Annotated in this window: 59 protein-coding genes, 1 tRNA gene, 2 pseudogenes and 1 riboswitch (2 of these 63 running past the window's edge); of the genes and pseudogenes, 34 read left to right on the forward strand and 28 right to left on the reverse strand. The window is 60.5% G+C overall.

Features of this window, described 5'->3' with window-relative positions; translation table 11 throughout:
• Positions 1-264: the 5' portion of a membrane protein insertion efficiency factor YidD gene (yidD, locus tag ACZ9BX_RS05220; protein ID WP_087001407.1), read on the reverse strand. Its footprint begins 129 nt before the window's first position; only the first 264 of its 393 coding nucleotides appear in the window; its start codon is at positions 262-264; its stop codon lies beyond the left edge, outside the window.
• Positions 265-276: 12 nt separating this feature from the next.
• Positions 277-723 carry an iron-sulfur cluster assembly scaffold protein gene (locus ACZ9BX_RS05225; RefSeq protein ID WP_476216186.1) on the reverse strand — a complete coding sequence of 149 codons (447 nt, stop codon included), beginning with the start codon at positions 721-723 and terminating at the stop codon, positions 277-279.
• A 306-nt stretch (positions 724-1,029) separates the two neighbouring features.
• Between ACZ9BX_RS05225 and folE the strand changes: the two genes are divergently transcribed.
• The 3 genes from folE to ACZ9BX_RS05240 all read left to right on the forward strand — a co-directional run bounded on the left by folE (position 1,030) and on the right by ACZ9BX_RS05240 (position 3,208).
• A complete protein-coding gene (folE, locus tag ACZ9BX_RS05230) occupies positions 1,030-1,644 on the forward strand; it encodes a GTP cyclohydrolase I FolE (RefSeq protein ID WP_027513167.1) in 615 nt (204 codons plus the stop codon).
• A gap of 23 nt (positions 1,645-1,667) precedes the next feature.
• Positions 1,668-2,120: a phosphoribosyl-AMP cyclohydrolase gene (hisI, locus tag ACZ9BX_RS05235; protein ID WP_027513168.1), complete on the forward strand. Its 453-nt coding sequence runs from the start codon at positions 1,668-1,670 to the stop codon at positions 2,118-2,120.
• A gap of 116 nt (positions 2,121-2,236) precedes the next feature.
• Positions 2,237-3,208, forward strand: coding sequence for a patatin-like phospholipase family protein (locus ACZ9BX_RS05240; RefSeq protein WP_476216188.1), 972 nt, complete (start codon positions 2,237-2,239; stop codon positions 3,206-3,208).
• 15 nt (positions 3,209-3,223) lie between these two features.
• On the opposite strand, the gene ACZ9BX_RS05245 is transcribed toward ACZ9BX_RS05240, so the two are convergent.
• Together ACZ9BX_RS05245 and ACZ9BX_RS05250 are read right to left on the reverse strand one after the other, a co-directional pair.
• Positions 3,224-3,658: a CBS domain-containing protein gene (locus tag ACZ9BX_RS05245; RefSeq protein WP_132568297.1), complete on the reverse strand. Its 435-nt coding sequence runs from the start codon at positions 3,656-3,658 to the stop codon at positions 3,224-3,226.
• 103 nt (positions 3,659-3,761) lie between these two features.
• Entirely contained in the window at positions 3,762-4,532 is a 771-nt protein-coding gene (locus ACZ9BX_RS05250) for a rhomboid family intramembrane serine protease (protein ID WP_476216190.1), read from the reverse strand.
• 298 nt (positions 4,533-4,830) lie between these two features.
• Between ACZ9BX_RS05250 and ACZ9BX_RS05255 the strand changes: the two genes are divergently transcribed.
• The 7 genes and pseudogenes from ACZ9BX_RS05255 (at position 4,831) to ACZ9BX_RS05285 (ending at position 11,206) form a co-directional block, all read left to right on the forward strand.
• The gene (locus ACZ9BX_RS05255) at positions 4,831-5,445 is read left to right on the forward strand and encodes a PAS domain-containing protein (RefSeq protein WP_476216191.1); all 615 of its coding nucleotides are present in this window, start codon (positions 4,831-4,833) and stop codon (positions 5,443-5,445) included.
• A 123-nt stretch (positions 5,446-5,568) separates the two neighbouring features.
• Positions 5,569-6,182 (forward strand): annotated as a pseudogene (locus ACZ9BX_RS05260) (PilZ domain-containing protein).
• Between the two features lie 67 nt (positions 6,183-6,249).
• Positions 6,250-7,218 carry a prolyl aminopeptidase gene (gene pip, locus ACZ9BX_RS05265; protein WP_476216192.1) on the forward strand — a complete coding sequence of 323 codons (969 nt, stop codon included), beginning with the start codon at positions 6,250-6,252 and terminating at the stop codon, positions 7,216-7,218.
• A 349-nt stretch (positions 7,219-7,567) separates the two neighbouring features.
• Positions 7,568-8,167: a transglutaminase-like cysteine peptidase gene (locus tag ACZ9BX_RS05270; protein ID WP_087001400.1), complete on the forward strand. Its 600-nt coding sequence runs from the start codon at positions 7,568-7,570 to the stop codon at positions 8,165-8,167.
• 216 nt (positions 8,168-8,383) lie between these two features.
• Positions 8,384-9,168 (forward strand): annotated as a pseudogene (locus ACZ9BX_RS05275) (hypothetical protein).
• Positions 9,169-9,290: 122 nt separating this feature from the next.
• Positions 9,291-10,823 carry an SPOR domain-containing protein gene (locus ACZ9BX_RS05280; RefSeq protein ID WP_476216194.1) on the forward strand — a complete coding sequence of 511 codons (1,533 nt, stop codon included), beginning with the start codon at positions 9,291-9,293 and terminating at the stop codon, positions 10,821-10,823.
• A gap of 110 nt (positions 10,824-10,933) precedes the next feature.
• Positions 10,934-11,206, forward strand: a complete 273-nt coding sequence (locus ACZ9BX_RS05285; RefSeq protein ID WP_027513178.1) for a hypothetical protein — start codon at positions 10,934-10,936, stop codon at positions 11,204-11,206.
• 2 nt (positions 11,207-11,208) lie between these two features.
• Here ACZ9BX_RS05285 and ACZ9BX_RS05290 read toward each other — a convergent pair whose 3' ends face one another.
• Together ACZ9BX_RS05290 and ACZ9BX_RS05295 are read right to left on the reverse strand one after the other, a co-directional pair.
• The gene (locus ACZ9BX_RS05290) at positions 11,209-11,646 is read right to left on the reverse strand and encodes a DUF1489 family protein (protein WP_027513179.1); all 438 of its coding nucleotides are present in this window, start codon (positions 11,644-11,646) and stop codon (positions 11,209-11,211) included.
• 63 nt (positions 11,647-11,709) lie between these two features.
• A complete protein-coding gene (locus ACZ9BX_RS05295; RefSeq protein ID WP_476216197.1) occupies positions 11,710-13,116 on the reverse strand; it encodes an L-serine ammonia-lyase in 1,407 nt (468 codons plus the stop codon).
• Positions 13,117-13,298: 182 nt separating this feature from the next.
• Between ACZ9BX_RS05295 and ACZ9BX_RS05300 the strand changes: the two genes are divergently transcribed.
• The 4 genes from ACZ9BX_RS05300 to ACZ9BX_RS05315 all read left to right on the forward strand — a co-directional run bounded on the left by ACZ9BX_RS05300 (position 13,299) and on the right by ACZ9BX_RS05315 (position 15,850).
• Positions 13,299-14,063 (forward strand): DUF599 domain-containing protein, encoded by a 765-nt coding sequence (locus tag ACZ9BX_RS05300; RefSeq protein WP_476219901.1) that lies wholly within the window; start codon positions 13,299-13,301, stop codon positions 14,061-14,063.
• Positions 14,063-15,028, forward strand: coding sequence for an acetyltransferase domain-containing protein (locus ACZ9BX_RS05305; RefSeq protein ID WP_476216199.1), 966 nt, complete (start codon positions 14,063-14,065; stop codon positions 15,026-15,028). The genes ACZ9BX_RS05300 and ACZ9BX_RS05305 overlap by 1 nt, the downstream gene beginning before the upstream one ends.
• A gap of 295 nt (positions 15,029-15,323) precedes the next feature.
• A complete protein-coding gene (locus tag ACZ9BX_RS05310; protein WP_476216201.1) occupies positions 15,324-15,626 on the forward strand; it encodes a DUF302 domain-containing protein in 303 nt (100 codons plus the stop codon).
• A 53-nt stretch (positions 15,627-15,679) separates the two neighbouring features.
• Positions 15,680-15,850, forward strand: a complete 171-nt coding sequence (locus tag ACZ9BX_RS05315) for a methyltransferase family protein (RefSeq protein ID WP_476219902.1) — start codon at positions 15,680-15,682, stop codon at positions 15,848-15,850.
• 129 nt (positions 15,851-15,979) lie between these two features.
• Here ACZ9BX_RS05315 and ACZ9BX_RS05320 read toward each other — a convergent pair whose 3' ends face one another.
• Positions 15,980-16,372, reverse strand: a complete 393-nt coding sequence (locus tag ACZ9BX_RS05320) for a MerR family transcriptional regulator (RefSeq protein ID WP_037143694.1) — start codon at positions 16,370-16,372, stop codon at positions 15,980-15,982.
• A 66-nt stretch (positions 16,373-16,438) separates the two neighbouring features.
• Positions 16,439-17,854, reverse strand: coding sequence for a magnesium transporter (mgtE, locus tag ACZ9BX_RS05325; RefSeq protein ID WP_476216204.1), 1,416 nt, complete (start codon positions 17,852-17,854; stop codon positions 16,439-16,441).
• A 235-nt stretch (positions 17,855-18,089) separates the two neighbouring features.
• Here mgtE and ACZ9BX_RS05330 point away from each other — a divergent pair, with 235 nt between their 5' ends.
• Both ACZ9BX_RS05330 and ACZ9BX_RS05335 read left to right on the forward strand, forming a co-directional pair.
• Positions 18,090-18,584, forward strand: a complete 495-nt coding sequence (locus tag ACZ9BX_RS05330; RefSeq protein ID WP_476216206.1) for a peptide deformylase — start codon at positions 18,090-18,092, stop codon at positions 18,582-18,584.
• Between the two features lie 75 nt (positions 18,585-18,659).
• Positions 18,660-19,151: a BON domain-containing protein gene (locus ACZ9BX_RS05335; protein ID WP_132568310.1), complete on the forward strand. Its 492-nt coding sequence runs from the start codon at positions 18,660-18,662 to the stop codon at positions 19,149-19,151.
• 124 nt (positions 19,152-19,275) lie between these two features.
• Here ACZ9BX_RS05335 and ACZ9BX_RS05340 read toward each other — a convergent pair.
• A tRNA-Leu gene (locus ACZ9BX_RS05340) sits at positions 19,276-19,360 on the reverse strand.
• 175 nt (positions 19,361-19,535) lie between these two features.
• On the opposite strand from ACZ9BX_RS05340, the gene lipB reads away from it, so the two are divergent.
• The 10 genes from lipB to ACZ9BX_RS05390 all read left to right on the forward strand — a co-directional run bounded on the left by lipB (position 19,536) and on the right by ACZ9BX_RS05390 (position 29,018).
• Complete coding sequence (gene lipB, locus ACZ9BX_RS05345; RefSeq protein WP_476216209.1) at positions 19,536-20,249, forward strand: lipoyl(octanoyl) transferase LipB; 714 nt, start codon at positions 19,536-19,538, stop codon at positions 20,247-20,249.
• 58 nt (positions 20,250-20,307) lie between these two features.
• Positions 20,308-21,246 (forward strand): DMT family transporter, encoded by a 939-nt coding sequence (locus ACZ9BX_RS05350; RefSeq protein ID WP_476216211.1) that lies wholly within the window; start codon positions 20,308-20,310, stop codon positions 21,244-21,246.
• Between the two features lie 85 nt (positions 21,247-21,331).
• Entirely contained in the window at positions 21,332-22,024 is a 693-nt protein-coding gene (locus tag ACZ9BX_RS05355; protein WP_476216213.1) for a hypothetical protein, read from the forward strand.
• Between the two features lie 104 nt (positions 22,025-22,128).
• Positions 22,129-24,138 carry an acetyl-CoA carboxylase biotin carboxylase subunit gene (locus ACZ9BX_RS05360; protein WP_476216215.1) on the forward strand — a complete coding sequence of 670 codons (2,010 nt, stop codon included), beginning with the start codon at positions 22,129-22,131 and terminating at the stop codon, positions 24,136-24,138.
• 112 nt (positions 24,139-24,250) lie between these two features.
• A complete protein-coding gene (locus ACZ9BX_RS05365; protein WP_476216217.1) occupies positions 24,251-25,513 on the forward strand; it encodes a zinc metalloprotease in 1,263 nt (420 codons plus the stop codon).
• A 131-nt stretch (positions 25,514-25,644) separates the two neighbouring features.
• The gene (locus ACZ9BX_RS05370) at positions 25,645-26,772 is read left to right on the forward strand and encodes an S-(hydroxymethyl)glutathione dehydrogenase/class III alcohol dehydrogenase (RefSeq protein WP_476216219.1); all 1,128 of its coding nucleotides are present in this window, start codon (positions 25,645-25,647) and stop codon (positions 26,770-26,772) included.
• A gap of 35 nt (positions 26,773-26,807) precedes the next feature.
• Positions 26,808-27,251 carry a GNAT family N-acetyltransferase gene (locus ACZ9BX_RS05375; RefSeq protein WP_476216221.1) on the forward strand — a complete coding sequence of 148 codons (444 nt, stop codon included), beginning with the start codon at positions 26,808-26,810 and terminating at the stop codon, positions 27,249-27,251.
• Positions 27,248-27,715 carry a YaiI/YqxD family protein gene (locus tag ACZ9BX_RS05380; RefSeq protein WP_476216222.1) on the forward strand — a complete coding sequence of 156 codons (468 nt, stop codon included), beginning with the start codon at positions 27,248-27,250 and terminating at the stop codon, positions 27,713-27,715. Before ACZ9BX_RS05375 ends, ACZ9BX_RS05380 begins: the two co-directional genes overlap by 4 nt.
• Positions 27,712-28,545, forward strand: a complete 834-nt coding sequence (fghA, locus tag ACZ9BX_RS05385; RefSeq protein ID WP_476216224.1) for an S-formylglutathione hydrolase — start codon at positions 27,712-27,714, stop codon at positions 28,543-28,545. Before ACZ9BX_RS05380 ends, fghA begins: the two co-directional genes overlap by 4 nt.
• 158 nt (positions 28,546-28,703) lie before the next feature.
• Complete coding sequence (locus ACZ9BX_RS05390; RefSeq protein WP_476216226.1) at positions 28,704-29,018, forward strand: DMT family transporter; 315 nt, start codon at positions 28,704-28,706, stop codon at positions 29,016-29,018.
• 36 nt (positions 29,019-29,054) lie between these two features.
• On the opposite strand, the gene ACZ9BX_RS05395 is transcribed toward ACZ9BX_RS05390, so the two are convergent.
• The 7 genes from ACZ9BX_RS05395 to crcB form a co-directional block, all read right to left on the reverse strand.
• The gene (locus ACZ9BX_RS05395) at positions 29,055-29,447 is read right to left on the reverse strand and encodes a DoxX family protein (protein ID WP_476216228.1); all 393 of its coding nucleotides are present in this window, start codon (positions 29,445-29,447) and stop codon (positions 29,055-29,057) included.
• Between the two features lie 123 nt (positions 29,448-29,570).
• Complete coding sequence (locus tag ACZ9BX_RS05400; RefSeq protein ID WP_476216230.1) at positions 29,571-31,103, reverse strand: acyl-CoA carboxylase subunit beta; 1,533 nt, start codon at positions 31,101-31,103, stop codon at positions 29,571-29,573.
• A gap of 37 nt (positions 31,104-31,140) precedes the next feature.
• The gene (locus ACZ9BX_RS05405) at positions 31,141-31,599 is read right to left on the reverse strand and encodes a hypothetical protein (protein ID WP_476216232.1); all 459 of its coding nucleotides are present in this window, start codon (positions 31,597-31,599) and stop codon (positions 31,141-31,143) included.
• Positions 31,600-31,667: 68 nt separating this feature from the next.
• Positions 31,668-32,453, reverse strand: coding sequence for an ATP12 family chaperone protein (locus ACZ9BX_RS05410; protein WP_476216234.1), 786 nt, complete (start codon positions 32,451-32,453; stop codon positions 31,668-31,670).
• Positions 32,454-32,462: 9 nt separating this feature from the next.
• Entirely contained in the window at positions 32,463-33,113 is a 651-nt protein-coding gene (locus tag ACZ9BX_RS05415) for an HAD-IA family hydrolase (RefSeq protein WP_476216236.1), read from the reverse strand.
• Positions 33,110-34,102 (reverse strand): RluA family pseudouridine synthase, encoded by a 993-nt coding sequence (locus ACZ9BX_RS05420; RefSeq protein WP_132567165.1) that lies wholly within the window; start codon positions 34,100-34,102, stop codon positions 33,110-33,112. The genes ACZ9BX_RS05415 and ACZ9BX_RS05420 overlap by 4 nt, the downstream gene beginning before the upstream one ends.
• A gap of 87 nt (positions 34,103-34,189) precedes the next feature.
• Positions 34,190-34,567, reverse strand: coding sequence for a fluoride efflux transporter CrcB (crcB, locus tag ACZ9BX_RS05425; RefSeq protein ID WP_027512457.1), 378 nt, complete (start codon positions 34,565-34,567; stop codon positions 34,190-34,192).
• Positions 34,568-34,679: 112 nt separating this feature from the next.
• On the opposite strand from crcB, the gene ACZ9BX_RS05430 reads away from it, so the two are divergent.
• On the forward strand, positions 34,680-34,946 hold the full coding sequence (locus tag ACZ9BX_RS05430) for a hypothetical protein (protein WP_027512456.1): 267 nt from the start codon (positions 34,680-34,682) through the stop codon (positions 34,944-34,946).
• A 58-nt stretch (positions 34,947-35,004) separates the two neighbouring features.
• Here ACZ9BX_RS05430 and ACZ9BX_RS05435 read toward each other — a convergent pair whose 3' ends face one another.
• Together ACZ9BX_RS05435 and ACZ9BX_RS05440 are read right to left on the reverse strand one after the other, a co-directional pair.
• Positions 35,005-35,970, reverse strand: coding sequence for a copper chaperone PCu(A)C domain-containing protein (locus ACZ9BX_RS05435; protein WP_476216241.1), 966 nt, complete (start codon positions 35,968-35,970; stop codon positions 35,005-35,007).
• Between the two features lie 78 nt (positions 35,971-36,048).
• Positions 36,049-36,426 carry a hypothetical protein gene (locus ACZ9BX_RS05440; RefSeq protein ID WP_476216243.1) on the reverse strand — a complete coding sequence of 126 codons (378 nt, stop codon included), beginning with the start codon at positions 36,424-36,426 and terminating at the stop codon, positions 36,049-36,051.
• Between the two features lie 159 nt (positions 36,427-36,585).
• A riboswitch (glycine riboswitch) is annotated at positions 36,586-36,678 on the forward strand.
• A gap of 152 nt (positions 36,679-36,830) precedes the next feature.
• Here ACZ9BX_RS05440 and gcvT point away from each other — a divergent pair.
• From gcvT to ACZ9BX_RS05465, 5 genes are all read left to right on the forward strand, one after another.
• Positions 36,831-37,967 (forward strand): glycine cleavage system aminomethyltransferase GcvT, encoded by a 1,137-nt coding sequence (gene gcvT / locus ACZ9BX_RS05445; protein ID WP_476216245.1) that lies wholly within the window; start codon positions 36,831-36,833, stop codon positions 37,965-37,967.
• A 24-nt stretch (positions 37,968-37,991) separates the two neighbouring features.
• On the forward strand, positions 37,992-38,354 hold the full coding sequence (gene gcvH / locus ACZ9BX_RS05450; protein ID WP_476216247.1) for a glycine cleavage system protein GcvH: 363 nt from the start codon (positions 37,992-37,994) through the stop codon (positions 38,352-38,354).
• A complete protein-coding gene (gene gcvP / locus ACZ9BX_RS05455; RefSeq protein ID WP_476216249.1) occupies positions 38,354-41,218 on the forward strand; it encodes an aminomethyl-transferring glycine dehydrogenase in 2,865 nt (954 codons plus the stop codon). Before gcvH ends, gcvP begins: the two co-directional genes overlap by 1 nt.
• A 110-nt stretch (positions 41,219-41,328) precedes the next feature.
• Complete coding sequence (locus tag ACZ9BX_RS05460) at positions 41,329-41,574, forward strand: DUF982 domain-containing protein (protein WP_027512449.1); 246 nt, start codon at positions 41,329-41,331, stop codon at positions 41,572-41,574.
• 818 nt (positions 41,575-42,392) lie between these two features.
• Positions 42,393-42,668, forward strand: a complete 276-nt coding sequence (locus ACZ9BX_RS05465; protein WP_476216251.1) for a flagellar basal body protein — start codon at positions 42,393-42,395, stop codon at positions 42,666-42,668.
• Positions 42,669-42,685: 17 nt separating this feature from the next.
• On the opposite strand, the gene ACZ9BX_RS05470 is transcribed toward ACZ9BX_RS05465, so the two are convergent.
• From ACZ9BX_RS05470 to ACZ9BX_RS05505, 8 genes are all read right to left on the reverse strand, one after another.
• On the reverse strand, positions 42,686-43,321 hold the full coding sequence (locus ACZ9BX_RS05470; RefSeq protein ID WP_476216253.1) for a LysE family translocator: 636 nt from the start codon (positions 43,319-43,321) through the stop codon (positions 42,686-42,688).
• Between the two features lie 90 nt (positions 43,322-43,411).
• On the reverse strand, positions 43,412-43,807 hold the full coding sequence (gene sufA, locus ACZ9BX_RS05475; RefSeq protein ID WP_476216255.1) for a Fe-S cluster assembly scaffold SufA: 396 nt from the start codon (positions 43,805-43,807) through the stop codon (positions 43,412-43,414).
• Positions 43,808-43,922: 115 nt separating this feature from the next.
• Entirely contained in the window at positions 43,923-44,303 is a 381-nt protein-coding gene (locus tag ACZ9BX_RS05480; RefSeq protein ID WP_087002478.1) for an SUF system Fe-S cluster assembly protein, read from the reverse strand.
• Positions 44,304-44,314: 11 nt separating this feature from the next.
• A complete protein-coding gene (locus ACZ9BX_RS05485; RefSeq protein WP_476216257.1) occupies positions 44,315-45,556 on the reverse strand; it encodes a cysteine desulfurase in 1,242 nt (413 codons plus the stop codon).
• Positions 45,557-45,568: 12 nt separating this feature from the next.
• Positions 45,569-46,843, reverse strand: coding sequence for a Fe-S cluster assembly protein SufD (gene sufD / locus ACZ9BX_RS05490; RefSeq protein WP_476216258.1), 1,275 nt, complete (start codon positions 46,841-46,843; stop codon positions 45,569-45,571).
• 23 nt (positions 46,844-46,866) lie between these two features.
• Complete coding sequence (sufC, locus tag ACZ9BX_RS05495; RefSeq protein ID WP_027512441.1) at positions 46,867-47,622, reverse strand: Fe-S cluster assembly ATPase SufC; 756 nt, start codon at positions 47,620-47,622, stop codon at positions 46,867-46,869.
• 72 nt (positions 47,623-47,694) lie between these two features.
• Positions 47,695-49,164, reverse strand: a complete 1,470-nt coding sequence (sufB, locus tag ACZ9BX_RS05500; RefSeq protein ID WP_476216260.1) for a Fe-S cluster assembly protein SufB — start codon at positions 49,162-49,164, stop codon at positions 47,695-47,697.
• A gap of 141 nt (positions 49,165-49,305) precedes the next feature.
• Positions 49,306-50,472, reverse strand: a complete 1,167-nt coding sequence (locus ACZ9BX_RS05505; protein WP_476216262.1) for a cysteine desulfurase family protein — start codon at positions 50,470-50,472, stop codon at positions 49,306-49,308.
• A gap of 202 nt (positions 50,473-50,674) precedes the next feature.
• Between ACZ9BX_RS05505 and ACZ9BX_RS05510 the strand changes: the two genes are divergently transcribed.
• Complete coding sequence (locus tag ACZ9BX_RS05510; protein WP_476216264.1) at positions 50,675-51,352, forward strand: alpha/beta hydrolase; 678 nt, start codon at positions 50,675-50,677, stop codon at positions 51,350-51,352.
• A 3-nt stretch (positions 51,353-51,355) separates the two neighbouring features.
• Here ACZ9BX_RS05510 and ACZ9BX_RS05515 read toward each other — a convergent pair whose 3' ends face one another.
• Both ACZ9BX_RS05515 and ACZ9BX_RS05520 read right to left on the reverse strand, forming a co-directional pair.
• The gene (locus ACZ9BX_RS05515; RefSeq protein ID WP_476216266.1) at positions 51,356-51,877 is read right to left on the reverse strand and encodes a GNAT family N-acetyltransferase; all 522 of its coding nucleotides are present in this window, start codon (positions 51,875-51,877) and stop codon (positions 51,356-51,358) included.
• Entirely contained in the window at positions 51,874-52,995 is a 1,122-nt protein-coding gene (locus ACZ9BX_RS05520; protein WP_476216268.1) for an anhydro-N-acetylmuramic acid kinase, read from the reverse strand. The genes ACZ9BX_RS05515 and ACZ9BX_RS05520 overlap by 4 nt, the downstream gene beginning before the upstream one ends.
• 109 nt (positions 52,996-53,104) lie before the next feature.
• Between ACZ9BX_RS05520 and tyrS the strand changes: the two genes are divergently transcribed.
• A protein-coding gene (gene tyrS, locus ACZ9BX_RS05525; RefSeq protein WP_476216270.1) for a tyrosine--tRNA ligase crosses the window boundary here: on the forward strand, positions 53,105-54,335 show its 5' portion. The gene runs 26 nt beyond the window's last position; only the first 1,231 of its 1,257 coding nucleotides appear in the window; the start codon lies at positions 53,105-53,107; its stop codon lies beyond the right edge, outside the window.

Here is a 54,335-nt window from a genome sequence, read left to right on the forward strand (position 1 = left end):
GGTCATCCAGCCGCCGGCCCAGAGGCCGTGGCGTGCGATCGCCTCGTAGCCATATTCGGAGCATGTCGGAATATGCCGGCATGAATTGCCGATGAAGCCGGACAAGGTCAGCTGATAAAGCCGGATCAATCCCATGCCGAGTAGGCGATCGGGGGTCTTGCGGAAAGGGCCGGTATAGTTTCGGGAAAACCGCAAAGGCTTTCTTTGCGAAGCGGCCGCGCCGCCTTCGTCCTTATCATGGCTTGTCGAGCAGAATTCGCACATCGCTTACGCCGCTCACGCCTCCGCCATTTCCGCGCGCTTCGCTTCGATCTGCCCAACCGCATCGACGACAGCGTCGAAAGTCAGCATGGTGGATGCGTGGCGAGCCTTGTAGTCCTTGACCGGCCGCAGGTAGCGCATGTCCTCGAATCGGCCTTCCGGACCTTCTCCGTCCGCCTTCAGCATCGCGAGCATGTCTTCACGGGCCTTGCGAAGTTCGCCAACCGTTGCGCCGATCACGTGGCGGGCCATGATCGAGGACGATGCCTGGCCGAGCGCGCACGCCTTGACGTCATGGGCAAAAGCCGTGACGGTATCGCCATCCATCTTCAGCCAGATCCGCACCTTGGAGCCGCAGAGTTTCGAATGCGCCTGGGCGCTTGCGTCGGCATCGGCAAGGCTGCCTGTCAGCGAAATATTGCCTGCAAATTCGAGGATCTTGCTGTTATAGATGTCGTCCATGATGAATTCCGCTCCAGATTGCCGCGGATCGGCCTATATCGGCGGTCATTGTATCATAAACAAAAAACACACCGTGTCGTGCTAGCATACTTACATGAAGACGCCGTCTTCCTATATGTATGTCGTTCGAAGGCCATGAAAATGCAATGGCCTCGGGTAAGTTTGATTGGGAAACCGTGCCGGACGGGCTATGAGCCGCCCCGAAAGCCCCGGAGCCTGCCAAAGGTGCAACATTCCTGACAGGGGATACCAGTGGCGAGTCCGAAAGACGGTCTGCACACTCGCGGACCAGGAGACTTGAGCAGTATGGACGCCATCGTAAAGAATTTTCCGCAGAACAACCGTGACTCCGAACGCCCCAGCCAGAAGGAAGCGGAAGACGCAATTCGCGTTCTGCTTCGCTGGGCTGGTGACGATCCGTCGCGCGAAGGCTTGATCGACACTCCTAACCGTGTTGCCAAAGCCTATCGCGAACTTTTCGCCGGCTACGACATGGACGCGGAAGATGTTCTCGGCCGCACCTTCGAAGAGGTTGCCGGCTACGACGATATGGTTCTCGTGAAGGACATTCCGTTCTACTCGCACTGCGAACATCACATGGTCCCGATCATCGGCAAGGCACATGTCGCCTATATACCCGACGGAAAGGTCCTCGGGCTTTCGAAGATCGCCCGCGTCGTCGAGATCTACGGCCGCCGTCTGCAGACACAGGAAACCATGACCGCGCAGATTGCCAAGGCGATCGACGATACGCTGGCTCCGCGCGGCGTTGCGGTCATGCTCGAAGCCGAACATATGTGCATGGCGATGCGCGGTGTACAAAAGCAGGGCTCCACCACATTGACGACAACCTTTACCGGGACCTTCAAAGCCGAGCCTGCCGAACAGGTGCGATTCATGACCATGGTGCGGAGCCGCTAATACGGCTCCACGAAGAGAGCCGAATGATGCCGTTTGCATTCAATGCGCCGTCCGACGACAAATCCGAGCTGGAAGACGCCGGCGATTTCACGCCCCGCTTCGACGATCGAGGCCTGATCACCGCGATCGTCACCGATGTGCATGATGGCGAGATCCTGATGGTTGCGCATATGAACGCGCAAGCGCTGGCGCTGACGATTCAGACGGGCAAGGCTCATTATTTCAGCCGGTCGCGCGGCAAGCTCTGGATGAAGGGCGAGACATCCGGCAACGTTCAGACCGTGAAGGAAATCCGCACCGACTGCGATCAGGATGCAATCTGGCTAAAAGTAGAGGTCGCCGGGCACGATGCGACGTGCCATACTGGTCGCCGTTCCTGCTTCTACCGTACAGTGACGCTTCGGGACGGGAAACCAATGCTCGATATCGTTGATGACGAGAGGCATTTCGACCCGAAAGACGTCTACGGAAAGTAGCGCACGTATCAGTTGTCTGCTCGTTATTGAGACAGGAAGCGCTGCCGTATACGATTTGGAAAGGAACGGAGACACTATAATAAACCGCAATATTTTATGCCTGGAGGAGGCACGCCATGCTGAACTGGAGTTTGCATCGTCAGAGCTCTGAAGCAGGTGATTCAGGTTCCGGTGCCCCGACAGTTCCAGATATGACCGCTCCTTTGACGTCCACCCTTCCCCCTAAGAGAGCAAAGATTGCGCTGGCGCTTGGCGGCGGTGCTGCGCGCGGCTGGGCACATATAGGGGTGCTGCGGGCACTGGACGAGGCGAGCATCGAAGTCGGCATGATCGCCGGAACCTCGATCGGTGCGCTGGTCGGCGGCTGCTACCTTGCCGGCAAACTGGACGAACTGGAGGCCTTCGCCCGTTCACTGACGATGCGGCGCATCGCAAGCCTACTTGACCTTACGATCGGCGGCAGCGGACTTTTCGGCGGCATGCGTCTGACGAAACGCATGCAGGAGCATCTCGAAGGTCTGAGCGTCGAAGACCTCGACCGTCCCTTCGTGGCGGTCGCTGCGGAGGTGAACACCGGCCACGAAGTCTGGATTTCCAGCGGCTCGCTGATTACGGCGCTGCGCGCATCCTATGCCTTGCCCGGCATCTTCGAACCGGTTCGCAGCAACAGTCGCACCCTGGTCGACGGCGCACTGGTCAATCCGGTGCCGGTTTCGGTCTGCCGCAGCTACGAACAGCAGCTCGTCGTGGCCGTCAATTTGAACTACGACCTCTTCGGCCGGTCCGCAGTCGTCAAGCATAATGCGAGCCTGACGCTTCAGGAAGTGCAGAAGCAGGAGGAAGCACCTTACGCGCGCCTCGGAATGACCGGCGTGATGGTGCAGGCCTTCAATATCATCCAGGACAGGATTTCGCGGGCGCGCCTTGCCGGCGATCCGCCGGACATTTCGCTGCATCCGCGTCTCAGCGACATCGGCCTCTCGGAGTTCCATCGGGCCGGCGAAGCGATCGATCGCGGATACGAGGAAGCCAACGCGCGGCTTCCCGAACTCCGGCGGATGCAGGAAGCATTCGCCAGCCAGGTGTGACGGCCGGCGAACACCTCAGCCCGCGATATAGGCCTTGATTTCTTCTGCCTCGCGCTCGACTTCCGCGATGCGCGTCTTCACAACGTCGCCGATCGAAACGATTCCGACGAGCTTTCCATTGGTTTCAACCGGTAGGTGGCGGAAGCGTCGGCTGGTCATCAGTTCCATCAACTCGTTGACGGTCGTGTCTTCGTGGCAGCGGAAGACCCTGGATGTCATCAGCGAGACAACCGGCTGATCGAGGCAGTCCTTGCCAAACTTCGCAACGGCGTTGACGAGGTCGCGCTCGGTAAAGATCCCGGCAATACGGCCCTCCACGCCGACGATGACGACTGCGCCGATCTTGCGGCCGCTGAGCACTTTCGCCGCTTCGCCGGCAGTCGTGTTCGGCCCGGCCGTGACGACGTTGCGGCCCTTCAGGTCGAGGATGGCTTTTACGGTGTTGGACATTCGAAACCTCCCATATCGAAAGTGAAACACTTAACTGAACAGAGGCACCTGCGAAGGGCTGTTCGTCCCAACGCGGATCACTTCGGATGGTGCACTCCAAAGCTCAAGATTGCAATATATCCGGTTCTTCTGAAACCTCAGGCTCTGCCGGAATATTCCTGTCGAAGAACGGGAAGAGAAAGAATCCGAAAATGAAACCGCCGATATGGGCGTCCCAGGCGATCGGCTGGTTCGGGTCGCCGATCAGCGGAATGCCGACCGCGATCAGCCCATTGCCGATCATCCAGAAGAGCGTGAACACGACGACCGTGCGGCTGCGGAAGGATTCGATCACCGACAGCCGCGGATTGAGGTGCGCCGGACGCGGCACTCTTCGTTCTGGCGGAAACGCAAAGCGGCAGGCGGCTCCCATCAGCCCGGAAACCACGCCGGAAGCGCCGATAAGCAAGGTCGGATCGCCCCAGTTCAATCCTACATGAAGCGCTGCGGAGGCGATCGACGAGAGAACCCAGAAGATGACATAGCGCGAGCCACCGATGCGTCGAACGACCGGCGCGCCGAAAGCCATCAGCCACAGCCCGTTGAAGAGTATATGCTCCACGCTGCCGTGCAGCAGCGAATAAGTCACCGGCGACCAGAGCCATTGCAGTCCCTGTTCGGAGAAAGGAATCACGTAGCGCACCGGGATGAAGCCGAAGGTGATGAAAAGCCAGTCGACTGCGTTTGCGGAGAGGATGAACGACTGGACCGCATAGATCGCACCGAGCAGACAGAGCGTCCCCAGCAGGATGCCAGGCAAATTGAAAACCGGCGTCCGGGTTTTTTCAACTGGCATTTCGTCAGCCGTTTCCGGCTCCGTCCTGTGATCGTCCATATGCGTCCTCGCCGGATTGAGGCCCCAGCCTTACAGGAGCGAGGATCAAAAAAAAAGCCGCCCGGACGAGCCGGACGGCCTGACGAGCGTCCCCCGAGAATGACCCCGCGCCCGATCAGTGAATGTGCTGAACTTCGTTTCCGAAGCGATACGCAACACTTGCACGGCATGTGATCGGCGGCAATTGAAACCGTTCCTTAACCTTAACTGCCTGCGGTTGGCATGAAATCCGCATGGTAAGGATCAGAAGAGCCGTTCGGGCTTGAATTTGAACCGAAATGAAACAGGTTGGTGCGCCGTGCGTCATCAGACGATCATCGATATTTACGATTACTGGAACCGCCTGCGCGGTGCCTGCGACGCGCCGCTGAAATCGCAGATCGAACCGTCGGCCCTTGGCCACCTTCTGCCGAGCCTTTTCATTCTCGAAAAGAACGACGACCTGGGCGCCGTCACGTTCCGGCTTGCCGGCACGCGCATCTGCGATCTCTTCGGCCGCGATTTGCGCGACGAGAGCTTTGCCGAACTCTTCGGCGACGGCCATGCCTATGACATCGAGGCAACGCTTCTGGGCGCGATGCATCACGTCATCCCGACGCTGCTCAATGCCACCGGCTACAGCACGGCAGGCCATCAGGCAACCTTCGAGATCATCGTCATGCCGCTGCGCTGCGAGAACGGCTGCCGCGCGCGGCTTTTCGGCGCCATTGCGCCATCCGTCGCGGCAAGCTGGCTGGAAATCGTGCCGCTCGATTTCCTGGCACTCGACCGCAGCCGCCTGCTTCGCGACAAACCCGGGCAGAACGGCGGTGGGATGAGCTGGCCATTCACAGCCGCCGCCGAACCTCGGGATGGCTTCGGTGCGGTCCTCGGCCGCATGATGTCTTCATTGTTTTCCGGCGCGCCGCGCTGACCGTCTCATTCCGGCACAGCCTTATCCTATGCTTCAGGCTGTATTTGACCCGTTCAGGACAACCTTCTGTTAAGGGATTGCGGGTAATAATTGCGGTATAACATTTTATGAAGAAGCGCTTTCATGCACTCATTCCAGCAAGCCCAGACGCCACGGACAACAGTGCCGCGCCCTGAGCAGGGTGTCTTCCAGCGTGTGCCCATCAATATGCAGGGCCGCCTCATGCTTGCGAATTACGAGGAATACGAATGTACGGTGATCGATATGTCGCCGGGCGACATGTATGTCACCTGTGCCGGCGCCCGCGTGCCAATGAGCGCGTCGTCGCCTATATCGATCATCTCGGGCGCGTCGAAGGTCACGTTCTGACCGTGGACGCGCGCGGCTTCACGATGTCGATCAACGCCACCGAGCGCAAGCGGGAGAAGCTCGCCGCGCAGCTCACCTGGCTTGCCAACAAGCATGAGCTCGGCCTGCCGGAAGACCGGCGTCATGATCGTCTGACCCCGCGTGAGACGAAGACCGAGCTGACGCTTGAGGACGGCACGCGCTACACCTGCCGCATCATGGACCTGTCGTTGTCGGGTGCTGCGGTCGACATGGAGGTGCGCCCCGCGATCGGCACGCCAGTTCGCCTCGGCAACATGCGCGGCCGCGTCGTGCGACATTTCAGCGAGGGCGTCGCGCTAGAGTTCCTCTCGCTCCAGTCTCGTGAGACGCTGCGAGAATTCCTCTAAGCGGCCTTTGTCATTTCAGTGTTACGGTTATGACTGATGAAGGCAGCCCGAAACAGGCGGTCTTTGCATGTCATCGCGTTATCCCGAACTCGAGCCTTATGACGCAGGATTCCTGGAGGTCGGAGCTGGCAACCGGATCTACTGGGAATGCTGCGGCAATCCTGCCGGCCAGTCTGCACTGGTTCTCCACGGCGGTCCGGGCTCGGGCTGCTCGACGACCGCACGACGCTACTTCGATCCTTCAGCCTATCGCATCGTGCTCTTCGACCAACGCAATTGCGGCCGCAGCCTGCCGAGTGCCGCCGAGTTCGACACGGACCTTGCGGCAAACACCACGTGGCATTTGGTCGACGACATAGAGCGGCTTCGGCTTTACCTCAATGTCGACGGCTGGGTGATATTCGCGAACTCCTGGGGCTCGACGCTGGCCCTCGCCTATGCTGAGAGCCATCCCGATTGCGTACGAGCCATGGTGATCGCTGGAGTAACGACCACCCGCCGCACCGAAATCGATTGGCTCTGCCATGGCATGGCACGCTTCTTTCCCGAGGAATGGCGGTGGCTGCGCGAAGCCATACCACCAAACCTCCGCCATCTCGATACGCTTTCGGCCTTTCACCAATTGCTGAATGCGTCTGATCAGGAAGCCCGCATGAAGGCGGCACGCGATTGGCACGGCTGGGAGGCTGCATCGATCCTTCTGGCCGATCCGGATGGATTTCCCCGCCGCTGGCACGATCCCGACTATCTGCTCGCCCGTGCACGGATCGTCACGCACTACTTCTATAACGGCGCATGGCTTGAAGATGGTTTCCTGCTCCGCAACGCTGGGCGGCTGGCCGGGATACCCGGCATCCTGATCCAAGGCCGCCTCGACCTGGAAGCCCCGCTGACAACTGCTTGGGAACTCGCCGAAGCATGGCCCGGCAGCCGCCTTGTCGTGATTGAGAACGCCGCCCACTCGATGTCAAACACGACAATCTCCTCCGCCATCGTTGGCGCAACCGACGAATTTCGCGAAATTTTCCGAAAATAATTCTTGGGCGCCGCTGCGAAAAATAAGCCTCGCTCGCTGTTCTAGTGTGCCGCTCGGTGTCTCGCGTCGCGCGCGGGGTGCCTGGCGGCTGGCGACAGAATTTACGGCGATCGGTCTCTGCCGTTAACTTTTTCACGGAAACGCAGTGCTTGCAGCATCAGAAAATCTTGTGCCGATATGTAAAATTTTATTCGAAACTGCATCGAGTTTTATGCGTATTCGATTTTGTTTTTAATCAGGTTTTACGTGCTTTTGAATCAACTAAGCTATTAATTTTACTGCGAAATTTTGCGCAGGATAAAAACGTCCCTGTCAATGTCATCCTCACAAAACGGGGACGACAAAGACAATGTTCAATGCACTCAAAGGCACGTTTCTGGCCGGTATCCTGATGATGGCAATGACGGGCTCGGGACAAGCGGCGCCTGCCAATATGACCCTTGCAGGCAACGCAAGCCCGCCGATCGGCCACTACGAATTCTGCAAGGTAAACGCGAGCGAATGCGCTTATGACGGTGGCGACGCCGGCCCCGCGATCCTGACCCAGGAGCGTTGGAAGACCATTCTTAAGATCAACTACGAGGTCAACTCGCAGATCCAGCCGATGACCGACAAGGAAATCTTCGGCGTGGAAGAACGCTGGGCCTACCCGCGCACTGTCGGTGATTGCGAGGATTTCGTGCTACTGAAGCGCAAGATGCTGATCGATGCCGGCATCTCTCCATCCGATGCGCTGATAACGGTCGTCATGCAGCCGAACGGCGAGGGCCATGCCGTTCTGACGGTCCGCACCGACCACGGCGACTTCATTCTCGACAACATGCGCAACAAGGTGATGCTCTGGGCGGACACCGAATACACTTTCCTGAAGCGCCAGTCCGCCGATGATCCCGCACGCTGGACGAAGCTGCAGGACGGCCGTGCCGTCGCGGTTGGTAGCGTACGCTAAGGCAAATCGCCCCGCCGGAAATACCGGCGGGTCCCACTCGGCCCGGTCAGTCCCCCGCATCCCCGTCCCGACCGGCGCCCTGGAGCCGCTCCTGCTGTCCCGGGAGCGGCTCATCCTTTTTGAGGGACGCCCGGCAATCAGGGTTAATCTTTCTTTAACTGCATCCACCCGATGATGCGGTAAGATTCATCCAGGCACCGGCGGCTCCAGTTTCGTTTGCGGCGGTCAGACACCGAAGAACCGCCATGAGCAACCTCGCCCGCAGCGCCGGCGCATCTGACGAGTCGCCTCTCTTCTCGAACTGCTTCACCCTCCGGCTGACCGCAGTCGTTGCAGTGCTTGCAATGCTGACGCTGGGCATCAGCATCGGCGGCCGCTGGATCGGCCGGCACATTACGCTCGCTGGCAATACCGACGATACGGCCGCCGTCACGATCACCATCGGGCGCGACACGCTCAATCTGCCCGAGAACGTGATCCGCTTCCCGAGCCAGAGACGCAACGGCGTTGCCGAGCGTGCCGATGTCTATCTCACTTGGCCGGAACTGCAGGGCTACACGAAGCAACACCGCGGACGCTTCGACCACGTCTCGCAGGCCGCCAATCTCATTTTCCTGCAGATCACCCAGAGCACGATGTCGCAGGACATGTCCGGCCGCCTCGAGCCCATTTATTCGCATCTGATGGAAGACGCCGCCGTTCTCTATGGCAACGGTTTGACCCTTCACAATCTGAAAGCCGAGGCAGGTTATGGCGGCGAAGTTCTGCTGACCGCACCGCGCACGAACCAGACCGCCTATGCAGTGCGCTGCATCCTGCCGTCTTCTGCGGCCAATGCCACCACAAGCGGGGATTGCCAGCGCGACATCAAGGCCGGGAAAGGCCTCAGCGTCCTTTACCGCTTCTCAAGCCGTCATTTGCAGGACTGGGACCATATTGATGCCGCTATTCGCACCTTTGTGGAGGCCCGTCTTGTGACCCGTTCCACAACACCCCGCTAAAATGCGTCAGGACGGCGAAGCAAACGATTAATCATAAACGGATTGGTAACCCCGCCCGGTTAATTTCAAAAGACGATGGCCGCGACGACGAGGAGATGTGCGGCCGGTACAAACATCTGAAAATGCAAGCGAAGAGTGAAATAGTGTCAAGGTCAATATCCTTCGTATCATCGCCGCGATCCGGCAGTTTCCTGGTGAAGATGCTCGCGGCGATCGCGATCGCAACAACGGCTCTCCTCGTCGGGTCGGTTACGGCCGAAGCAGAAGCAGCAAATTCGAAATATGCGGGCATCGTCGTCGATGCGAAGTCCGGCAATGTTCTCTACAGCGAGAATGCCGACCGCCTGCAGTATCCGGCGTCACTGACGAAAATGATGACGCTCTACATGGTCTTCGAGGCGCTCGAGCAGGGCCGCCTCCGTCTCGACACGCGCGTTCCCTTCTCGGCTTACGCTTCAGCGCAGGCTCCGACCAAGCTCGGCGTCAAGGCCGGCGGCTCCATCAGCGTCGAACAGGGCATCCTCGGTCTTGTGACGCTCTCCGCCAATGACGCGGCAACCGCGCTTGGCGAATTGCTTGCCGGCAGCGAAAGCCGGTTCGCCCAGATGATGACGGCAAAGGCACATGCGCTCGGCATGACCCGCACCACCTATCGCAATGCCAACGGGCTGCCAAACACTGCGCAGATGACCACGGCGCGCGATCAGGCCCGTCTCGGAATCGCCCTTCGCCAGCATTTTCCGCAGTATTACAGCTATTTTTCCACGCGCAGCTTCAAGTTCGGCAAACGCGTCATCCGCAGCCACAATCGCCTTGTCGGTTCGGTGCGCGGCGTCGATGGCATCAAGACCGGCTATACCCGGGCTGCCGGATTCAACCTCGTTAGCTCCGTGCAGGTCGACGGCAAGTCGATCGTCGGCGTCGTCATGGGCGGTGCCTCCACGCCTGCCCGCGATGGACAGATGCGCAAGCTGATCGCGACCTATCTTCCGAAGGCTTCCACGCGCGGCGGCTCCAACCTGATTGCGCAAACGGCGCCGACGCCAATTCCCTCCCCTGCCGCTTCTGTGGCTGAAATTCCTGTCGCGGCCGCCGATGTCGACCTGCCGCGCAAGGGCCCGACGCCGGACGCGCGTTATGAGGTTGCATCCGCTGCCGTCGCCTATACCGACGCGCCCGCCGCGAAATCCGAAAACCCGCTTATTGCCGGACAGAAGACGGACATGCCTGCTCCGACCAAGGTGAAGACCAAGAGCTTCAAGCAAGCCTCCGTCGCTGTCCCCTCTCCCGCCCCGGCCTACATGCCGCCGGAAGAGCCCGCCGGCAATCCGGTCGATGCTCTCACGACAGCTTCGGTTGGCCCTGCAGCCTCTGCCGCAAAACCGGCTCCGGTTACCGAGCAGGGTCCCAGCGGCTGGGTCGTCCAGATCGGCGTATCGTCCAGCCGCGAAATGGCGATGGACCTGCTGGAGAATGCCAAGAGCAAGGGCGGCAAGGCGCTGCGTTCTGCAAAACCCTTCGCGGTCGCCTATGCAAACGGCGGCGATCAGGTCTATCGCGCCCGCTTTGGTGGGTTCGACGACCAGCGCGACGCCGTCAATGCCTGCAAGGCGCTCAAGCGCGCAGGCGTCAAATGCTGGGCGGCTGCCCAATGAGAGATACGGCGCCGCCAGTGCTCCTGACGGCGCCGTTCACGGTCGGAATCGGTGTTAGCGGCGCCGGCCACAGTTCATAACCTCGATTTGTAATGCGTACGGGGACGATTATGGCCACCAATGGAAATGTAACGGGTTTTCCGCCCCGCAGTTCAGGCAAGCCGGCGCGGTTCGGCCTTCATCCGCTGCACGAAGCCGCGCTCAGGCTTGCGGAGATCGGCCTGCACCGGCCGAGAGCAAAGTCCGCAAAGACGAAGGATCTCATCAACCTGCTGCTCTGCCACGGCGCGCGCGCCTGGCGCTACTCGCAGCCGGAAGCCAGCATCCATCTGCATGTCACCTGCCCGGACGGTAAATCGCCGGTCATGCTGCGGCTGCGCTGAAGTTACAGCAATCCGAGCTCCGACAGCTCGCGGCGCAAATCCGCGGGCATTTCTGCAACGCCATCTCCAAGTGTCGCAATATCCCGCGGCACGTCTTCTTCCGGATAGTAGCGCCAGCCCTGGAAGGGGCGTTTTGGTTGTGCGGCGGTTTCGATCACTTCCGGGCCGAGAATCAGGTGGCACCGGCCGATTCCTTCGCCGTCCTTGAACGTCTGGATGTCCAAGAGCTTCTGGCGCGCCTGCACCTGGCCTTTGATCACCCAATAAAGAGAGCCGCCGTCAAGCAGTTCATCCACGCGTTTCGGAACCATGCGCGTCGTGTGAACGGAATGCGGCTCGAGGTCGGCCGCAATCGCCCGCAACACACGCTCCGCCACCCATTCGCGCAGATCCTCGATCGAGTCGGCGCCGACGCATAATTTGATCAGATGCAATGCCATGCCGCCCGTTGAAATCCTTTTGACGGGCAGCGTCAAGCGACTACCGGTCGCAAGTCCACAGGCTCAGCATTCGACGACGTTGACCGCCAGCCCGCCGGTCGAGGTTTCCTTGTATTTCTCGCTCATGTCGTAACCCGTCTGGCGCATCGTCTCTATGCAGGCGTCGAGCGGCACGAAATGCTGGCCATCGCCCTTAACGGCAAGCGACGCGGCGGTAACGGCCTTGACGGCACCGAGCGCGTTGCGCTCGATACACGGCACCTGGACGAGTCCGGCAACCGGATCGCAGGTCATGCCGAGATGGTGCTCCAGCGCGATTTCCGCGGCATTCTCGATCTGCGCCGGCGTGCCGCCCATCACCGCCGCAAGCCCCGCAGCTGCCATCGCTGCAGCAGAACCCACTTCGCCCTGACAGCCCACTTCGGCGCCGGAAATCGATGCATTGTGCTTGATGATGCCGCCGACGGCAGCAGCCGTCAGCAGATAGTCGCGAATGCCATTCTGATCCCAGTCTTCGTGGAAATGCTCGTAATAGCGGATCGTTGCCGGAATGACGCCCGCAGCACCATTGGTGGGCGCGGTCACCACGCGGCCGCCTGCCGCATTCTCCTCGTTGACGGCCATGGCATAGACGCTCAGCCAGTCGTTGGCGAGCAACGGATTGATGCGGTTGCTCCTCCACTCTTCCTGCAGCTTGTCATGGATTCTCCGCGCACGGCGCCGGACGTTCAATCCGCCTGGCATGACGCCGTCGACCTTGAGGCCGCGTTCGATACAGGAGCGCATGGCTTCCCAGATACGGTCGAGTCCCGCATCAAGCTCCTCGCGGCTGCGCTGGCTCTCCTCGTTGGCGCGCTTCATCTGCGCAATGCTCAGACCCGAACGCTCCGCCATCTCCAGCATCTGCTTGGCGGTGGCGAAGGGATAAGGAACCCTGCTCGCACCCGCGACGGCCTTCTTCCTGGCGCGCATCTGCTCGAGCTCGGTATCGGTGACGACGAAACCGCCGCCCACGGAATAATAGATACGTTTCAGGAGCAGACGTTCGTCCTTGTCGTAGGCGGAGAAGGACATGCCGTTTGCGTGTCCCGGCAGCGGCTGTTTCTTGTCGAAGACCAGGTCGTTCTTCGGCATGAAAAAATAGGCTGGGTGGCCGGGCGGGTTGATGCGGCCGGAGCGCTCCACCTGGTCGATGATGCCGTCCATCTTGTCCGGATCGACGCTATCGGGTTTCTCGGCCATCAGGCCGAGAATGACCGCCCTGCCCGTCCCGTGGCCGATGCCGGTATGGGCAAGCGAACCGTGCAGGCTGACCTTGATCGCCGCAACCTGGGCGCCGGAGGATGGACGCGGCCACTCGCTCGAAAGGATCAGGTCGAGGAAGCGGTTGGCTGCCGACATTGGCCCCATCGTATGCGAGCTCGACGGCCCGACACCGATCTTGAAAACGTCGAATACCGAAAGGAACATGTGTGTTTCCTGTGAAAATCTTCCGTCAGACTATCCAAAAGGCTAGTTCGGCGCTCGCGACGAACCGACATCGCGTTTAATTGGCGCGACACTAAAACGAACAGGCACGTCTTGCCAGTCATTGCAGCAGGCAATTGCATCTGTAGAGTGGCGGCGTCGAATGCGGGATTGTAACATTGATGCTGACGGTTGCGGATTATATCGCGCTGGCTTTCTTCGCCATGCTCTGGCTCGGTTATTCGTGGCTCTTGCGCGGCAGGACATTCTTCGGCCGCACGAGCCTGACCCATGCCATGACCGAGCGGCGGCGCGAATGGATCTATAATTCGCTGCGCCGCGACCTGAAGATGATCGATACGCAGATCATGGCCGGTCTGCAGAACGGCACGGCCTTCTTTGCATCGACCTCCATGTTTGCGATCGGCAGCTGCTTTGCACTGCTCGGCGCGACGGACAAGGTGAGTGCCATCTTCGCCGATCTGCCTTATGTATTCAGCAGCGGCACCGCGAGTTTCGAACTCAAGGTCGGCGGGCTGGCGGCCCTTTTCGCATACGCCTTCTTCAAGTTCGGGTGGTCTTACCGGCTCTTCAACTACTGCAGCATCCTCTTCGGCTCGATCCCAATGGTGCGCGACAGCGAGACCGATATCATCGCTGCCGAGCGCGCCGCTGAACGTGTCATCCGCATGAACGTTATTGCGGGCGGACATTTCAACGAGGGCCTTCGCGCGATCTTCCTGTCGATCGGTTATCTCGGCTGGTTCGTGAATGCTTACGTTTTCATGGCGACGACGGCAGTCATCGTCGTCGTGCTGACGCGCCGGCAGTTCTTCTCGGAGGCGCGGCTGGCTATCATGGATGCCAACCCGCCATCAGATCTCCACCTTTCTGCTATTCGCCGCGATACGCCGCAAGATAGCGAACGTGATTTGTCCGGGGGATTGTGATGGCTATTTCCGCGAGCGAAAACGGTGCGTCCGCCCGGCCACCGCGCATCGGCCTGCTCGATACGGCGCGCGGCGCAGCGCTGATTGCCATGGCGACCTACCACTTTACCTGGGACATGGAGTTCATGGGCTATCTGGCGCGCGGGACGGCGGAGACTGGGTGGCTGAAGATCTATGCCCGTGCGATCGCATCGACCTTCCTCTTCCTCGCCGGTGTCAGCCTGATGTTTGCCGGCACACCAAACATCAGGCGCCAGGCCTATCTCCGGCGGCTTGGCATGATCGTTTCGGCCGCGGCTCTCATCACGGCCGCGACGGCAATTGCGATGCCGCAGGGCGCGATCTTTTTCGGCATTCTGCACAGTATCGCGGCGGCAAGCGTCATCGGCCTGCTCTTCTTGCGCCTGCCCGGGATTTTGATCATCACCGCCGGCATTGCGGCTGTCGTCGCCCCGCTCTATCTGCGCTCTTCATTCTTCGATACGCCGTGGCTTTGGTGGGTGGGCCTTTCCCAGACGGTGCCGCGATCGAACGATTATGTGCCTGTTCTGCCATGGATCGGGCCTTTTCTCATCGGTATGGGCGTTTCGAGCATAACGCTGAAACAGGGCTGGGCAGAATGGCTCGCAAAGTTTGGCACAGGCACCACCTTGCTTGCAAAAGCCGGCCGCCACAGCCTCGCCATCTACCTGATCCACCAGCCGGTCCTGATCTCGATCGCCTATGCGCTTTCGATTGTCGCGCCGCCCGCAAAGCCGGACCCCGTGCAGACTTACCTGCAGCAGTGCCAATCCTCCTGCGTCGTCCAGGAAGGAGAAGCGCTTTGCCGCAGCTTCTGCCAGTGCACGCTCGAAAGATTGCAGGGCGAAAACCTGTTCACGCCGCTCCAGTCTGGCGCAATCCAGGCGGATAAAGATGAAAGGGTACAGCGTATCGCATTGGAGTGCAGCACCGAAGCGCAATGACGGTAGTTCGATGAATGCCTATCGTTCGAAGCCGCTGAAATTTCCATGGCCGCCGGTTCTACGGCCTCGCTTTTCTCTCTGCTTTCCTGCTCGGCGAAATCGTCGGGCTTCCGGTACCTCGGATGCATGCCGCCTTTGCCTGGATCATTGGTGCAGCACTCACCGTCGCAGCCGTCTCGCTCGACATATGGGCCTGTGATGAAAGACCAGCTTGTTACCGTTCCGAGCGAAAAATCTGTCATCGACACGGCGGATAGCTTGGCGAAACTCATCGAGCAGAGCGGCTTGAGAGTATTTGCGCGCATTTGATCATGCCGCTAACGCAGCAGATGCTGGATTGGATTTGCGGCCGACCGAACTTCTCATCTTCGGACATCCGAAGGGCGGAACTCCCCTCATGCAGGACCGTCAAACAGCAGGACTAGATCTGCCGTTCAAAGCGTTGATCTGGGAAGATGAGAATGCGCGGGTCTGGCTCACCTACGCCGACCCGGAGCACCTCGTGGAAAGGCATAGTCTAGGTGCGTCGAGCGCTCCCGTCATAGCAGCGATAAAGGAAGGGGTAGCTAATCTGGCAGACCGTGCCTATCGCGACTGAAGCTACCTGCTCTGCATGGCGTCCATTCAGGGTGGAAAGTTCTCATCGCCGCCATATGGGCGATCAAGACTTTGCTGGAGAGCGGGACGACGATCATGCGGAATCGCGCAACAGCCCATCTCGTCACCCGCGGTCCCTTCCGCTACACGCGCAATCCGATCTATCTCGGCTACTCGCTTGCAACGATCGCCTTCGGCCTCGTGACGGGAAATAGTTGGTTCTAGGTCGCAGCAATCGTGGTGGCGATCGTCACCACCGTCGTCGCGGTTCGGCGGGAAGAACGGCACCTGCAGGCCCGCTTCGGCTGCGATTTCGAAGGCTATTGTAGAAGAACCAGAGGTTCGATCTGACGCTCAGGTGCCCACGCCGATTTCTGCGAGACGGCCGAGGCAGGCCTCTTCGATATTGTCGAGCTCCGTCAGCGTGTCGTCGATGTCCTTGCGCTTCTTGCGCAGGTCTTCCCGTTTTTCGTCGATGCGCTTCATCAAAAGCTTGAGCTGGCCGAGTTCCCCCGGAGGGTCCTTGTAAACCTGAATGATCTCGCGAATCTCTGCGATGGTGAAGCCGATGCGGCGACCGCGCAGGATTTCCTGGATCAGGCGCCGGTCGGCCGGACGGAACAGGCGCGTGCGCCCGCGGCGTTCCGGATGGATCAGGCCTTCGTCTTCGTAGAAGCGAAGCGTGCGCGTCGACACACCGAATTCGCGCGTCAGCTCCGTTATGCTATAGTACTTGTTCACTGGCATTGGTTTCCCACTCTCGCGCCGCATAATATTGACTTTTACGTAATAGTCAATTTACGCAGGTTCGGCTCAGATGCCGAACCACCAGGTGGCGATGCCGAGGAAGGCGAAGAAGCCAGTGCAATCGGTGACGGTCGTCACGAAAACGGACGACGCGATGGCCGGGTCCGCGCCGACCTTGTCCAGAAGAAGCGGCCAAAGAATGCCTGCGAGAGCCGCAGCAATCAGATTGATGATCATGGCGGCGCCGATGACCATGCCGAGCTGATAGTCGTGGAACCATGTGCCTGCAATCGTGCCCATGATGCTCGCAAAGACGATGCCGTTCATGATGCCGACGCCCGCCTCTCTGCGGATGATGCGGCCGGCATTGTATATGTCGAGGTCGCGGGTCGCCAGCGCCCGCACCGTCACGGTCATCGTCTGGGTGCCGGCATTGCCTCCCATGGACGCCACGATTGGCATCAGCACGGCAAGTGCGATCATCTTCTCGATCGATGCATCGAAGAGCCCGATGACGCTGGCCGACAGCATCGCCGTACCGAGATTGATCATCAGCCAGAGGAAGCGCGAGCGAACGGTCGAGATGACATTGTCCGAAAGCTCTTCGTCACCGACGCCGCCGAGGCGCTTGATGTCTTCATCCGCTTCTTCATGGATGACGTCGACCACGTCATCGATGGTAAGAACACCGACAAGGCGATCGTTCTCGTCCACGACGGCGGCTGAGAGAAGGTCGTATTGCTCGAAGAGTTGGGCCGCCTCTTCCTGATCCATCTCGGCCGGAATCGGATGGGTCGTCTCGCGCATGATCGCCTCGATCTTCGTCTGCCGCTTGGTGCGGAGAAGCTTGTCGAGATCGACGGCGCCCAGCAGCTTGAAGGTCGGGTCTATAACGAAGATCTGCGTGAAGGAGTAAGGCAGGTCCTCCTCCTCGCGCATGTAGTCGATCGTCTGCCCGACGGTCCAGAATGGCGGCACCGCCACGAATTCCGTCTGCATGCGGCGGCCGGCGGAACTTTCCGGATAGTCCAGCGCCCTGCGTAGGCGCACCCGCTCGGTGAACGGCAGCTGCGCCAGGATTTCTTCCCGGTCTTCCTTGTCCAGGTCCTCGAGAATGTAGACAGCGTCGTCCGAATCGAGGTCGCCGATTGCAGCGGCAATCTGCTCGTTCGGTATCTGGTCGACGATTTCGCGGCGGATCGCCTCGTCGACCTCCGTCAGCGCCGTCATGTCGAAATCGTCGCCGAGGAGGCGGACAAGCGCCAGGCGCTGATCCGGCTGGATCGATTCCAGCAGGTCGCCTATTTCCGACTCGTGAAGGCGCGCGACGTTCTGCCGGAGAAAGATCGTATCACGGTCGGCGATAGCAGCGCCGACAAGCGCCAGAAAGTCGCTACGGACGTTGCCGTCCTCGTCGTAGATGTCGGCGCCTTCGTCGTCCGGACGTCTGCGGATGCGGTCGTCTTCTCCGGTTTCCGTCATCTGTCGTCCTCGCGTTCCAAGATTAACGACTGTCGCGCCGCATTCGAGAATGGCGGCTGAAAGAGTATTGTCAACAAGCGGATAAGCGAATTCCGCCTGCCTCCCGGCCCGCTCGAATTCCAGCCCTGCTAGCCGAAACACGCCTCGCCGTCTAGCGCCAAGCGCGTCCCCGCAGATGACAATGCGCCGTCTTGCCGATAGTTTCCGCGCGCTAGCAAACCAGGACCGCCCGCCGATGGCCATTCGTCCCATTCTTCATTATCCGCATCCCGGCCTGAAGACAGTCTGCGAACCGGTGACAGTCTTCGATTCGGCGCTGCGCGAGCTTGCGGACGATCTGCTGGAGACGATGCGCGCCGCACCCGGCGTCGGCATCACGGCCGCCCATGTCGGTGTCTTCCTGCGGGTGGCTGTGATCGAGCTCAGCAAGGCAGACGGCATTCGGATCTATATCAATCCTGAAATCACGTCGGTTTCGGACGAACTCACGCGCCAGACCGAAGGAAGCGTCTCAATGCCTGGAGTGACCGACGATGTCACGAGGCCCGCCGCGATCCGTTTTCGCTATCAGGACATCAACGGCGTCCAGCACGAAGACGATGCCGATGGCTTCCTGGCAATCTGCATTCAGCACGAAGTGGACCAACTTGACGGCATATTCTGGCTTCAGCGCCTGTCGAAGCTGAAGCGCGACCGACTGATCCGGAAATGGGAAAAAGCGGCGCGGTGATTTCACAAAACTTTGGCGAACCATTCCGGACCGTGAGCGTTCTTCGATCAAGGTAACGCCTGAGGGAGAACGACGATGCCGAAGAAGAACGACAAGACAACCTTTTCGCGCGAAGACGATTATCGCGATTACGAAGAACGCAATCTTGACGAGGGCTGGCCCTACTCCGACGGAGCAAGATCGGCCGAGCCCGGAAATCGAGCCTACGGCGAAACGCCGGCAAATTTCGACCGCGATCCGAACGGCGGCTTTCGCGTCGACGGCACGGACAAAGACGGTAACGAAAACCGGCTCAAGGATTCGCTCAGGGCCAATACGATCGACCGCGACGAAAGCGACGACCTCGAAGCGCGCGTGACGGAGAACCTGGAAAACATCCCGGATTTGAACCTCGACAGCATCGATGTTCACGCTGACGGCCATACCGTAACGTTGGAAGGCGCGGTCGAAACCATCGGCATGGCCCGCAAGGTTGAACTCGGGGCTCTTTCAGTCGATGGCGTCCACCGTGTCCGCAACCGCCTGGAAACGATCGGCGTCGATTCGCATCTGTCGGACGAGGATTGAAGACCCTGACAATCAAGGCGGCACGAACCGTCGAGCATGCCGGCAAACGAAAAAGGACCGGAAACCGGCCCATTTTTCATGCTGTCCGCGATGGGACGTCTTAAAATTCTCTCTGCAAGAGAAATGGTGCGGTCGAGAAGACTCGAACTTCCACGGGTTGCCCCACAGCGACCTCAACGCTGCGCGTCTACCAATTCCGCCACGACCGCATCGTGGTAGATGCCGATTTGCGTCGGCGGGGCAGCATGTAGCAAAAGGATTTGGGGTGCACAAGGGCGATATGACAGATTTTTGCAAAACAAATCACAGCATTTGAATTGCACGTCAAACGGGGCCATATAGGCGGTCTGCCGCCTGTGATCGCCGTGCGGCGAGGGAAAGTCCATGCTGCGCACCGATCTGCAATTCTCCATGTTTCCGCTTGAAGGCTCAAAGCCGGTGCGCTGGCGCATCGCCGATGGTTTCGTAGCCTACGAAGAGGCCGTAGGAACGATGGAGCGCGAGGTGGCGATGATCGCCGAAGGCGGCGACGAGCTTGTCTGGCTCGTCGAGCATCCGCCCCTTTATACGGCAGGCACCAGCGCCAATGCAAAGGACCTTGTGCAGCCGGATCGTTTCCCGGTCTTTGCGACCGGCCGCGGCGGCGAATACACCTATCATGGCCCCGGCCAGCGCGTTGCCTATGTGATGCTTGATCTCAAGCGCCGTCGTCAGGATGTGCGCGCTTTCGTGGCAGCGCTGGAAGAGGTGGTGATCCGCACGCTCGATTCGATGAATGTGCGCGGCGAGCGGCGCGAGGATCGCGTCGGCGTCTGGGTAAGACGGCCGGAGAAACCGCTGCTGCCGGACGGCAGCATGAGCGAGGACAAGATTGCCGCACTCGGCATCCGGCTTCGCCGATGGGTGACGTTTCACGGCCTGTCGCTCAATGTCGATCCGGACCTCGATCATTTTACTGGCATCGTGCCGTGCGGGATTTCCGCCTATGGCGTGACGAGCCTAGTCGATCTCGGCCTGCCGGTGATGATGGCGGATGTGGATATCCGTCTGCGGGAAGCCTTCGGAACGGTCTTCGGCGAAACGGTGGGCGAGCGCTAAGCCATATTGATCGGCATGCATTCCTATGGTTGATGGCTTCGTTCCCGAAAGCCGCGCCATGTCCCAAGAACAATCTCCGCAAAATCCGCTTCAAGGCATGGCCATCATGGCCGGCGCCATGGTCGTGCTGCCCGCCATGGATGCGATCGCCAAATACATGGCGACCTTTGAGGCGATGTCGCCTGGCCAAGTGACTTTCTACCGCTTCTTCTTTCAGGTTGCTTGCACGCTTCCTATCTTGTTTGCCGTCTTCCGCTGGAAGGCGCTTTCGGCCAAGCGGCCGTGGATGAACCTTTTGCGCGGCGCCTTGCATGGTGCAGCCAGCCTGCTTTTCTTCGTCGCGGTCAAATACATGCCGCTCGCCGATGTCTTCGCGATTTATTTCGTCGAGCCCTTCATGCTGACGGCGCTTTCGGCGCTCTTTCTCGGCGACACGGTCGGCTGGCGGCGATGGATGGCGATCGTCGTCGGATTCGGCGGCGCGATGATTGTCATCCAGCCGAGCTACGAAATCTTCGGCCTGAAGGCGCTTCTGCCGGTGTGCTGCGCCTTCCTCTTTTCCCTCTATCTTTTCCTTAACCGCGCGATCGGTGAGGCTGATTCGCCATTGACGATGCAGACCATGGCCGGATTCGGCGGAACGCTCTTTATGGGCGCCGCGCTTCTTGGCGGAAATGCGCTTGCGATACCCGATTTCGAGATGTCGCTCCCCTCGTCCACGCTGGTCCTCTTCCTACTGCTGACCCTCGGCACCATTTCCGGTTATGCACATATGCTGGTCGTCAGGGCATTCCGCCTGGCGCCGCTGTCGCTGCTTGCCCCGTTCCAATATTTCGAGATCATCTCGGCGACGGTGCTCGGATACGCGCTGTTCAACGATTTTCCCAATTTTTCCAAATGGATCGGCATTTTCATCATCGTCGCATCAGGTCTTTTCATCATCTGGCGCGAACGCGTTCAATCACGGTCGCTAAAATCGTCGGAGACGCCTGCATAATCGGTTAACTTTTGTTATTGATGGTTCATCAATTCCGCTGCGCTAGAACTGTTTCCGGCTTCATGATGAAGCCTGGAGATAAAAGATGAGCGAATTCCGATTGGCTTTTCCGGCATGCGTGATCGCCGGGAAGCATCGGTTGGCCGCCGACGATATCGGCCTCTTGCGCAGGCACAGCTTTCCGGACGGCGTCCGGACGACGGACGACGTCGTTGTCATGCTGGCGCTGAACAATTCCTGCCCTGAAAAATGCCCGGAATGGAACTCCTTCTTCGTGGAGCAACTCGCCGGTTTCATCGTCAACTACAGTTATCCGCAAGGCTCGCTGGACGAAATCAATGTCGCATGGATCATGCGCATGTTTGCGACTGGCGGTGTCGTCAATTCGGCGCTCGAACTGGAGCTCGTGCTGCACATCATGGAGATTTCCGCCCATGTGCCGGACGATCTGCGCGCCTTTGCGCTCGATCAGCTGCGGCTCGCGATCACCGACGATGTCGGCGGCTACAAGCTGTCGCGCGCAGTGAATCGCAAGGGCGTCACCCGTCAGGACGTCGATTTCGTCATGCGTGTGCTGAGGAATATCTGCGAGGGCGGTGTGCTTCCGGTTTCACCGCTCACCTACAACGTTCTGCACCGGATTGAAGCGGCGACGCTGCCTGCCGCCAACCATCCCCGCTGGACCGACATCCTGCGGGCTCTCGAACTCCGCGAATATGCCGAACCGCGCACCAGCCGCTGGCTGCGGATCGTGGACGACGAACAAGCGGTCGCGTGACTTCCGTTAGGACAGGTCCCCTCCTCACCGTCAACTTTCGCACGATTGTGCGTCTCGGCGTTTCTGCGTAGAACTTCTGGACGCATTTTTCGGGTGGAGTCTGCATGTTCAAGAAAATCCTGATCGCGAACCGCGGCGAGATCGCTTGCCGCGTGATCAAGACTGCGCGCCGCATGGGTATTGCAACGGTCGCGGTCTATTCGGACGCAGACAGGGATGCCCTCCACGTCGAGATGGCCGATGAGGCCGTGCATATCGGTCCGGCCGCGGCAGCCGAGAGTTATCTCGTCGCCGAAAAGATCATCGCCGCCTGTAAGGAGACCGGTGCCGAAGCCGTCCATCCCGGCTACGGCTTCCTCTCGGAACGGGCCTCTTTCTGCGAGGCGCTAGAAAAGGAAGGCATCGTTTTCATCGGGCCGAAACCGAAGGCCATCAGGGCGATGGGCGACAAGATCGAATCGAAGAAGTTCGCCAATGCCGCCAAGGTCTCGACGGTGCCGGGCTATCTCGGCGTCATCGAGGATGCGGCGCATGCCGAAAAGATCGCCGGTGAGATCGGCTATCCGGTGATGATCAAGGCTTCGGCCGGCGGCGGTGGCAAGGGCATGCGCGTCGCCTGGAACGAGGCGGGGGTGTGCGACGGCTTCGACCGCGCCCGCTCGGAGGCGCGGAGTTCCTTCGGCGATGATCGCGTCTTCATCGAGAAATACATCGTCGACCCGCGTCATATCGAAATCCAAGTGCTGGCCGATGCGCACGGCAATGCCGTCTATCTCGGCGAGCGGGAATGCTCGATCCAGCGGCGGAACCAGAAGGTCGTCGAAGAGGCGCCCTCGCCCTTCCTCGACGAAAAGACCAGGCAGGCGATGGGCAAGCAGTCTGTCGCGCTGGCTAAGGCCGTCGGCTACCAAAGCGCAGGCACGGTGGAATTCATCGTCGATCGCGACCGAAATTTCTATTTTCTCGAGATGAACACGCGGCTGCAGGTCGAGCATCCGGTGACGGAACTGGTGACCGGGATCGATCTTGTGGAGCAGATGATCCGCGTCGCCGCGGATGAAACGCTTCCCTTCAGCCAGAAGGACATAAAGCTGAATGGCTGGGCGATCGAAAGCCGCCTCTACGCCGAAGATCCCTATCGCAACTTCCTGCCCTCGATCGGCCGCCTGATACGGTACCGTCCGCCGGCGGAAGGCAGGCACGGAAACACGATTGTCCGCAACGATACCGGCGTCTTCGAGGGCGCGGAAATCTCGATGTATTACGACCCGATGATCGCAAAGCTTTGCACCTGGGCGCCAGACCGTCCGGCGGCGATCGACGCCATGGGGCAGGCGCTCGACGGCTTCGTGGTCGACGGCATTGCGCATAATCTGCCGTTTCTTGCGGCATTGATGACGCATCCGCGCTGGCGCGAAGGCCGGCTTTCGACGGGCTTCATTGCCGAGGAATATCCGGACGGCTTTGCGCCGATGGTGCCGGATCAGCGGGAGGAAACGATGCTGGCTGCCGTGGCTCTCTCGGCATCGTTGATCGAAGCAAACCGGCGCGAACGCCATGTCGACCGTCTGCGCGCGTCGGTCGGCGATCTCCGCGAGGAATGGGTTGTTAAGATCGGCGGAAGCTACGTGCCGGTAAGGCTGATCGACGGACTCGTGACCATCCCGTTCGACATGGAGATGGAAGCAGTGGGAGAAAAGCTGCATGTTATCACCGATTGGAGACCCGGCGATCCGGTCTGGAACGGGGCAGTCGGTGGGCAGGCTGTGACGGCACAGGTGCGGCCCGTTCTCAATGGCATGCTGATCGACTGGCAGGGTCTGGCCGTCCGCGCAGGCGTTTTCACGCCGCGCCACGCCGAACTCGACCGCCTGATGCCCGTCAAGCTGCCACCGGATACATCGAAGCTGCTGCTTTGCCCCATGCCGGGACTGGTGATCTCGATCGCCGTCGCGGAAGGCCAGGAAGTAAAGGCCGGCGAGACGCTTGCCGTGGTCGAAGCCATGAAGATGGAAAACGTGCTGCGCGCCGAACGCGATCTGGTCGTCGGCAAGATCAATGCGAAACCCGGCGAGAGTCTAGCCGTCGATGCCGTTATCCTGGAATTCGCCTGATCCGGATTGGCACAAGCCCATCCGCGCCGCGGTGAATGCGGCTTCGCTTTTGTTAAGGTCTTGCAGTTTAAGATGGAGCGTTCTCGTCCTGTGGCTGGGGCCGGAGTAACGAATGACGGCACTACAATCTGCCGCCCTGCTGCTTTTCATCAATCTTGGCCTTCTCTGGCTGCTCATGCGCATACCGCTCGGCCTGCGCACCATTCGCTTGAAACGCGCATTCCGGCGTTCGCCGGAAGAGCTGTGGAAAGCGATCAATCCCGCCGGCAGCGACGCCGACTGGCACCATTCCGTTATCAGCAGCAAGCCGTTTGGAAACCGTAAGGGTTTCGTCGAACAGTTTTACAGCCATCTGGACCGCAACGGCGAGCCTCTGCGCCGCTTGCTCGCTTTGGAGCCGTTGCCCACCGCCGGCGGCCGCGGCTTTCGCTCGCGGGTAGCTGACGACAGTACGCTCGATGCGACGTTCTGGCAGGACTTCAGCGAAAGCAGAATCGTCCGCCGTGCGCCGGATGGCGCCGAGATCGAAATTTCGCAGACGGATCGTTATCGCGGCCTCGCGTTCCTTCTCCTCCGGTACTTCGCCCTGCGCCGCGAGCTGCGTGCCCTGGAAGGGTGGCTGGCGACCGGAGAGTCCGTCCCTCAGGGCCATTTCGAACATCCTGCCGTTCAATGCTGCCTGGCGCTTCTCTCGACGCTGCTGCTTTGGCCGTTCTTTGGTCTTACGGTCGGGGGCCTGATGATCTCGACCTTTCTCACGCTCGTCATCGCCCTGCACGAACTCGGACATCTTGCCGCCTACCGGACGTTCGGGCACGAATCCGTGCGCATGATCTTCGTGCCGTTCCTCGGCGGTATTGCAATTGGCGGCAGGCCGTACAGAAGCCATTTCGAGGTTGCCACCTGTGCGCTGATGGGACCTGGCATCTCGGCCTTTTTCGTCCCGATCCTGATTGCCGGGGATAACCTTGCGGCACATGGCCTGCTGCCGGAGCAATTCCGCGGTCCGCTATTGATCTTCCTGCTTATCCTCGGCGCCTTCAACCTGCTCAATCTTCTGCCGATGCAAAGGTTCGACGGTGGTCAGGTCCTGCGGCAAATCTTCAGGACGCGCCGCTCGCTGATCGGAGCGAGCTTTGCCGCAACGGCCTGTATTCTAGGTATCGGCTGGGAGATCGGCGTTTCCAGCGGTGTCCTGGCGGCTGCCCTCGCCGTCTTCATCCTGCTCAGCATGATCGGCGCGGGCTCCCTCAAGCCGCGCCACAAGCTTGAGGAGATGAGGGCCGGCGAACGCATGCTCGTCGCCTTCGGGCTTTACGCCGCAATCGCCATACATGGTTATGCCGTTGTCTTTTCCGCGTTAAAGCTCTTTTGACGCTTTGAGCAAACTTGCTGCCGCAAGCAGCTGATTTTGCAATAATGTTATCGCCGCCTAGCCTTTTTCGCTTGAGCCGCTCGCGCCCGGCATGCCAAGGTTCGTCCGGAAAATCACGAGGAGATCAGACGATGGACGTTCGCGCCGCCGTAGCCGTTCAGGCTGGAAAACCACTGGAAATTATGACCGTGCAGCTTGAAGGGCCGAAGGCCGGCGAGGTGCTGGTCGAGGTCAAGGCGACGGGCATCTGCCACACCGATGATTTCACGCTGTCAGGCGCCGATCCGGAGGGCCTGTTTCCGGCAATCCTCGGCCACGAGGGTGCGGGCATCGTCGTCGATGTCGGCCCGGGCGTCACTTCGGTCAAGAAGGGCGACCACGTCATCCCGCTCTATACGCCGGAATGCCGTGAATGCCCGTCCTGCCTGTCGCGCAAGACCAATCTCTGCACCGCAATCCGTTCGACCCAGGGCCAGGGCCTGATGCCCGACGGCACGTCGCGCTTTTCGATCGGCAAGGACAAGATCCATCACTACATGGGCTGCTCGACCTTTGCCAATTACACGGTGCTGCCGGAGATTGCCGTTGCCAAGGTCAATCCGGACGCCCCCTTCGACAAGATCTGCTACATCGGCTGCGGCGTGACCACCGGCATCGGCGCCGTCATCAACACCGCCAAGGTGGAGATCGGTGCAACGGCCATCGTCTTCGGTCTCGGCGGCATCGGCCTCAACGTCATCCAGGGGCTGAAGCTCACCGGTGCCGACATGATCATCGGCGTCGATTTGAACAACGGCAAGAAGGAGTGGGGCGAGCGCTTCGGCATGACGCATTTCGTCAATCCGAAGGAGGTCGGCGACGATATCGTGCCCTATCTCATCAACATGACAAAGCGCGGCGCCGACCAGATCGGCGGCGCCGACTACACCTTCGACTGCACCGGCAACACCAAGGTGATGCGCCAGGCGCTGGAAGCCAGCCATCGCGGCTGGGGCAAGTCGGTGGTCATCGGCGTTGCCGGCGCCGGCCAGGAGATTTCGACGCGTCCCTTCCAGCTGGTCACCGGCCGCAGCTGGATGGGCACCGCCTTCGGCGGCGCGCGCGGCCGCACCGACGTGCCGAAGATCGTCGACTGGTACATGGAAGGCAAAATCCAGATCGATCCGATGATCACCCACACAATGCCGCTCGAAGACATCAACAAGGGCTTCGAGCTCATGCATTCCGGCGAAAGCATCAGGAGTGTTGTGCTATATTGATACCTGCGGCGAACTATAGAGTCGACGTGCGCGGCATGAACGAGCTCTCCGCGCACGAGCTTTACGACCTCCTGAAGATGCGCGTCGACGTTTTCGTCGTCGAGCAGAATTGCCCTTACCCTGAGCTGGATGGCAAGGATGCTGACGCGCTTCACTTAAGATTGATGGACGGTGCACAGTTGCTGGCATCAGCGCGAATCCTGAAACCACATCGTCCGGAGGATGCGACAAAGATCGGCCGCGTCGTCGTTTCGCCGTCTCATCGGGGCAAACGACTCGGCGAAGCGCTGGTGAAGGAAGCTGTCCTTGCCTGCGAGCGGCGGTTCCCGGCCAATGCGATCGCGCTTTCCGCTCAAGGCCACCTTCGCCGCTTCTATGAGTCCTTCGGATTTGCGGCGACGTCAGAGGAATATCTGGAAGACGGTATTCCTCACATCGACATGATCCGACCTTTGCAGCCAGGAGGAACTGCGTCATGATCTACGTTGATGCCGACGCCTGCCCCGTGAAACTGGAAATCCTCAAGGTTGCCGAACGCCACGGCCTCGAAGTGACCTTCGTTGCCAATTCAGGGCTCCGGCCCTCACGTGATCCGACGATCCACAACGTCATCGTCTCTAGCGCCTTTGATGCCGCCGACAACTGGATCGCCGAGCATGCCGGCGCAGGCGACGTCGTGGTAACCGCAGACGTGCCGCTTGCCGTGCGTTGCGTCGCGACCGGCGCCTTGGTCAGCGGTCCCACCGGGCGCGTTTTCGACGATACGAACATCGGCATGGCGAGCGCCATGCGCGATCTCGGCGCGCACCTTCGGGAGACCGGCGAAAGCAAGGGTTACAATGCCGCCTTCAGCCCGAAGGACCGCTCGCGGTTCCTCGAAACCTTCGACCGGCTCTGCCGTCGCGCCAAGGCGGCAGCCCCAGGAACGGGAGATCAAAAATGAACATCATTTCCCAGGCGACTGCCTTCGGCGGCATGCAGGGCGTGTTCTCGCATGGATCCGAAGCCTGCAAATGCGAGATGACCTTCGCCGTCTTTGTGCCGCCGAAGGCCATCACGGAGCCCTGCCCGGTTCTCTGGTATCTTTCCGGCCTCACCTGCACCCATGCCAATGTCATGGAGAAGGGCGAGTACCGCCGCATGGCGGCCGAACTCGGCCTCATCATCGTCTGCCCGGACACGAGCCCGCGCGGAAACGACGTGCCGGATGAGTTGACAAACTGGCAGATGGGCAAGGGTGCCGGCTTCTATCTCGACGCCACCGAAGAGCCATGGGCCGAGAATTACCTGATGTATACTTATATCACCGAAGAGCTCCCTGCACTGATCGGCAAGCAGTTCCGCGCGGATATGAGCCGGCAGGGCATCTTTGGCCATTCGATGGGCGGCCACGGCGCGCTGACGATCGCGTTGAGGAACCCGGACCGCTTCAAGAGCTGCTCGGCCTTCGCGCCGATCGTCGAGCCGTCGACTGCCGATTGGTCGGCACCGGCGTTTGAAAAATATCTTGGGTCGGATCGCGCGGCCTGGCGCAAGTACGACGCAGTTGCCTTGGTAAGCGACGGTGCACGGTTCCCGGAATTTCTCATCGATCAGGGCGAGGCGGACGGCTTCCTAGAAAACGGCCTGAGGCCGTGGCTTTTCGAAGAGGCGGTCAAGGGCACGGATATCAAGCTCACGCTCCGGCTGCATCAGCGCTACGACCACTCTTACTATTTCATCTCCACCTTCATGGATGGTCACCTGAAGTGGCACGCCGAGCGGCTAGGATGACGAGCAGGAGGCGGTTGGTATGGCAGCCATGCCAATTCCGGCCTTGAAACCGGCCGCCGAACCGCGCATATGAACGTCAACGCAGACGACTGCGGCGCCCGATCCCCTCGGACGCGAAAGTCGCGGGGACGGCCTCGCTCTTGAAAAAGGAGAGTAAGATGGCCTGGTTTCTGCTGTTCCTTGCAGGTCTTTTCGAATGCGGTTGGGCAATCGGTCTGAAATATACCGATGGCTTCACCCGACCCATGCCGACCGTTCTGACCGTCATTTCCATGGTGGTCAGCATCGTGCTGCTCGGTCTGGCGGTCAAATCGCTGCCGATCGGCACCGCCTATGCGGTCTGGACCGGCATTGGCACCGTCGGAACAGTGCTGCTCGGTATCTGGCTGCTCAGCGACCCCGTCACAGCAAGCCGCCTCGGCTGCATCGCACTTATCGTGGCCGGCATTGCCGGGCTGAAATTCACTGCATGACGATCGATGCCGCGGGACGAACCCGCGGCATTTTTCTCAGGCGTTGCGCTTGTCGACCGAAAATGTGCCGGCACCGGCGAAAACCAGAAACAGGAAGACGAAGCAATATAGGATCGCCGATTCGCCCTGGTTGACGGACGGGTAGAAACCCAGCGGTGCATGCGCCATGAAATAGGCAACCGCCATCTGGCCGCTCAGGATGAACGCGACCGGACGCGTCAGGAAACCGACCAGAATGGCCAGGCCGCCGACGAACTCAAGAAGTGCCGACACGAGCATCAGCGGCGGAAGCGGGCCGCCCTCTCCTTGCGGAATCGGGAATTCAAACAGCTTCATCGTGCCGTGCTCGATGAAGAGAAGCGCGGTGATGATCCTAAGAGCAGCCAGCGCATAGGGTTGATAGGCGCTGAGGCGTTCGGAAGCGGACATTAAGACTCTCCTTTGAGATAAGACAGTGGAGCGTTAATGTCCTGAACGATTGGAATGAATACACGGATCGCTGACAACCGATCACTTCCTGTTGATTTCGCTTGTTTTTCACATTCCTGCGCCTCAGAGTGGAATATTGTCGTGCTTCTTCCAGGGGTTCGAGAGATCCTTGTTGCGCAGCATCTTCAAACCGCGCGCCAGGCGGCGGCGCGTCGAATGCGGCATGATCACCTCATCGATATAGCCGCGCTCGGCCGCGACGAAGGGCGACAGGAAGCGGTCTTCGTACATCTTTGTGTGTGCCGCGATCTTTTCCGGATCGGCGATATCCTTGCGGAAGATGATCTCGACTGCCCCTTTCGCACCCATCACGGCGATCTGCGCCGTCGGCCAGGCATAGTTGAGATCGCCGCGCAGATGCTTGGAGGCCATCACGTCGTAAGCCCCGCCGAACGCCTTGCGGGTGATGACCGTCAGCTTCGGCACGGTCGCCTCTGCATAAGCAAAAAGCAGCTTTGCCCCATGCTTGATAAGCCCGCCATATTCCTGCGCCGTGCCCGGCAGGAAGCCCGGAACATCGACGAAGGTGACGATCGGAATATTGAAGCAATCGCAGAAGCGCACGAAACGCGCAGCCTTGCGTGATGCGTCGCTGTCAAGCACACCGGCAAGAACCATCGGCTGGTTCGCCACAAAGCCGACCGTCGAGCCTTCGATGCGGCCGAAACCGCAGACGATGTTCTTGGCGAAGCTTGCCTGGATCTCGAAGAAGTCGCCTTCGTCCGCAACCTTGTGGATCAGTTCCTTGATGTCATACGGCTTGTTGGTATTGGCCGGGATCAGCGTGTCCAGCGATTTATCCCCATCCGTCACCGACTGGTAACATTCGATCTCCGGCACCGGCGAGGTATTGGAAAGCGGCAGGAAATCGATGAGGCGGCGGACCTGCAGCAATGTATCGACATCGTTGTCATAGGCGCCGTCGGCGATCGAGGAGCGCGTCGTGTGGACAAAGGCGCCGCCGAGTTCCTCGGAGGTCACCGTTTCGTTGGTGACGGTCTTCACCACATCCGGACCCGTGACGAACATGTAGGACGTGTCGCGCACCATGAAGATGAAATCCGTCATCGCAGGCGAATACACGTCGCCGCCGGCACACGGGCCCATGATCACCGAAATCTGCGGAATGACACCGGAGGCGAGCACATTGCGCTGGAAGACCTCGGCATAGCCGCCGAGCGCAGCAACCCCTTCCTGGATGCGTGCGCCGCCCGCATCGTAGATGCCGACGATCGGCGCGCGATTCTTCAGCGCCATATCCTGCACCTTCATGATCTTCTCTGCATGGGCCTCCGAAAGCGAGCCGCCGAACACCGTGAAATCCTTGGCGAAGACGAAGACAGTCCGACCGTTCACCGTTCCCCAACCCGTGACGACGCCGTCGCCGGCGATACGGGTCTTGTCCATGCCGAAATCCGTCGAGCGATGCTCCACGAACATGTCGAACTCCTCAAAGGAGTCTTCATCGAGGAAGAGGTCGATCCGTTCCCGCGCCGTCAGCTTGCCGCGCTTGTGCTGCGCTTCGATACGCGTATGGCCGCCGCCCTGCCGGGCGATCTCGCGGCGGCGCTCCAGCTCATCGAGAACTTCCTTCATGAAATCTCCCTTCGCCGCGTGGTCGCGGCATGATTTCTCAGCCGCGGCCGGTGTTGAGCTTGAAGGCCGAACGGATGCGCGCGGCGATATCTTCCGCCAGGATCTGGTCCGCCATGGCCTGTTCGTTGGCAGTGCTGGTCACCACCAACGAACTGACGGCGATGACCGAACCATCGTCGACGGAAGCCGCATCGATATTGATCTTGGCGATATTCCGCTTCTTGTCGAAGCCAGTGGCCTTCTGAAGGGAAGCGATGCGAATCGTCAGCACGACGCGCGGATAGACCTCGGTGCGAACCGTTGCATTGATGGCGGCATTGATCCGGTCGCCGATTCCCGAAAGCAGCTCGGGCGGCGTATTTGGGCCGCCGAGAACCACGGCACTGCGGACATCGTAGGTGGGAGCGGCGGGCTCATCGGAGGTCAGGCCCATGCAGGATGTCAGCAGGGTGGAGACCAGCGCCAGCTGACAAAAAAGCGACCTAAACCAATTCATACTGAAATCCGCACCTCTCCCGCTCGGAGTCGCAGAGTTCGTCATAATGGCTGTCAAAGCAATATGTTTCAGGCCTTTAGCGCCAAAAAAACCTCCGCCGCGGCCTTGAACTCCTCAAAGCGTTTGGCATGGCGCAGTTCAGCCTCCTCGTCGCTGCCCCAATGCTCGATCGTCCAGTCCTCGTCCAGATGAGCAAGCGACCAAACCTCGTCCATGGTTAGATGACCTTCGGCGAACGCAAGCGCCAGAAGGGCCGACCCGGTTAGCGTCGTTAGGGTGTGAAGAGAGGCAAGTGCCAGCGCACTGTCGTGTCTCCGCAAAGTGACGCCGAAGGCTGCGACCGCTTCGCGCGGCTGCTCATGATGCATCACGCCTTCGATCAGGATGAAGCGCGCGCCGAGATCATTCGCCGCCCAATCGAGAACCGGATCCCACCGCGCGGTCTGGCGCTGCACCAAGAGTTCTGGTCCCTCGGCGCGATAGCAAAGAAGATCGCTCGAGGAAAACCGCAGGATGTCTTCGAAGACGGCCTGCGTGTCGGTCGCGACGCCATCGAGCGCGGTATTGACGAGACGCGTCACGGGCATGGTTGCCGGGTCGATGATTTCCGCCTGTGCATCCCACTCGGCGGCAACGAGGTCAGCCACAGCCCGTACCGGCACTGCCAGAACCTGTTTGGCGGGCGTGCGCACCACCTTGCCATCGAGCTCGATCGCGAAGCCTTCGTCCCGCTCGGCCACCGACACATTCTTGTAGAAGCGCTTCGGCAGCGGCTTCTTCATCTGGATCTGCGCGCGGCGGATCGGGTCGGGATGGCTCAGACCTTCGGAATGGTCGTTCAGCAGGTCGCGCATGGCGTCACCTCAAAAATGATCAAGCACGTCGTTCGGATGGTGGGCGATCGTATCGGCGCCGGCCGCGATCAGGTCGTCAACGCTGGCATAACCCCAGGATACACCAATTGCCCTTGCACCTGCAGCCTTTGCCATCTGCATATCGTAGATCGCATCGCCGATGACAATGGCATCAGTAGCATTCATGCCCGCTTCGTCGCAGCATTCCGTCACCATCGCCGGATGCGGCTTGGACGGGCAATCGTCAGCCGTGCGCGAGACGATGAAATGCGGCGTGAACCCATGTGTCTCAAGGACATTGACTAGCCCGCGGCGCGACTTTCCGGTAACGGCGCCGATCAGGATGTCTTCCCGTGCGACCAATGTGTCGATCATTGGCTTGATGCCGGCGAAAAGCGGCACATCCATGCCTGCCTCTTGCCTGACGTCCATGTAGATCGACTTGTAGTGCGCCGTCATCGCGATCGCCTCGTCATCGACATGCGGCTTGCCCTGCATGCGGGCAATCGCGATATCGAGCGTCAGGCCGATGATCGATTTGGTGCTGGAAACGTCCGGCCGCGGATGACCGAATTGAACGAAAGTTCTAGCCATCACCTCATGGATCAAGGCGGCACTATCGACCAACGTACCGTCGCAATCGAAGAGAATAAGCTTCATTCGTCATCCCTCTCCGCGCCGGCAAGATCAAGGCCGAGAAGGTTCCACGTCTGCACCATATGCGGTGGCAGCGGAGCAGTGATGCGCAGACGTCCCCCGGAGGGGTGCGGAATATCGATATGACGGGCATGCAGGTGCAGCCGCTTCTGGATACCGCCGGGAAAATCCCAGTTGGGATCGTCGATGAAGTACTTCGGATCGCCGATGATTGGATGACCGATATGCAGCGCATGAACGCGGAGCTGATGGGTCCGGCCGGTGTATGGCTCCATCTCGAGCCAGGCTAGGTTCTGCGCAGCAGTCTCAATCACACGGTAGTAGGATACGGCGTGATCCGCACCCTCCTCGCCATGCTTGGCAATGCGCATGCGGTCGCCGTCGGCGGTCGCTTCCTTGACGAGCCAGGTGGAGATTTTGTCTTCGTGCTTGCGCGGCACGCCCCTCACCAGCGACCAATATGTCTTCTTGGTGTCGCGTTCGCGAAAGGCAGCCGTCAACTTCTGCGCCGCACCACGGGTGCGGGCGATAACGAGCACGCCCGACGTATCGCGGTCCAGCCGGTGCACGAGCCGCGGCTTCTCGCCTTTAGGGCTTGTCCAGGCATCCAGCATCTGGTCGATATGCCGGGTCAGGCCGGAACCGCCCTGCACGGCAAGTCCGGCAGGCTTGTTGAGTACGATCACCTTGTCGTCCTCATGCAGCACCATGCGCTGGAGAAGTTCGTAGTCGCTGGAATGCTTCAAGTCCTTCCCGGCGATCGGACCGCTCTTGAGCTTCGCATCGACATCGAGCGGCGGTACGCGTACCGTTTGGCCCGGCTGCACGCGCGCATCGGTCTTCACGCGTCCACCGTCGACACGGACCTGGCCCGAGCGCAACAGCTTCTGCAGAGGACCGAAGCCGAGGCCCGGATAGTGGACCTTGAACCACCGATCGAGCCGCATGCCCGCCTCATCGGCTTCCACCTTGATATGTTCTATTCCGGCCATTCTTGTTCTTTCGGAAAATCGTGAGCGCGCCACGCGCGGCTGTTGCCGGTGGCTTTAGAGCATTTTTCTCTGCGCGGAAACTGCCTTTCAGATCAAAGCGCGCACGACGGCGAGGCCGACCATGACAGAGGCCATCGAAAGCCCGACGCTTGCGGCGACATAAAGCCCGCCGGCCACTGTCTCGCCCCGCTCGAAGAGCGAGATCGCATCCAGTGAAAAAGCGGAAAAGGTCGTAAAGCCGCCGAGGAAACCGGTGATGAGCAGAAGGCGCATCTCAACGGAGGCGTTGAACCGGCGTGCGATCATTTCGGCAAAAACGCCAATGGCGAAACAGCCAACGACATTGACGATCAGCGTGCCCCAAGGGAAGCTCGGCCCCATGAGCCGCAGCGACCATTGGCCTACGTAATATCTCAGAAGCGAACCAATAGCGCCGCCGGCGCCGACAAGAAGAGCTTGGATCATAGTTTGGCCTACCTGACGAATTCCAATCGGATGGCTAAAAATCTTACCATTCAGTAAAACACGAATGATTTCCTTAGCCGGTTACAAACCGGCGGCCTGTACCAAGCGTCTTATGACACAGGTCGTTACCATATCCGCGAGCACGGCCGCCACCGCTTTCGAAACGCTGAGGATTGCTCCCCGCGTGCCGGCGAGCATGGTGGCAAAGGACGCGCGCCGGATCGCCGATCGTCAGCTAAAGGGTCGAAGCGGCCAGGAGCTGAACGAAACGGCAAGCATCATCCAGTCGACCGAAGTGGCGCTCGACCTGATGACCAAAGGCAACAAGCAGCCGCAGGCAGGATTGCAGCAGGCATTGAAATCCTACGAGGATTTTTGAATTTCCCACCTCTGAAAAGTAAAAGGCCCGCGACGACTGCCGCGAGCCTTTTGCCAAATTATTTGCCTTGTGCCGAGAGGACGTTCAAGGTCACATCGATCTTGCCCGCCTTCTCAAAGGTCAGCGTCGCCGGCACGCTCTCACCCTGCTTGAAAGGCGCCTTCACCTTCTGGAACATCAGATGCAGGCCGCCAGGCGCTAGCTTCACCGTCCCGCCTGCCGGCACGGCAATCCCATCCTTCAGCTCTCGCATCTTCATCACGTTGTCCTGCATCCCCATTTCATGCATCTGAACTTCGCCCGCAGCCGGCGAGGAAACGGCGACGAGCTTGTCGTCGGTCTTGCCGTTATTCTTGATGGTAAGAAAACCGCCACCGACCGGCTGGCCGGGCAGCATTGCTTTCGCAAAGGCGCCGGAGACTTCGAGATCGCCGAGCGTTGCGGTTTCACCTGTTGCGGCATTCATGTCCATCCCGGCCATGTCGCCATGGTCGTGACCGTTGCCGCCGCCGGCAACGACCGTCAGCACCGGCGCCGGGCTCTTGAGCTTATGGGGATCGCCGCCGCCGGTTGCGACCTGGTCCCATGCCTCGACCGCATCGCCGCAAAGCTGCTTCACCGGAAAGGTAAGTGACGTTCCTGCTTCCACGCCCGAGACCTTACCCTGGATCACGAAGGTGTCGTAGAAGCCGTCGGAGAGATTGCCGCCTTTCCAGCGGATCTCGATCGCGCCGGATTTTACATTGGAGCCGTGATTGTCGTAGGTCTTCTGATAGTCGCCCTTGATCACCTCCAACTCCCAGCCGGCCTTCGGCTGCGGCTTGGCAAAGACGAAGCCCTCCGGCAGCCTCACCTGCACTTCGTTGGTCGGCTTGCCGTCGCAGCCGTGCGGTACCTGCAGTGTTGCGAGGATCGTCTTTTCCTGCGGGGCTTCGGGATCAAGAAAGGTGACATGCGCCTGCGCTGCCGTGAATGCGGCTGCAGAAACCAGAGCCGCAGCGCTGAGTGTCTTGATGGTCTTCATCGGGTATCTCCTCGCCGGCTGCTGCTCGCAATGGCTGGCGCACCGGCATTATAGTGTCGTTTTCGGTGTGGCTGGAGATCAAGCCAGAACCGGAGGCGCCCTGGATTTCGGACGTTCGACGGCTTGCACCCCGATGGGGGTATCCGTATCAACCGGCGGCTTGTGCAGCGTGGCGAATTCAAGATTCAGCCAGGAGCCGGCATCCGGCACCGGCAGGATAACGGAGGCGGAGAGCCGGCAGACTTCGCAACCCGGCTTCTGCGGGACCGTCCTGTCGCCGCTGTCCGTAACGCAAAGCGAGGCGTAGGTGCCATCCGGCAGGACGTATGCGGCACTGTTATAGTCCGCGTTAGGCGCGGCCGCCTGCGGCGCCTGATGCGCAAGGCCAAGCATAAGCAAGCTCAGCGCGCAGAGAGTGCGCGTCAGCATGCCAGCGTTTCGGCCTGTCTTCATCATCTGGATCCTCTTTAGCGGATTTCGCGATTAAGCACTTTATCCGGGAAAAGCAAAAGCTCATTTGACGCAGATCAGACTTTGCCGAAGGACAGCGCGACAAAAATTTGTTCGGCGGCGACATTCCCCCTTGCCAAGTCCCTGCTCCGCCGGATAATTGCCGCAACCTTGTTGGGAGAATCCGGTCTGCGGACGACCGGTGCCGAAGGAGCAACCGCCCCGGAAACTCTCAGGCCAAAGGACCAGCAAGGGGCAGACGGAACTCTGGAGAGAAGCGTTCTCGAAGCGCTCGCCGAAGGGATAACAATCTCAGGCAAACGGACAGAGGGGGCTCGGAAGGAAGGCGTAGCCGCGCCTTCAGATTGAGCCCGCGCATGGAATTCCACGCGCAAACCCCGGAGGCGTCGTTGGACGATACTGCTGCCCTCAAGAAAACTCCGCTACACGCGCTGCATCTTTCGCTCGGCGCCCGCATGGTGCCCTTCGCAGGCTACGATATGCCCGTGCAATATCCGGCCGGCGTCCTGAAGGAACACCTGCAGACGCGCACCGCCGCCGGCCTGTTCGACGTCTCCCATATGGGCCAGGTCATCGTGAAAGCGAAGTCGGGCAAGTATGAGGATGCGGCCCTTGCGCTCGAAAGCCTCGTCCCGGTCGATATCCTCGGTCTCGCCGAAGGACGCCAGCGCTACGGCTTCTTTACCGATGAGAACGGCGGCATCCTCGATGACCTGATGATCGCCCATCTCGACGACCATCTCTTCGTCGTCGTCAACGCCGCCTGCAAGGAAGCCGATGTCGCGCATATGCAGAAGCATATCGGTGACCGCTGCGACATCACCCTGCTCGACCGCGCGCTGGTCGCGCTGCAAGGTCCTCGCGCCGTCGACGTGCTGGCCGAACTCTGGGCCGACGTCGCGGCGATGAAATTCATGGACGTGCGTCATTGCCGCTTGCACGACGTCTCCTGTCTCGTCTCCCGCTCGGGTTATAGTGGCGAGGACGGTTACGAAATCTCCATTCCGGCCGACAAGACGGAGGACGTCGCCAAACGGTTGCTCGAACATCCCGATGCGCAACCGATCGGCCTCGGCGCCCGCGATTCGCTTCGCCTGGAGGCGGGCCTCTGCCTCTACGGCAACGACATCGACACCACCACGACGCCGGTCGAGGCGGCGCTCGAATGGGCCATGCAGAAGACACGCAGGACAGGCGGAGCGCGCGCCGGAGACTTCCCCGGCGCTAAACGCATCCTCGGCGAGCTCGACAACGGCGCCACGCGCCGCCGCGTCGGCCTGAAGCCGGAAGGCAAAGCGCCGGTGCGCGGCCATTCCAAGCTCTATGCCGATGCCGAAGGCAGGACCGAGATCGGCGAGGTTACGTCGGGCGGCTTCGGCCCGAGCGTTGAAGGCCCCGTTGCCATCGGCTACGTGCCTATCTCCCATGCTTCCGTTGGAACCCAAATCTACGCTGAGGTGCGCGGCAAGTACCTGCCTGTCACAGTCAGCGCCCTGCCCTTCATCACGCCGACCTACAAACGCTAAGACTTTTCCAGAGAGGAACAAACCATGCTGAAATTTACCGAAGAACATGAGTGGCTGAAGATCGAAGGCGGCGTGGCGACGGTCGGCATCACGAATTACGCCGTCGAGCAACTTGGCGACCTCGTTTTCGTCGAGTTGCCGGAAGTGGGCAATAGCTTTTCCAAGAATGACGATGCCGCCACCGTCGAGTCCGTGAAGGCTGCCTCGGAAGTCTATTGTCCGCTCGATGGCGAGATCACCGAAGTCAACGAAGCGATCACCGCCGACCCGTCGCTGGTCAATTCGGACCCGCAGGGCGCCGGCTGGTTCTTCAAGTTGAAGCTCAAGAACCCGGCCGATGCCGATGGCCTGCTTGACGAAGCGGCCTACAAGGAGCTCACCGCGTAATGACGACGCCGACAGAATTCCAGTTTACCGACTACCAGCCCTACGACTTCGCCAACCGCCGCCATATCGGCCCCTCGCCGGCCGAGATGGAGGAGATGCTGAAGGTCGTCGGCTACAACAGCCTCGACAGCCTGATCGACGCAACCGTACCGCCCGCGATCCGCCAGAAGGCGCCGCTCGTCTGGGGTGCGCCGATGACAGAGCGCGAGGCGCTCGACAAACTCCGCGAAACCGCCAACAAGAACAAGGTGCTCGTTTCGCTGATCGGCCAGGGCTACTACGGCACGATCACGCCGCCGGTCATCCAGCGCACCATCCTGGAGAATCCCGCCTGGTACACCGCCTACACGCCCTACCAGCCGGAAATCAGCCAGGGTCGTCTGGAAGCGCTGCTGAACTACCAGACGATGATCTGCGACTTGACCGGCCTCGACGTCGCCAACGCTTCGCTTCTCGATGAAGCGACCGCTGCCGCCGAAGGCATGGCCATGGCCGAGCGCGTCTCGAAGTCGAAGGCCAAGGCCTTCTTCGTCGACGCCGCCTGCCACCCGCAAACGATCGCGCTCATCCAGACCCGCGCCGAACCGCTCGGCTGGACCGTCATCGTCGGCGATCCCTTCAAGGATCTCGATCCAGTGGACGTCTTCGGCGCGATCTTCCAGTATCCCGGCACGCACGGCCATGTGCATGATTTCACCGGCCTGATCTCCCGCCTGCATCAGACTGGCGCGATTGCCATCGTCGCCGCCGATATCCTCGCGCTGACGCTTCTGAAGTCGCCGGGCGAAATGGGTGCGGACATCGCGATCGGCTCTTCGCAACGCTTCGGTGTGCCGGTCGGCTACGGCGGCCCGCATGCGGCCTACATGTCGGTCAAGGATGCGCACAAGCGCTCGATGCCCGGCCGCCTCGTCGGCGTGTCCGTCGATGCCCGCGGCAACCGCGCCTACCGCCTGTCACTGCAGACCCGCGAACAGCATATCCGCCGCGAAAAAGCGACGTCGAACATCTGCACCGCGCAGGTGCTGCTCGCCGTCATGGCGTCGATGTATGCGGTCTTCCACGGTCCGAAGGGCATCAAGGCGATCGCCCAGCAAGTTCACCAGAAGGCCGTGCTGATGGCCAAGGGCCTTGAAAAGCTTGGTTACAAGATAGAGCCGGAAACTTTCTTCGACACGGTCACCGTCGATGTCGGCCACATGCAGGGCCTCATCCTGGGCGCCGCCGTCGCCGAAGGCGTCAACCTGCGCAAGGTCGGCACGACGAAGATCGGCATGAGCCTCGACGAGCGCACCCGTCCGGCGACCCTTGAAGCCGTCTGGCGCGCCTTCGGCGGCAACTTCGCCGTCGGTGACTTCGAGCCCGGTTATCGCCTGCCGAAGGATCTGCTGCGCACCAGCGATTATTTGACGCATCCGATCTTCCACATGAACCGCGCGGAAAGCGAAATGACCCGCTACATCCGCCGGCTCTCGGATCGTGACCTCGCGCTCGACCGCGCGATGATCCCGCTCGGCTCCTGCACCATGAAGCTGAACGCCACGGCGGAAATGCTGCCGATCACCTGGCCGGAATTTTCGGACATCCATCCTTACGTGCCAGCCGATCAGGCGCTCGGCTACCGCGAAATGATTGACGACCTGACGGAAAAACTTTGTGCGGTCACCGGTTATGACGCCTTTTCCATGCAGCCGAATTCCGGCGCACAGGGCGAATATGCGGGCCTGCTCACGATCCGCAACTATCACATCGCCAACGGCAACGGCCATCGCGACGTCTGCCTGATCCCGACCTCGGCGCACGGCACGAACCCCGCCTCGGCGCAGATGGCCGGCATGAAGGTAGTCGTCGTCAAGGTTCGCGGAAACGGCGACATCGACATGGACGACTTCCGCGCCAAAGCGGAAGAGCATTCGGCAAACCTCTCCTGCTGCATGATCACCTACCCGTCGACGCATGGCGTGTTCGAGGAGACGGTAAAAGAGATCTGCGATCTCGTGCACAAGCACGGCGGCCAAGTCTATCTCGACGGCGCCAACATGAACGCAATGGTCGGCCTATCCCGCCCCGGCGACATTGGCTCCGACGTGTCGCACCTTAACCTGCACAAGACCTTCTGCATCCCTCATGGCGGCGGCGGTCCCGGCATGGGCCCAATCGGCGTCAAGTCGCATCTGGCGCCTCACCTGCCCGGCCATCCGGAAACCGACGGCCGCTCCGGCGCGGTTTCCGCTGCGGCCTTTGGGTCGGCCTCGATCCTGCCGATCTCGTGGAGCTACTGCCTGATGATGGGGGGCGAAGGCCTGACGCAGGCAACCAAGGTCGCGATCCTCAATGCCAACTATATCGCCGCCCGCCTGAAGGACGCCTACGGCGTGCTCTACAAGTCCGAGAGCGGCCGCGTCGCGCATGAATGCATCATCGACACGCGTCCGCTGGCCGATAGCGCCGGCGTCACCGTCGATGACGTTGCCAAGCGCCTGATCGATTGCGGCTTCCATGCGCCGACCATGAGCTGGCCGGTCGCCGGCACGCTGATGATAGAACCGACCGAGTCCGAAACCAAGGCCGAACTCGACCGCTTCTGCGAGGCGATGCTGGCCATCCGCGAGGAGGCCCGCGCCATCGAGGAAGGCCGCATGGACAAGCTCAACAATCCGCTGAAGAACGCCCCGCACACGGTGGAAGACCTCGTCGGCGAATGGGACCGCCCCTACTCGCGCGAACAGGCCTGCTTCCCCCCCGGCGCCTTCCGCGTTGACAAATACTGGTCCCCGGTCAACCGCGTCGACAATGTGTATGGGGACAGGAACCTGATCTGCACCTGCCCGCCGGTGGAGAGCTATGCGGAGGCGGCGGAATAACACGCCCTCAAAGCCCCTCCCCCTCGTGGGGAGGGTTTTCAGCCTCACTCTCCCAACCCGACGATGAAAAAAGGTCACGCCCGATGCCGAAAGACCAGAGCGAAGCCAGAATGCAAGCGCCCTGGTCGAAACCGGTGCTGCTCGCCCTCGAAGAACCAGGTCAATACATGACCATATCGACCACGCAGGCCGCCTCCTGGGCGCTGATCGAGGACTGGCCAATCGAAGACGGCCCCGCCCTCGATCGTGCTCTGCTGATCTGCGCCGACGTCATAAAGGGCAAGCGCACCAACGAAGAGGCGCGGAAGGCCTTCATTGATGCCGCGATCGAGGCTGGCATCGACATTCAAGGCTGATCGACTGCCAGATTTTGCCTGTCGCAGCAGGCCTCCCAAGCGACGCTTGCGAACGACCTCAGGCCATCGGGCCGCCCAGCCCTATGGCGAAAGGACGGATCTGATCGCCGGACTCCTTCGGGAGGGTTCCGATCGGTTGAACAAGCAGGGCATTGATAGCCGCTGCCGTCTGGATTTCGATATCTGTAGCCAAGATCGGTTGACGGATCGAGGATATCGAGGTCTACCGATAGATGGGTGTAACGTTTCGCGCGCGCCGCTTTTTCGGTTAATGAATAGTCGGCAACAGAAGCCACGCGGAACCCTCGCTCCAATGCCTGCTTGATGGGTGCTGGGTTATCTCGGCATCCCCTCAAGACCGCCTCATCAATGGTGCCGTCCGCGAAAAGCCTCAGCAGAAAGTTTGAATGAGCGACATCGTCGAATAAAGCGTTGTCAATCGAACCATATCGCAGGCTCGATCGCTTGCTGCCCATGATAGGCGATCGCCGCCTGCCCTCGGCGCTGGACGCTATTCAACCCGATCACTGGCTTTGCGAATATACAGCCGATCTGACGAACCTTCTCCATGTCCTCGCCGGTTGGTCCTGCTGGAGCCTCGCCAGGCCGATCTGCCGCCTGACGAGGCCTCCCAGTATCGAATGGCGTTCCAGGCTCAGATCGCACGCTTGAACTACGGCGACCACCGTTTTTCAGCTTCCGTGCCATTTTCGGACGCCGTGCTCGCCTTGCTGCGCTTACCGTTAACGAAACGCGTTCAGTTTTCCCTAAAATCTCTTCTGTATAGCGGCTTCTATAGAGACGTGAGGAAACGGCTGATGAATGTATCGAGCGTCATGAACACCGCTCTTTCGGGCATGCGCACCCAGACCAGCAAGGTCAGCGCGATCGCCAGCAACGTGGCGAACATCAGCACGCCCGGCAATAGCCGCGTCGATCCCGATACGCTGACTGCCAATGAAGACCAAAGTGTCGATCCGCTCATGGAACTGACGAGCCTGATCCAGGCCGAGCAAAGCTTCAAGGCGAACGCCGTCGTTTTCGAGGCCGGCGCCGACATGTGGGAATTGCTGATGAGCACCAAGCGCGACTGACCTACCCGCGCAACTCTCTATGCAAGCAGCAGCCGCGCTGCAAAGCCGAGAACGACGGTTCCGAAGGCGATGATCAGTCCGCCGGAAATGCGGCGGATCAGCAGCGTGAGATCGCTTGAAATCCTGTCGCGGGCGAGATTGACCGCCGCGCTCAACGCCGTCCACCAGGCCATTGCACCGAAAAACACGCCGATGACGATCGCCGCGACTTCCGTCACCGTATTGCCGTCGACCAGACCAAGCCCCGCAAAAAGGCCGCCGAACGAAAGAAGCGCGCCGGGGTTCGAAATCGCCAGCAGGAAGGTCGAGGCGATCTTGCCGAAGAGATCGCGGGCGCCGACCTCCACGGCACCGGCAGGTGGGGTCATAAAATCGCGGATGCCAAGAAAGATGAGAAGCGCACCGCCGGCTGCCGCAATCGGCAGTGAATAGTCGTCTACGGTGTGCGAAACCATTGCGAGACCGGCGGCCGCCACGAGCGCGTAGCACGCATCGCCAAGCGCTGCCCCAATACCGATGGCTGCACCCGATCGGAAACCACGATGAAGGCTGCGGTTGATGCAGAGCGTCGCGATCGGCCCCGGCGGCGCGGTGACGACGAGGCCAAGAAGAGCGCCTTTGGCAAAGAGTAGAAGCAGCGTTTCGATGATCATACCGTAGAAACTGTTTCGCTGCCTGAAAGGGACAAATCAAAATAACAAAGCCGCCATCGCTGGCGGCTTTCGATTGCGGCCTTGAAGAATTCAGTGCGCGGCAGGCACCACCGCGTCGCCTCGCGCGGCAAGCGCTGCGAGATCGGCGGGCTTCAGCTCCACGGATTCGCCGCAGCCGCAGGCCGATGTCTGGTTCGGGTTGGTGAAGATGAAGCCCGAGCGCAGCGTCGTCGTCTCGAAGTCCAGTTCCGTGCCGAGCAGATAAAGGACAGCAGATGGCTCGACCCAGACCTTGGCGCCGTCGCGTTCGATCAGGTCGTCCTTGGCATTGGGTTCGGTCACCAGGTTGATGGTATATTCCATCCCGGCGCAACCGCCCTTCTTGATGCCGACGCGGATGCCCTTGGCCTCCGGCCCGGAATTTTCGACGATCGCCTTCACGCGCGCCGCGGCGGTGCCGGTCATGCTCATCACTGCAAAGCCCATCGGCTCATTCTCCTTCCACAACCCGGGTTAAGTTCGGGTGCTTCGAGTCTTAATGTAAAGCGCGCAGCTTAAGGCTTCAAGACCAGCCTGCCGACTGCAGCTTTTCGGGATCATGCTAGTACCAGCCAACGGCAACCTGCGCCTCTTCCGACATGCGATCCGGAGTCCACGGCGGATCGAAGGTCATCGCGACCTCGACGCCGGATACGCCTTCAACCGCGCCGACGGCATTCTCTACCCAGCCCGGCATTTCGCCAGCAACCGGGCAGCCCGGGGCCGTCAGCGTCATGACGATCTTCACCATGCGGTCGTCCTCGATGTCGATCTTGTAGATCAGCCCGAGTTCGAAAATGTCGGCGGGAATTTCCGGATCGTAGACGGTTTTCAGCGCGCCGATGACGTCGTCGCTAAGGCGCGCCAACTCATCGGTAGGAATGCTCGAATGCACGATACCCTCGCGCACGTCGGTCTTCTGTTCGCTTTCGTCCAGGCTCATACGGACACTCCTCAAGCAAAGAACTTCCGCGCATATTCCAGCGCGTCGGCCAAGGCATCAACCTCGGCACGTGTGTTGTACATGCCGAAGGATGCACGGCATGTGGCGGTGACGCCGAAGCGTTTCAAGAGCGGCATGGCGCAATGGGTGCCTGCGCGGACCGCAACGCCCTGCCGGTCGATCACCATCGAGACATCATGAGCATGCAGGCCGGCGAGTTCGAAGGCGAAGATGCTGCCCTTGCCGGGCGCCGTTCCGAAGATGCGCAGCGAATTGATCGACCGCAGCCGCTCGGCGGCATAGGCCGTCAGATCGGCTTCATGGCGTGAAATCGCCTCGCGTCCGACCTTCTCCATGTAATCCAGCGCATAACCAAGGCCGATCGCCTGAACGATTGGCGGCGTGCCGGCTTCGAAGCGATGCGGCGGATCGTTGTAGGTCACGGCATCTTCCGTCACCTCGAAAATCATCTCGCCGCCGCCCTGGAACGGCCGCATCTCGCGAAGCCGCTCCTTCTTGCCGTAGAGCACGCCGATTCCCGAGGGACCGTAGAGCTTGTGGCCGGTCATCACGTACCAGTCGCAGTCGATATCCTGGACATCGACCGGCAGATGCACGGCACCCTGCGAGCCGTCGATCAAGACCGGAATGCCGCGCTCATGGGCGATGCGGCAGACTTCCTTGACCGGAACGATGGTGCCTAACGCGTTCGACATATGCGTGATCGCAACGAGCTTAGTGCGTTCTGTCAGGCTTTTCTCGAAGTCCTCGATATCGAAGGCACCTTCGTCGTCCACCGGCACCCAGCCCAGCTTGGCGCCCTGCCGCTCGCGGATGAAATGCCAGGGCACGATATTGGAGTGGTGCTCCATGATCGAGACGACGATCTCGTCGCCCTCGCCGATCTTCGGCATGCCCCAGCCGTGCGCGACCGTGTTGATCGCCTCCGTCGAGGATTTCGTGAAGACGATGTCGTCGACGGATGGCGCGTTCAGGAAGCGCCGAACCTTTTCGCGCGCGCCCTCATAGGCTTCGGTTGCCGCATTGGACAGGAAATGCAGGCCGCGGTGCACGTTCGCATATTCGGTCGAATAGGTCCTCGAGATGGCATCGATAACCGTTTGCGGCTTCTGGGCGGAGGCGCCGTTGTCGAGATAGACCAGCGGCTTGCCATAGACCTCCCGCGCAAGGATCGGAAAATCCTTGCGGATGGCTTCGACGTCGTAGGTGGCTGCCGGTGCTAACTTGTCCATGGCGGTATCCGATCAGGCGTGCTTTTCGAGCCAGGCCGAGATGACGCCTTCCAGCGCCTCGACCAGGGCTTCGTCTTCCAATTCCTCGACGATCTCGGCGACGAAGGCCTTGACGAGCATCGCCCGCGCCTTGTTCTCCGGAACGCCGCGAGCCATCATGTAGAAGAGATGATTGTCATCGATATCGGCAACGGTCGCGCCGTGGCCGCACTGGACGTCGTCGGCAAAGATCTCGAGCTCCGGCTTCGTCGAGAAGTCGGCATCGTCCGACATTAGCAGCGTGTTGCAGGACATTTTCGCGTCGGTCTTCTGCGCATCGGGCGCAACCCGGATCATGCCCTGGAAGACGCCCTTGGCGCGGTCGAAGACGACGTTGCGGATGATCTCCGTCGAACCGGTGTGCGGAACGTTGTGGCCGAGCACCATCGTCACGTCGGTATGCGTATCGCCGCCGAGCAGGTTGATGCCCCGGAGCGTCAGGTCCGCACCCTCGCCTGTCACCTTGATGTGCAACTCCTGTCGCACCAGCTTGCCGCCCGCGTTGATGACGAACAGCTTCAGCTTGGCATTGGCGCCAAGATCGATGCGGATCTGGCCAAGATGCGTATCCTCGCCACCTTGCTGTTGCAGGATGATCCAGGTGAGTTCCGTGCCGTCGCCGATCGAGATGTCACTGACATGGGACACGAGTGCCGCATCGCCGGTCACCGACAGGTGACGCTCGATCACGATCGCCTTGACGTTTGCGCCAAACGATACGGGCAGGCGCGTATGGATCTGGCCGCCGGCATGGACGAGATCGATCTCCAGCGGCCTTTCCAATTCGGTGCCCGCCGGTACATCAACGACATAGCCGTCGCGCACGAAGCTGCCGTTGATGCGGCCGACGGCATCATCCGCACCAAGCGCGCCGAGCCCCGCCACGGCCGAGCCGTCGATCAGGTGCTGCGCGTAACTGGAGATCTCAAGCTCGCCCGCACTCGCACTCGGGTCGACATGGCCCTGCACGATCGAGAGAACCGAAGAACCTTCGATCAGCGGTTCGATCTCTTTCGATGCGGCGTCCCCGGCAACGGCCGGAACGGCGCGAAGCAGGTTCTTGAGGTCGGTATAGTGCCAGGCCTCGATCCGCCGTGTCGGCAGGCCGCCCTTCTTCAGGTCGTCCAGCAGCCGGTCACGGGTCGCCGTCACCGCGCCGTCACCGGGCAGTTCGCCGAATTGATTGTTGAAAGCCTCGATGAGCGCCGCTTCCGCGGCAGTCAGGCGGCTCGTCGTCTGCATGTTCATGAGACTCGTCCTTTCCGCCTGAATCAGGCTGCCGCTCCGATGATGTCGGCGTAGCCGTTAGCTTCCAGCTCGTGCGCCAGCGTCTTGTCGCCGGATTTGATCACCTGGCCCTTGTAGAGGACGTGAACGGTGTCCGGAATGATGTAATCGAGCAGGCGCTGGTAGTGGGTGATGACGACCACAGCGCGGTCCGGCGAACGCAGCGCGTTGACGCCATCGGCAACGATCTTCAGCGCGTCGATATCGAGGCCGGAATCGGTTTCGTCGAGCACGCAAAGCTGCGGCTGGAGCAGCGCCATCTGCAGGATCTCGGCGCGCTTCTTCTCACCGCCGGAAAAGCCGACGTTCAGCGGCCGCTTCAACATCTCGGTATTGATCTGCAGCTTGCCGGCTGCGTCCTTGACGAGACGCATGAAATCCGGCGTCTTCAGCTCTTCTTCGCCGCGCGCCTTGCGCTGCTCGTTCATCGCCACCTTCAGGAACTGCATGGTGGCGACGCCCGGGATTTCGACCGGATACTGGAAAGCCAGAAAGATACCTTTGGCGGCGCGCTCGGCGGCGTCGAGCTCGAGAATGCTCTCGCCGTTGTAAAGGATGTCGCCTTCGGTCACTTCATAGTCTTCGCGGCCCGCAAGAATGTAGGAGAGCGTCGACTTGCCGGAGCCGTTCGGGCCCATGATGGCAGCGACTTCGCCGGCCTTCACTGTAAGGTCCAGGCCGCGGATGATCTCGGTGCCGTCTTCGGCGATGCGGGCGTGCAGGTTTCTGATTTCAAGCATGGTCATGTCCCATAAAAAGCAATCGGGTAAAGGCGCGCCGGGCGCGCCATCGCGTAGTGATTTCGGTTGGCGTCAGCCGACACTGCCTTCGAGCGAGATGCTGATCAGCTTCTGCGCCTCGACGGCGAATTCCATCGGCAACTCCTGCAGGACTTCCTTGACGAAACCGTTGACGATCAGCGCGATCGCCGCTTCCGTCGGAATGCCGCGCTGCAGGCAGTAGAAGAGCTGGTCTTCGGAGATCTTTGAGGTGGTCGCCTCGTGCTCGAAATGTGCCGTCGAATTCTTCGCCTCGATGTAAGGCACGGTATGGGCGCCGCACTTGTCGCCGATCAAGAGCGAGTCGCACTGTGTGAAGTTGCGCGCCTTCGATGCTCTGCGGTGAGCCGAAACCTGACCGCGATAAGTGTTCTGCGACACGCCTGCGGCGATGCCCTTGGAAATGATGCGGCTCGACGTGTTCTTGCCGAGATGGATCATCTTGGTGCCGCTGTCGACCTGCTGATGTCCGTTGGACACGGCGATCGAATAGAACTCGCCGCGGCTGTCGTCGCCGCGCAGGATGCAGGACGGATATTTCCAGGTGATCGCGGAGCCGGTCTCGACCTGCGTCCACGAAATCTTCGAGCGGTCGCCGCGGCAATCGCCGCGCTTGGTGACGAAGTTGTAGATGCCGCCCTTGCCCTGCGCATCGCCCGGATACCAGTTCTGGACGGTGGAATACTTGATTTCGGCATCGTCGAGAGCGATCAGTTCGACAACGGCGGCATGCAGCTGGTTTTCATCACGCTGCGGCGCCGTGCAGCCTTCGAGGTAGGACACATAGGCGCCTTCCTCGGCGATGATCAGCGTGCGCTCGAACTGGCCAGTATTCTTCTCGTTAATACGGAAATAGGTGGAAAGCTCCATCGGGCAGCGGACGCCCTTCGGCACGAAGACGAAGGAGCCGTCGGTGAAAACAGCGGAGTTCAGCGTCGCATAGTAATTGTCGGTCTGCGGAACGACCGTGCCGAGATACTGCTTCACCAGCTCCGGATGCTCGCGGATCGCTTCCGAGATCGACATGAAGATCACGCCGGCCTTCTTCAGCTCTTCCTTGAACGTCGTCACCACCGAAACGGAATCGAAGACGGCATCGACGGCGATCCTCGACTTCTCGACGCCGGCAAGGATTTCCTGTTCGCGCAGCGGGATGCCGAGCTTTTCGTAAACCTTCAGCAGCTCCGGATCGACCTCGTCCAGCGACGACGGGCCGGAGGTGCTCTTCGGCGCGGCGTAGTAGTGGATATCGTTGAAATCAATCTTCGGATAGTCGACGCGCGCCCAGGTGGGCTCGTCCATCGTCAGCCAGCGCTTGTAGGCCTCAAGGCGCCATTCGAGCATCCATTCCGGCTCGCGCTTCTTGGCGGAGATGAAGCGAATGATCTCCTCGGACAGGCCCTTGGGTGCCTTGTCCATCTCGATGATGGTTTCGAAGCCATATTTGTACTGGTCCACATCGATCTGGCGGACGCGTTCAACCGTTTCTTGGACGGCGGGCATATCGTTCTCCAATCTCGCCGGGTAAAGGTCCGGCAGCTTGTCTTGGGGCAGTTTTCCTTACCCCGTATGTAGGTGGCCAAAAGGGGTTTTTCAGCCCGATTGGCAAGCGGAAATTTGCGTTTCCGCAATTTAGTGAGGTGGTCAGGCCGCCTCCCCGGCCCGCCTGCACCGCCCGGCTATCTTCGCAAAGGCAGCGACCGCCCTGTCGATTTCTTCTTCCGTCGTCGCAAAGCCGAGTGAAATGCGCAGCGCCCCTATTTTCGGGTCGCAGCCCATGGCCACAAGAACATGGCTCTCGCCGACCTTGCCGGACGAGCAGGCGGAGCCCGCCGAAAGCGCGATGCCCTCGAGATCGAAGGCGATCTGGCCGGTCTCGGCCTTCAGGCCCGGAAGCGTGAAGAAACTCGTATTCGATGCCCGCGGCGCGCCCGCGCCATAAATAAGCACATGGGGCGCCGCACGCCGCATACCGTCCTCAAGACGATCGCGAAGCCTTCCAAATCTGCTATTGCGGTCGTCGAATTCATCAAGCGCCGCGGCTGCGGCGGCACCAAAGCCAATGATGGCGGACGAATTTTCAGTCCCCGACCGGTGACCTTTTTCCTGGCCTCCACCGCGGATCAGCGGCCGCGGCATCAGAACCTCGCCGCGCGAAACAAGCGCACCGGCACCCTTCGGCCCGCCGAGCTTGTGCGAAGACACGATCAGGAAATCGGCGCCGAGCTCGTTGATGTCGAGCTTCAAGCGTCCTGCTGCCTGCACCGCATCGACGATGAGAAGTCCGCCGTACGTCTGTACGATCTTGGCGGCTTCGCGAACCGGCTGGACGATACCGGTCTCGTTGTTGACGAGCATGATCGCCACCATCGGCGGGCCTGAGGCCTTGTCGTGGCCCGCAAGCAATCTCTCCAGCGCTGCCAGATCCACGACACCCGCAGACGTGACCGGAATTTCGGTCGTCTTTTCAGCCGGAAAGCGCCCGCCTTCACGCACCGCCGGATGCTCGATCGCCGAATAATAGAGATGGCCTATCGCAAGCGGCGTGCGTCCCATGCGGAAATCCGGCGTCAGCACCGTATTGACCGCTTCCGTCGCGCCGCTCGTAAAAACCACATGTGCCGGCTCGGCTCCAGTCAGTGCCGCAACCTGGCGGCGCGCGGCCTCGATTGCAGCGCGCACGGCGCGACCTTCTCCGTGGACCGAATTCGGATTTCCAAAGAGATCGAGCGCGCTCAGAACCGCCTCGCGCGCTGCGGGATGCAGCGGCGATGTCGCGTTCCAATCAAGATAAAGGCGGGGCGGCGCCATGTTCTTTTGTCCTGCGCTTGATTCCAGTTAGGCTGCTACGGTTCATTTTTCTTGAAATGTCCGCCGGGCTTGCCTTATGACACTTCCACGATGCGTGGATCGCATACAAGTTTCGAATTGTTCTAAACTGCGTTTTAGAAAAGCTGACAACGTTCGTCAAGTCTAAGCGCCAGGAACGCGAAAATAAAAACCCGGAGTACCGATGCCCGAAGTCATTTTCAACGGCCCAGCCGGCCGTCTTGAAGGCCGCTACCAGCCCTCCAAGGAAAAAAGCGCGCCGATCGCCCTTATCCTGCATCCGCACCCGCAGTTCGGCGGCACGATGAACAATCAGATCGTCTACCAGCTCTTCTACATGTTCCAGAAGCGCGGGTTCACGACATTGCGCTTCAATTTCCGCAGCATCGGCCGCAGCCAGGGCGAATTCGACCACGGCGCCGGCGAGCTTTCGGATGCCGCTTCAGCACTCGACTGGGTTCAGAGCCTGCATCCCGATTCGAAGACCTGCTGGGTGGCAGGCTATTCCTTCGGCGCCTGGATCGGCATGCAGCTCCTCATGCGCCGCCCGGAAATCGAAGGCTTCATGTCGATCGCGCCGCAGCCAAACACCTACGACTTCTCGTTCCTGGCGCCCTGCCCGTCCTCCGGCCTGATCATCAACGGCGACGCCGACAAGGTCGCACCCGAGAAGGATGTTAACGGTCTGGTCGAGAAGCTGAAGACGCAGAAAGGTATTCTGATCACCCACCGCACGGTGCCGAATGCCAATCACTTCTTCAACGGCCAGGTCGACACGCTGATGGCCGAATGCGAGGATTACCTCGACCGGCGCCTCAACGGCGAACTGGTGCCGGAGCCAGCTGCGAAGCGCATTCGCTGACAATCAAATATCGGTGGCGCCGAGCTCGAATGTCGGCGCCACGAAACCGTCGATCAGCCGGGGCGCTATCTGTCGCATTCCGATCTTCTTCAGCACATGCTGCGAGGCGAAGTTTTCCGGATGCGTGAAAGCGATGAAGCGCCCGGCGAACCCCTCGGCGAAGAACCACTTGGCAAGCGCGCTCGCTACCTCCGTCGCATAGCCCTTTCCCCATTCCTCCTCGCGAAGCGCATAGCCAAGTTCGAATTCGTTCTCGTCGCGATCATGCATTGAAATTCCGGCGCGGCCGATGAAGCGTCTGTCACCTCTGCTCAGCAGCTTGTATTTCGTCGTACCGTCCCGCGCTTGCTCCTTGATCCAGTTCGCAAGCCGTTCCTCACACTTTTCCATATGCCAGGGTGCGCCGCCTGACATATAGCGCGTCGTGCCTACCGTTGAATGCAGTGCCATGATAAGCCCTGCATCCGCTGCGTCCCACATCACCAGCCGCAGCCGCGGTGTTTCCAGAATGATCTTTTCCGTCATTGTGACCTCGCAAGAATGCCGCCGCTGACGGGCTGTCGAACGCCGGTCGTGCCCGGAAAGGTGAGCGGCAGTGCCTCCAGCGACCGCACCGCGAGATAGGCCCAAGCTTCGGCCTCCATGGCATCGCCGTTGAAGCCAGCGTCCTCGGCGGAGATCACGGCAGCTTTCTGCTGCCCAGCGAGATCGGCAAGGTCCCGCATGATCGTGTGGTTCAGCCGCCCGCCGCCGCAGATGACATAAAGGGCCGGTGTCACCGGCAGGTGACCGGCCGATTTGATGATCGAGGCCGCGGCGACATAAGCAAGCGTGCGCGCACCGTCGGCAAGTTCGGCGTCCTTGCCGTTCGGCGGCAGAAAGTCGTTGCGGTCGAGCGACCGGCGTTTCCCGGCCGTAAAGAACGGACTATTCAGGTATCGGCCGGCTAGTTCGGCGACGATCTTGCCTTCGGACGCGATCATGCCGCCCTGATCGAACGGTATTCCGGCGTGGGTCTCAACCCATTGATCGATCAAGCTGTTTCCCGGCCCGCTGTCGTAGGCGACGATCGCGCTTTCGGCGCCGATATAGGTCAGGTTCGAAATGCCGCCAATATTGACGAAGCAGACCGGCAGTTTGGTGTCTCGAATAGTCCCCGCCAGCGCTGCGTGATAGGCCGGCACGAGCGGTGCGCCCTGACCGCCGTGCAACATGTCGTTGGCGCGCATGTCGTAGACGACCGCAATGCCGGTTTCCCTCGCAAGCAGCGGCCCGTCGCCGAGCTGGACGGTCAACGCTTCGTCCGGCCGGTGCAGCACGGTCTGGCCGTGGAAGCCGACGACATCGATCGAGCTGCGATCCAGACCGTGACGATTGAGAAATTCCGCCACGGCAGATGCATGACGTATCGTCAGTTCGCGCTCGATCGCCGCAAGCTCGCCGGGGCGCTCTTCGCGCCTGCGGATGGATTTTGCCTGTTCGAGCGCAAGCTTCAGCCTGTCGCGAAAGGCCGGATCGTAAGGCATACCCAGGAACAGCCGGCGTTCCACGTGGGCTTCACCGTCCGTGCGAACCAGGGCGACATCGATCCCGTCCATCGACGTACCGCTCATCAGGCCGATCGCGGTTCTTATTTTACCCATCCATCCTCCAAAACATTCCGAACGGAATAGTGCACTTTCGGCAAAACAGTGCTAAACGCGCCGCGGCACTTCAACAAGTATCAATCCGACACCCCGAAGAGACGAAGTCATGTCCGAGTTCAAATCCGATTTCCTGCGCACATTAAAAGAGCGCGGCTTCATTCATCAGATCTCCGATGAATCGGGCCTCGACGAATTGTTCGCCAAGGAAACCGTGACGGCCTATGTGGGCTACGACGCTACGGCGACAAGCCTTCACATCGGCAACTTGATCTCCGCGACCATGCTCTACTGGCTGCAGGAAACCGGCCATCGGCCGATTGCACTGATGGGTGGCGGCACCTCGATGGTCGGCGACCCCTCCTTCCGCGACGAGCAGCGCAAGCTCCTTACGCCCGAGGCGATCGCGACCAACATCGAAGGCATTAAGAAAATCTTCTCGCGTATCCTGCGTTTCGGCGAAGGCAAGACTGATGCGACGATGGTCAACAATGCCGATTGGCTGATGAAGCTGAACTATGTCGAGTTCCTGCGCGATGTCGGCCGCCACTTTTCGGTCAACCGCATGCTCTCCTTCGACAGCGTAAAGCTGCGTCTCGACCGCGAGCAGTCGCTCTCTTTCCTCGAATTCAACTACATGATCATGCAGGGCTACGACTTCGTCGAGCTCAGCCGCCGCTATGGCTGCCGCCTGCAGATGGGCGGATCGGATCAGTGGGGCAATATCATCAACGGCGTGGACCTCGGTCACCGCATGGGGACGCCGCAGCTATACGCTTTGACAACACCGCTGTTGACGACGAGTTCCGGCGCAAAAATGGGCAAGTCTGCCTCCGGTGCCGTCTGGCTCAACGAGGATGTCTTCAGCCCCTACGACTTTTGGCAGTACTGGCGCAACACGGAAGATGCCGACGTCGGCCGCTTCCTGAAGATCTTCACACGTCTGCCGCTTTCCGAAATCGCCAAATTGGAGGCCCTCGGCGGATCGGAAATCAATGAAGCGAAGAAGATACTTGCGACCGAGGCGACCGCGATCGTCCACGGACGCGAGAATGCAGAGAGCGCAGCCGAAACCGCACGTACGACCTTTGAGGAAGGTCGCGTTGCCGAGAACCTTCCTTCCGTAGATGTTCCCGCCTCGGAACTCGACGCCGGCATCGGCTTGCTTTCGCTGATGGTCCGCGCCGGCCTTGCCGCCTCCAACGGCGAAGCCCGCCGTCACGTGCAAGGCGGTGCCGTGCGCATCAACGACCAGGCGGTTAGCGACGAGCGCCGGCTGATCGGCAGCGGCGAGATCACCGCCGATGGCGTCATCAAGCTCTCGCTCGGCAAGAAGAAGC

The sequence above is a fragment of the Rhizobium sp. USDA 3886 genome, from assembly GCF_056279785.1.

What these genes read in the sequence shown, in the direction of transcription:
- sufD (WP_476216258.1), bottom strand. Translation starts at nt 46,843, where the DNA reads ATGAACATGCAGACGACGAGCCGCCTGACTGCCGCGGAAGCGGCGCTC.
- ACZ9BX_RS05295 (WP_476216197.1), bottom strand. Translation starts at nt 13,116, where the DNA reads ATGTTCCTTTCGGTATTCGACGTTTTCAAGATCGGTGTCGGGCCGTCG.
- ACZ9BX_RS05285 (WP_027513178.1), top strand. Translation starts at nt 10,934, where the DNA reads ATGGCCACCAATGGAAATGTAACGGGTTTTCCGCCCCGCAGTTCAGGC.
- ACZ9BX_RS05400 (WP_476216230.1), bottom strand. Translation starts at nt 31,103, where the DNA reads ATGAAGGAAGTTCTCGATGAGCTGGAGCGCCGCCGCGAGATCGCCCGG.
- ACZ9BX_RS05505 (WP_476216262.1), bottom strand. Translation starts at nt 50,472, where the DNA reads ATGGCGCCGCCCCGCCTTTATCTTGATTGGAACGCGACATCGCCGCTG.
- ACZ9BX_RS05510 (WP_476216264.1), top strand. Translation starts at nt 50,675, where the DNA reads ATGCCCGAAGTCATTTTCAACGGCCCAGCCGGCCGTCTTGAAGGCCGC.
- ACZ9BX_RS05270 (WP_087001400.1), top strand. Translation starts at nt 7,568, where the DNA reads ATGTTCAATGCACTCAAAGGCACGTTTCTGGCCGGTATCCTGATGATG.
- fghA (WP_476216224.1), top strand. Translation starts at nt 27,712, where the DNA reads ATGAACATCATTTCCCAGGCGACTGCCTTCGGCGGCATGCAGGGCGTG.
- sufC (WP_027512441.1), bottom strand. Translation starts at nt 47,622, where the DNA reads ATGCTTGAAATCAGAAACCTGCACGCCCGCATCGCCGAAGACGGCACC.
- ACZ9BX_RS05305 (WP_476216199.1), top strand. Translation starts at nt 14,063, where the DNA reads ATGGCTATTTCCGCGAGCGAAAACGGTGCGTCCGCCCGGCCACCGCGC.
- folE (WP_027513167.1), top strand. Translation starts at nt 1,030, where the DNA reads ATGGACGCCATCGTAAAGAATTTTCCGCAGAACAACCGTGACTCCGAA.
- ACZ9BX_RS05240 (WP_476216188.1), top strand. Translation starts at nt 2,237, where the DNA reads ATGCTGAACTGGAGTTTGCATCGTCAGAGCTCTGAAGCAGGTGATTCA.
- ACZ9BX_RS05365 (WP_476216217.1), top strand. Translation starts at nt 24,251, where the DNA reads ATGACGGCACTACAATCTGCCGCCCTGCTGCTTTTCATCAATCTTGGC.
- ACZ9BX_RS05250 (WP_476216190.1), bottom strand. Translation starts at nt 4,532, where the DNA reads ATGGACGATCACAGGACGGAGCCGGAAACGGCTGACGAAATGCCAGTT.
- ACZ9BX_RS05330 (WP_476216206.1), top strand. Translation starts at nt 18,090, where the DNA reads ATGGCCATTCGTCCCATTCTTCATTATCCGCATCCCGGCCTGAAGACA.
- hisI (WP_027513168.1), top strand. Translation starts at nt 1,668, where the DNA reads ATGATGCCGTTTGCATTCAATGCGCCGTCCGACGACAAATCCGAGCTG.
- ACZ9BX_RS05465 (WP_476216251.1), top strand. Translation starts at nt 42,393, where the DNA reads ATGAATGTATCGAGCGTCATGAACACCGCTCTTTCGGGCATGCGCACC.
- ACZ9BX_RS05435 (WP_476216241.1), bottom strand. Translation starts at nt 35,970, where the DNA reads ATGAAGACCATCAAGACACTCAGCGCTGCGGCTCTGGTTTCTGCAGCC.
- ACZ9BX_RS05280 (WP_476216194.1), top strand. Translation starts at nt 9,291, where the DNA reads ATGCAAGCGAAGAGTGAAATAGTGTCAAGGTCAATATCCTTCGTATCA.
- ACZ9BX_RS05370 (WP_476216219.1), top strand. Translation starts at nt 25,645, where the DNA reads ATGGACGTTCGCGCCGCCGTAGCCGTTCAGGCTGGAAAACCACTGGAA.
- sufA (WP_476216255.1), bottom strand. Translation starts at nt 43,807, where the DNA reads ATGGGCTTTGCAGTGATGAGCATGACCGGCACCGCCGCGGCGCGCGTG.
- ACZ9BX_RS05390 (WP_476216226.1), top strand. Translation starts at nt 28,704, where the DNA reads ATGGCCTGGTTTCTGCTGTTCCTTGCAGGTCTTTTCGAATGCGGTTGG.
- ACZ9BX_RS05395 (WP_476216228.1), bottom strand. Translation starts at nt 29,447, where the DNA reads ATGTCCGCTTCCGAACGCCTCAGCGCCTATCAACCCTATGCGCTGGCT.
- ACZ9BX_RS05245 (WP_132568297.1), bottom strand. Translation starts at nt 3,658, where the DNA reads ATGTCCAACACCGTAAAAGCCATCCTCGACCTGAAGGGCCGCAACGTC.
- ACZ9BX_RS05405 (WP_476216232.1), bottom strand. Translation starts at nt 31,599, where the DNA reads ATGAATTGGTTTAGGTCGCTTTTTTGTCAGCTGGCGCTGGTCTCCACC.
- ACZ9BX_RS05350 (WP_476216211.1), top strand. Translation starts at nt 20,308, where the DNA reads ATGTCCCAAGAACAATCTCCGCAAAATCCGCTTCAAGGCATGGCCATC.
- ACZ9BX_RS05360 (WP_476216215.1), top strand. Translation starts at nt 22,129, where the DNA reads ATGTTCAAGAAAATCCTGATCGCGAACCGCGGCGAGATCGCTTGCCGC.
- ACZ9BX_RS05515 (WP_476216266.1), bottom strand. Translation starts at nt 51,877, where the DNA reads ATGACGGAAAAGATCATTCTGGAAACACCGCGGCTGCGGCTGGTGATG.
- ACZ9BX_RS05335 (WP_132568310.1), top strand. Translation starts at nt 18,660, where the DNA reads ATGCCGAAGAAGAACGACAAGACAACCTTTTCGCGCGAAGACGATTAT.
- pip (WP_476216192.1), top strand. Translation starts at nt 6,250, where the DNA reads ATGTCATCGCGTTATCCCGAACTCGAGCCTTATGACGCAGGATTCCTG.
- ACZ9BX_RS05290 (WP_027513179.1), bottom strand. Translation starts at nt 11,646, where the DNA reads ATGGCATTGCATCTGATCAAATTATGCGTCGGCGCCGACTCGATCGAG.
- ACZ9BX_RS05420 (WP_132567165.1), bottom strand. Translation starts at nt 34,102, where the DNA reads ATGGCCGGAATAGAACATATCAAGGTGGAAGCCGATGAGGCGGGCATG.
- sufB (WP_476216260.1), bottom strand. Translation starts at nt 49,164, where the DNA reads ATGCCCGCCGTCCAAGAAACGGTTGAACGCGTCCGCCAGATCGATGTG.
- gcvP (WP_476216249.1), top strand. Translation starts at nt 38,354, where the DNA reads ATGACGACGCCGACAGAATTCCAGTTTACCGACTACCAGCCCTACGAC.
- ACZ9BX_RS05485 (WP_476216257.1), bottom strand. Translation starts at nt 45,556, where the DNA reads ATGGACAAGTTAGCACCGGCAGCCACCTACGACGTCGAAGCCATCCGC.
- ACZ9BX_RS05520 (WP_476216268.1), bottom strand. Translation starts at nt 52,995, where the DNA reads ATGGGTAAAATAAGAACCGCGATCGGCCTGATGAGCGGTACGTCGATG.
- ACZ9BX_RS05440 (WP_476216243.1), bottom strand. Translation starts at nt 36,426, where the DNA reads ATGATGAAGACAGGCCGAAACGCTGGCATGCTGACGCGCACTCTCTGC.
- ACZ9BX_RS05470 (WP_476216253.1), bottom strand. Translation starts at nt 43,321, where the DNA reads ATGATCATCGAAACGCTGCTTCTACTCTTTGCCAAAGGCGCTCTTCTT.
- ACZ9BX_RS05375 (WP_476216221.1), top strand. Translation starts at nt 26,808, where the DNA reads ATGAACGAGCTCTCCGCGCACGAGCTTTACGACCTCCTGAAGATGCGC.
- ACZ9BX_RS05415 (WP_476216236.1), bottom strand. Translation starts at nt 33,113, where the DNA reads ATGAAGCTTATTCTCTTCGATTGCGACGGTACGTTGGTCGATAGTGCC.
- ACZ9BX_RS05380 (WP_476216222.1), top strand. Translation starts at nt 27,248, where the DNA reads ATGATCTACGTTGATGCCGACGCCTGCCCCGTGAAACTGGAAATCCTC.
- ACZ9BX_RS05480 (WP_087002478.1), bottom strand. Translation starts at nt 44,303, where the DNA reads ATGAGCCTGGACGAAAGCGAACAGAAGACCGACGTGCGCGAGGGTATC.
- ACZ9BX_RS05355 (WP_476216213.1), top strand. Translation starts at nt 21,332, where the DNA reads ATGAGCGAATTCCGATTGGCTTTTCCGGCATGCGTGATCGCCGGGAAG.
- ACZ9BX_RS05225 (WP_476216186.1), bottom strand. Translation starts at nt 723, where the DNA reads ATGGACGACATCTATAACAGCAAGATCCTCGAATTTGCAGGCAATATT.
- ACZ9BX_RS05460 (WP_027512449.1), top strand. Translation starts at nt 41,329, where the DNA reads ATGCAAGCGCCCTGGTCGAAACCGGTGCTGCTCGCCCTCGAAGAACCA.
- ACZ9BX_RS05320 (WP_037143694.1), bottom strand. Translation starts at nt 16,372, where the DNA reads ATGCCAGTGAACAAGTACTATAGCATAACGGAGCTGACGCGCGAATTC.
- mgtE (WP_476216204.1), bottom strand. Translation starts at nt 17,854, where the DNA reads ATGACGGAAACCGGAGAAGACGACCGCATCCGCAGACGTCCGGACGAC.
- crcB (WP_027512457.1), bottom strand. Translation starts at nt 34,567, where the DNA reads ATGATCCAAGCTCTTCTTGTCGGCGCCGGCGGCGCTATTGGTTCGCTT.
- lipB (WP_476216209.1), top strand. Translation starts at nt 19,536, where the DNA reads ATGCTGCGCACCGATCTGCAATTCTCCATGTTTCCGCTTGAAGGCTCA.
- gcvH (WP_476216247.1), top strand. Translation starts at nt 37,992, where the DNA reads ATGCTGAAATTTACCGAAGAACATGAGTGGCTGAAGATCGAAGGCGGC.
- ACZ9BX_RS05430 (WP_027512456.1), top strand. Translation starts at nt 34,680, where the DNA reads ATGACACAGGTCGTTACCATATCCGCGAGCACGGCCGCCACCGCTTTC.
- ACZ9BX_RS05410 (WP_476216234.1), bottom strand. Translation starts at nt 32,453, where the DNA reads ATGCGCGACCTGCTGAACGACCATTCCGAAGGTCTGAGCCATCCCGAC.